Consider the following 40617-nt stretch of genomic DNA (forward strand, 5'->3'; position numbering starts at 1 on the left):
CCGATGGCCGACTGGCAGGCGAACATCGCGCTGGGCGGCGTGCGGGAAGGCAGCACGCCGTGGCAGGGCACCGCTGCGCTCGGCCTGACCGCGCGCCGCGGCGAATGGCGGCTGAGGAGCGGCCTCACCGCTGCCGACCGCGATGGCTGGCGGCTCGAAGGCGGAAACCTCAGCGCCGCGCGCAATCTCGGGCAGGGCGCGATTGCGCTCGATTTCGACTGGCACGCCGACAGCGGGCGGATCGGCGGCGGAGTGAGCTTCAGCCAGCAGATCGGCGCGCTCGGCCTCAGCGCCGGCATCGGACGCGAGGCCGAGGGCTGGCGCTTCGGCATCGGACTGACGATGGGCCTGTGGCGCGGCCCGACCCGCTGGCGCACCTCGCCCTCCGGCATCGCCCGATCAGGCGCGATCATGGCCGAGATGTTCGTCGACGAAGATGGTGACGGTGCGCGCGGGGCGGAGGAGGAAGCGGTCGCGGGCGGGCGTTTCCTCGTCGGTGCGGCGCTGCGGCGCGAGGCGACCGATGCAGACGGGACCGTGCTGATCCGCGGGATCGCGCCCGGCCCTGACGTCGATGTCGAGACCCAGCTGTCCTCGCTTGAGGACTTCACTCTGCGCCCGATGCGCGCAGGTGACCGGCTTACCTTGCGGCCGGGCGAGGTGCGCCACCTGCCGGTGCCGCTGCATGCGACTGGGAGCATCGAGCTGCAGGTGCTGCTCGCCGCGGGCGACCGGCTGACTCCGCGTTCGGGCGTGCCGGTGATCCTGCGCGACGGCGATGGCCGCGAGGTCGCGCGCGCGCTCAGTGATTTCGAGGGCTTTGTACTGTTCGACGCACTTGCTTTCGGAACCTGGCAAGCAGAAGCGGTTGGCCAGCGTTCTGCTGTTATTGTGCTATCGCGAACTGAGACAGACAAGAGAGTCCGCGTTCTTGTTCCGGCGGCGCAATGACGGCAGACCAGAGAAGCATGGCAAGAGCCGCGTTCAGCAATACTGAGCAAGCGGCAACAAATCTTTGCGCAAAAGCTCAGATATTTTCTGGCAAGATCATGCGTATTCGCCGAGAAATAGTACTTGAGATCATTCCAGAATCAGCGTCAGCCTTCCACCCAGCTTCGGCCATAAGCCGGGCCGATCAGCGATCCCACCAGCGGCATGGCTGCTTCTGGGGAAACCAGACGTTCAATGCATTGATCCTGAAAGGCCGATTCTGGATCGGATGCCGCCGCTGCAGTTTCATTTTTTAGGCCGATGGACATGCTTCGTGTGACCAATGTGGTCACTGGAGAATGCTCATGGAGACGACTGAAAAAGAAACGCCTGCCGCCAAGCGTCCGGTCTGGAACGCCGGACGAAGCGTGGGAGCTAAGCGCGCGTTAAAGCCGAAACAAATTTGGGAGATCCGCTTTTTTCTGAATGAACGACGCCGCGTGCGTGATCGCGCACTGTTTGACCTTGCGATCGACAGTAAGCTGCGTGGCTGCGACCTTGTTCGCATGAAGATCGGCGACATCGTCAATGGTGGTCAGGTCAGGACGCGCGCAATTGTGATGCAGCAAAAGACAAGCCGCCCTGTGCAGTTCGAACTGCTGCCAGATGCCCGGGCCAGTCTGTTGGCATGGCTTGAGCGCCGTGGTGGCACGGTGGACGATTATGTATTTCCAAGCCGGGTCGATCGCACTGGCCACCTTAGCACCCGCCAATATGCACGGCTCGTCGATGAATGGGTAACCGGGATTGGCTTGATCCAATCCGAATATGGCACCCACTCTCTTCGGCGAACCAAGGCATCGATCATCTATAGGGCTACCGGCAATCTGCGTGCGGTCCAGATACTTCTTGGCCATAGCAAGATCGAGAATACGGTGCGTTATCTAGGGATCGACGTAGAAGACGCGCTTGCTCTAGCCGAAAACACGGAAATTTGAGCAATCGGCTCCTCGTTACCCGCGAGGAGCCGACCAAGAACCGCTGGTACTTTTGTGCCGCTCGAAGGCGGCGTGTCAGATGGCAGCTGCCGATCCAGACCCAGTCGTTCCCGATCATCATCGGCAACGTCTGCTTCCGCCGAAAGCCGCCATGCAGCCTTCGTGATCACGTATTGACCACGCTTATGGCAGGAACGGGTGGAATACGGACCCTTCTATCCAGTTTGACCTATCCGCCTCCTTCTGAACTTCATTTACCATGAGGGCGAGCGCGCTATCACTTCAATTTGGCACTTCCAGCGGAAGGCATCCATGACACGCCCCTGGCGATCCTCGCAGGTGCAACCTCGGTATTCGGCAACCTTCCAACGTTTTTTGCCGCGCTGGTCGCCGTTGGGTGGCGCTTCCCACTTCATGCCCACTCTCAACTGCGCCTCTTGGCGGGCATTCAAACAGGCTTGTTCACGCGTTGTCGACGGGTTGCCTGAATAAAATTCCCGAACATCACCTGCAGCAGCTGGCATGGCTAAACTGCATATTCCAACCGCAGCACAAGCTAGAACAAGACTCGAAAGCCGCACTGATTTTCTCCGTTACGGTGTAAAGCTGGAAAACCATTCGCCATTCGGAAACAAGAATCTTTCCCGCTCCGCTGAAAAATTGTGAAATCGGCGGCGCCAAATTGTGAAAATTATGGAGAGCAGTAAGATCAGTCTATTCTGGACGCATCATTGCCATATCCTGCGCCACGCCCAGTCGCGGCTCATAGCTTCCCAGCGAGGCGTCTGGAACTCCCGCATGCTGGTCATTCTTGCTGCGATTCAATCTGACCTCGCCTGCCACGGATGCCCTTCTGGTTTCAGGGGCGCGGAGCAGCTAAGCTAAGTAAATGGTGGTGGGTGAAAAGCTGTTGTCGAAGTTGGATCTGTCCCCTTCAATTGTGGCGTTGTTTTTGCACCAGATGAGCCCTTCGAGCTCGGCCTCGTCCAAGAGCGAAGGCAAGCACCGTTTGTCCGAGTGCCATTTCTTTTCGTGGATCTGGTAATGGCTTGGCGAAAGATGCCGTTGCGCATAAAGTCAACCGCGTGAACGATAACAGGGCGCCCTTGGGATAATGCCGGATCGAAATACGATTCAACCAACGCCAGAGAGAACGCCTCCCGGCACCGGCGGCACCGGATCATCCAGCCATAGCGATGTGCGGGTACTTGCCTCCGGTCTCGATCAGAGCGCCGCTGCCATTCTTGCCCTTCTGCGGGCGCGTGCCGGATCATGTGTCGGCAAGGACGAATTGCTCCAAGCGGGCTGGCCAGACCGTATCGTCCACGAAAATTCGCTCGCCAAGGCAATTGGACGCATTCGCCAGGTGCTGGCCGACGATGGCACCTTCGCGCTCGAGGCCGTCTATGGTCATGGCTATCGCCTTGATCGCGTGAAGGAGGCGGTAGGGACTAGCGCCACTATCTCAGGCGCCATTGCCGCCCGCTCGCACTGGTGGCGGACATGGACCATGCCTATGGCGCTCGTCTCGATCGCGGCTATCGCGCTTGCCGCCGTGGTCCTGCTCACACCGGACAAACCTGTTGCCCGCGCCGGAAACGCAGAGGCCGACGCGCTTCTGGCATTCCTGTCCGAAGACCTGATCCTGCCGACCGATCCCTATGCACCCGTACCTACCAATCCCGCCTTGCGCGACGTCGTCGAACGCACAGCCGAAAGCATGGATGAGCGATTTGCCGGTCAGCCGGGCGCGCTCGTGGCGCTCAACATTCTGGTCGCGAAGGCTTTCAGCGGCTGGGGCGAATATGACAGGGCGGTCAACCACCTGACATCGGCCCGGTTGCACGCGCAGGGGCTGGCAGACGATGAAAATGCCGCGCGGCTGGTAGAGATCGACGCGTTGGCCTGTCAGCAGATGCGGCTTGCCGGCCAGACCCGCGGCGCCGAGCAGACCTGCAACGAAGCGGCGCGGCAAGGCACAAGATTGGCTTCGCCGCATCGGTTCATGGCGCTGGTCAATCTCGGCAAGCTGCAGTTCGAAGTCGGCCGGTATGCCGAAGCCGCAGCCAATCTTGACCGGATACTGGATAACCAGAGCGATGTGAGCCCTGAAATCCGGGCCGATGCGCTCTGGTTCCGCGCCTTGGCGCTGCGCAAGCTCGCCCGGTTTGACGAGGCCGAAGCGGATTTTGCTGCCCACCTCGCTCAGCGCGAGGCATTGCACGGAAAAGACCACCCGTTAACCGCGTGGGCGCATTCGGATTATGGCGACTTCCTTGCCTATGTGGGCGATTATGATCGGGCGCGCGCCGAACTTGCCTCGGCACAGACAATCTTCGACAGGCGACTGGGTGCGGACCATGTCGAATCCCGCTCCCCCGCCTATTCGCTTGCGCTGATCCATCTTAACGAAGGCGCAGCCGACAAGGCCGAGGCGATCCTTGCGCCGATGCTCACGCTCTATTCGGCGAAGCTGGGCCGCGATCATTTCTGGACCGCCTACGTGATGACCGAACTTGCCATGGCGCAGGCCATGCAGGGCGAGGCGGACGCGGCGCGGCAACTGCTTCGCGAGGTGCGCGCCAGTGCCGCCAACGAAATTTATGGCCGGCCGGCCAAGGCCGCATGGTTTCATCTGCGCTGGGCACGAGCGATGGCTGAAATCGGTGACGAGGCGACCGCACGCGATGAACTGCGCCGGGCGCGCCGCAGTATCGCCAAAGGCTTCACAGGTGACCATCCGTGGCAGGCGAGGGCGGATTGCATCGCAGCACGGATCGAACAGCGCGCGGGCGATCCGGATGCCGCCCGCACCGCCCGGGCAAGCTGTGAGGCGCGGCTGGCAGCCAGCAATGTACCCGGCACCTATCCCGTTCATGCCGATCTGGTGCGGCTGAAGGTGGTGCGGGACATGCAAATGATGCGTCCGTAACTGACGGATTTTGCTGCCTTTCATAATTTTCAGAATTTGGCGCAGCTCATTTCATAATTTTTCAGCGGTCCGGGAAAGATTCGCCTGACGGATCGCGGAAACATTCCGACTGCCTATCAGGAGGAATTTTATGCGGCTTTCCAATCTTGCCACCTCAGCGGTCATCATGGTCACCCTTTTTGGTCCAGCTTCGCCAGTGATGGCACAAGAATACTCCCGCTCCTTCACGGGGCTCGGTCCGGACCAATCATACGCTTGCGGTGCGGCGAAAGAGATGGCTCGTCGAACACTTACAGGCAACAGCAGGATCGTACGCTTCGACTCATGTGAATGCGCCGATAGCGGCGTGAGCAAAAGCCGGACCCGTTGGATTTGCAGCGTTGAAGCAACGATTCGGCGCAATAATTGAACCATCAAACGCCAATGACGCGCGAAGCATATCTCATTGCCGGGATTGTCGGGATCGCGGTCTTGGCGGGCGATGCTTGGGCCAGCAACCCCGCGTGGACCCGTTACAGCGCCAGCGCCTCGGGATCTACCGATGCGAGGGCCTGCGCCGCCGCGCGGGACAAGGCGGCGGCCCATGCCCGCGCACATCTTGGTCTCAATCTAGGGCAATGTCGCTGCCAGCCTGCTGCCGAGGGACAGAACAGAACCTGCCGCATCAACTACGAAATACTTACCAAGGAATAGCGCAATGACCGTCCGGACCTCGCCTCGCAATCGGCTGAGCGCGCATGCCGGTGGTTCGTTGCTCGCGCGGCAGGGGCGCGCGCGCAGGGCGGCAGCGCCATGCCTTGCCGCCCTGGCCTTGGTCGGCACGCTTGCCGCCTGCGGCGAAAGTCGAACCGGTAATCGGGGATCCGAGGCCGACCCGCTCGCCGAACCGGTTGGCGAGACGGCAATTCGTGCCGCGGACTGCAACGGGACCGGTATTGTCGCAAACCTTCCCGCCGAGGACGGTTTCCTCGCCGTGCGGGCAGGGCCAAGCACGAATTACAGCGAAATCGCGCGGCTGAGTGGTGGCGCGGAGATACACCTGTGCACACCCGCCAAGGACAATCGCTGGGTAGGCGTCGTCTATCGCCCTGACGGCGATTTGCCTGATGCCGCACGTTGCCGCCTGACCACCGATGACAGCCCGCGCTATGAAGGGCCTTGCCGATCCGGGTGGGTTTCAGCTCGTTATCTCCTGCTCGCAGAAAAGGGGGACGAGAGCGTTGAGCCGGAAGCCGACGGCAATTCGGCATTTGCCAATGATGCCGCGCCCGGCGGCACCAGCAATTCGCGAAACGCTGCGCAAATCGATCAATTGGGCAACGACATTCTGCTCTCCACCCCCGGAACGTTTACCGCCGGGCACCAAAATCCCGATCGCAATTGGACAATCACAATCAACAACCAAATCAACATAAACGGTTGTTCGATGTCGCTGCGCGTTAGGCAAAATACACGATCGAGAGAAAATCGTACGACAATAAAATCTGTCAATTTTGATATGAGGTCAGTATCTGAACTTCAGACAGGATCAAGCAGCAGCTACAACTATCATTACACTAATATCGTGTTTCCATATGATGAAGAAGGAAATATAGTCGATTTTTACTCACAAGGCGACCGTAGTGGCAGCAGTAATTCCAAGGATAATATCATAGCAATATTATTCGATAGCGATATCGCGGCCAAGGAAGTTATGTTGAAACTACGGGAAATGCAGCGCTTGTGCTCATGACACGGGCTCTGCTCGCCGCGCTGCGCTGGCATATGTTTTCCGCCACGATTTATGCGGCGGTCGCCTGCATTGCCCTCTCCGCCCAGTCCACCACGGCCCAGCAGTTGAGCGATGGCGATTACGAACAATGCGCTGTCTACGATCGCGAGGATCGCTTCATCGGATATGACAGCGTGTGTCTTGCCCGAAAGCGCGCGCTGCTGCGGCGGTTCGATGGCGGTCGGCCCGTGACCGATGAGCCTTATTACTGCCCGCGGACCGCCAACAACGGACAGGGTTTCAATATGACATGGCACTCGGACGGCAGGGTGCCGACCTATTTCGGCACGTTCGATCGCACGATGGACGGCATCCCCTGCATCGGGAGGCCTGCGCGCCGCAACCGTGGCTATCCCTGAAAAGCAAAAGGAGATTAAAAATGAAACAATCTGCGTCTCGAGTTTCTGTCCTTGCGGCCCTTGCTCTGCTTGCCCCTCAGCCTAGTCTAGCCGAAACGAGGGACGAAATTGACAGATCGTTCGACAAGGTTTGGAACGAGCTGGAGTGGCTCGGCGATTATTGTTCAATGGACGATGATTTCAGTCAGCGCTGCGGTCGTAGCGCCGAGCGAACAATCTGCAGTGTAAACGCCTTGTCGGCCATTATCGAAAGATCCGGAGAAGGCCGAGCATTCGCGCGGGCCTTGAGCGAGGTTTACGATGAACTGGGAGAATTGGGCCCTTATCTCAACGGTCTTCTCAGCCGTGGTCGGATGCAGAACCCAGCCAAAATGAGCCCCAGTCGGCAAATCAGCTTTTGCCGCGAAATTGATGCTCCAGTTCAACGCTGAGCGGCTTGTTTCGAGATCATTCCCGGCCTTAGGCCATAAATATTTCGCGAAAAAGATGAATTGACTGCAAAGCATTCATAATAATTTTTTTATTTCATAAGGAATATTTCAAAATGAAAAACCTCAAAATTTTAATGGTTCCAATGCTTGGCGCCTTGGCGACATTGACAATCGCTGGCTCTTTTCATGGAACCTCACTCAATGCACAACCGCGCACGTTGGCTGCAGGGGGTAACGCTGTTTCCTATTGCTGGAAAAATGAAGCCGGATATCATTTTTGTTACGGGCCGACACAAAGAACATCGGCTGGCGAAAAGGACTTGTCAAAAGCAATCGATTACTCGGGCTGTAAGCAACCCGATCAGCAACAATACACTGGTGCCAGCGGGGTCTGCCGTGGAGCATTCTACATTTGTCGTGGAACCAAGCTGCAGGGTTACCACAATGACGAAAAGAGGATCCGTGGCTGGCTCGCTGACAGAGGCTGCTGAAGCGACGGCGCGCCCAATGAAGGGACTTCACCTGAACCTGAAATATATTCTGGCTGCGATTGGAGTGCTGATCGGCGGATTGAGCCACGAGCCAGCGCAATCGCGTGACAATGATCAGGCTCCCGGCTGGTATTACCTGTGGGCGCAATGCCCTCAGGAACCTTCGACGTCGGAGGAACGCTTTCTGTGCGACGAAGGCCTCGAAGGCGAACAAGCTCAGGCGCTGGCCATCAGCAACGCCTTCCGTGTCGACGGAAACGACACGGCTCAACGCGAATTGTTCGCGGCAGAAGTCGCCCGGCGGTTCGGGTTCGAGGCTGAGGTGCGCGAAGTCGGCCCGTTCGCGGGGTTTCGGGCAGTCGACGCGGAAATCGTCCGCACCCTGAAGGCCAGCCGCCGCATCCACAAAGGGTTGCTGGCTGTCACTCCGGTGGCGCTCGAGCCCGAACGTCTGGCTGATGAACCCAATGACGAGGAACGCCGGACGCAGCCCGCGCTGCTTCCCCCGGTCATGGAAAGCTTCAAGGGCGGCAACGCGACGCTGTGGCGTGACGATGCAAGCAGGACTTGCGGCCTGCGCCTGCCGGACGGAACCGAAGTCACGCCCGCTTACGTCACCGACCTGTGGGGCGAGAACGGGGAAGGTTGCCCTGCAAGGCTGGTCGAAGGATGGGACATTTTCCGTTTCGATGTCCCCCGAAGCGGCATGATCTGCGGCGATACCGGCGTGTGCACCGAACTCTATGACGGCGAGGGCCACTGGATCGGCGTCGTCGAGGAAACGCCCCATCCGCTCTTCTCGATCGACCTCTTCCAGAACTGGGGGATCATCGCAACGGGCATGTGGAACTACCGGCTGTATTCGATCCCCGAACGCCGTTTTCTGTTCGAAAGCTGGCCGGGACCGGTGCTTGACGAGAAAAGCCGGGTCATCATCACCGGAACGGCGATCATCGAGGACCGGCTGGCTGTAACGATTGACCGCGAATATCGTGACGCCAAGCCAGACATGGGGGTTTTCTGGCTTGATACGATGACCTTCGAGGTGTTTGACGATCAGGCGCAGGAACGGCGCAGGCGTGTAAACGCTGACGGGAGTCATGATGATGGGGAATGACGGTGATCGCACGCATTCATCGGCATCATGGCGCGTTCCGCATCGGGGCGTATTCGCGGTGCTGCTTGCTACAGCCGCGTTTTCGCAACCGGTTGTGGCGCAAAACGCAGTGCAGGCCAACGCAGCGGCGCTTGCCGAACGGGTTTGCCTTTCGCCCGACATCTCCGACGGCTCCGATCGTGAAGGGCCGTGCAAGAAGGCGCTGATCGCACTGGAATCGGCTGGATTGCAGCAGACCCTTGTCCACGCGCGGGTCCAGCAGTCGCTCGGTCACATCTGGGCGGATCGCGGTAAGGCTGAAGTGGCCGCGAGCCATTACCAGAGCGCGATCGCCTTCGCACTTTCGTCATCAATCACCCGGGGCGAGCGGTATGAACAGCTGGCCGATCTGGAGATAGGCAGTGCCGGGTTTTGCGCCCGGTCGCCGGTAGCGCGACTGGCGATCGCCATGGCAGACCTGCGCCAGTCATGGCAGGCGAGCGATGATTTCGCCACGGCCGCCATACAATCCTTCGCGCTGGATCCCGGGGCCAAGACAGCCCCGGCGACCCTCAACAGCACCAATTTCGCTGCCCGGCAGATGATGGTTCTGTTGGGTGGATTGTTTCCGCAATTCAATCGTCCGATGGACGTGCCGTTGCTGGTTAGCCGGCTGGTTTCGAAATCGGTGCCCGCCGACGATGAATTCGTGCAGGAGCCCCAGATCGCGTTTATGGAAGCGTTATTCGCCGGGGATCGCGGGCATGATGCGGCAGCGGCGCAATTCATCGACGCTCTCGGCAGGTTGGAAGATGCGACCTATGTCGGCGAGGATGATGCAGACGAAGACGAACGGGCAGAAGCAATCACGAAGTTCGCCGCAGCTCATGCCGCTTTCCGCGCGGTCGTTCCGGAGGTGCTGACATCACGCCAGCTCGACCTTGCGCTGCAAAAGCGACTTCCTGCGGTGTGTTTTGCAGGCACGGAAGAAGCTTCCAAATAGGCTGCCCGCACCACCCGCCTGATTCCTGTCGCCCCCCATTTTCGTGCCCTCATCGTTCCGACCGCGACGCGAGGCTCGGTTATCGTTATCGATCAGATTGCCGCTGCGCGAGCCACAAGTCGTCCCAGCGATTTTTCGACCGCTGTCCGGTTCGCGGCGGATTTCATCCAGCCGGGCAGACGGCTGGCCATGGCGCCGGGCAATATTGCGCCGTCGCGTGACCGGGCCGGCGAAGCAATCCATTCCAGCAGAGCAAGGGCATGGGCACGGTTATAAGCCCACAAGGTGCCCCGTCCTGTTTCCTCCTGCAGATAAAGCGCGCATCCGAAGGCCGGATCACGCGGTTCTCCCTGTTGAAATCGGGGCACCCAGCGCGCCGCGACCGGCTTGACGGCAGCGCATGTCTCGCATTGCGCATCAAGGCTCACCGCATGGGTCGCCACAGGCGGAAAAGACGGCCGCGATCTTTTCGGGATAGTCAGCCCGTTGCCGCACTTGTCGCAGCGCTCGGATCCGCTCGTTACCAACGTGAATGCGCCATACCAGTCGCCATTGCTGCCCGCGCGTTCGTAACTCGCCCCATCGGCGCCGAAAAGCCTGCGCCGGACGCGGCTCTGCAACAGATTGCAGCGAGGGCACACAAGACGCACAAGGTCGCGGACGTGGGCCGCTGCTCCGCAGCGTGGGCAGCAGACCAGAATATCGCGGGCGAATTCCCCGACAGGCCCATTCCCGCTCTCCATGCGTGGTTCAGTCATCACACTAGCTTAGATTGAAAGACGGTTGATGTCGCCGGTAGCAGACGCATCATGAAGGTGGGGCAGTAGCCAGAGATCACTGCCTTATCTTTTGGGTGGTCCTTTCTGAAAGTACAGGATTGCAGTCAAACGAACGGCCGCGTCGGGGTTGCAACCTGCATGTCGGGTTTCAGGAAGCGAACCTTGGAAAGCCTCCATCGGCGCTCCCGAGCACGCTTGTGTCAGCTTCTGGCAATTTCAGTCCTTCAGCATGCCGTCAGGGAACGACGGCTAAGTCCCAAATCCGGTCATAAGGGCCGCTCGAAGACCTTGTCTGCCAGCAGGAGATTAGTGGGCAAAAAACCATGACCGCATAGGAGGCGCAAAGCCTTCATTTGCCGAAGTGGCCCCACCATTCCGGCCACCGGACCTTGTGCGGCGTGCGGGTGGCATTCCAGACCTCGTGCTGCTCTTGCAGCGTGAGCTGCCGGTCGCCGAGCCGAGCAAGTGCTGCCTCCACGATCCATGGATTAAGCTCCCAGCGCACACGGGCTTCGTCGGTGGGATATTTTAGTCGAGCGATGGCAAGGGTGTCGAGGATCGCGTCCATGCCCGAGTGCACTGCTTTCCAGACAAGCTTGGTTGGCCCGATGTAGTTATCGGAGCGGGCGGCCCGCGCAGCCTCGATCGCTTCAAGCGAGGCGCGCGCCGCGGCACTGTCACCGGCAAGGCCCTTTTGAGTGAGCTGGAGCAGGAACGCCTCGGCGGCGGTGACACGGCGTTCGCGGCCCTCCTCGCGGATCGTGACCATCTGCCCGAGCACGGCATCATAGGGGATCTCGCGGCGGCTGTTCTTTGGCCGCCCGCGCGGATTTCCGGACTGGCCCTTGCGGAACCGAGTCTTGCTCGGCGGTTGACCGTAACCGACGGGTTCGGGCTCGCTCATGCTATGCGTCCCCGCGGCCAGCGCAAGGTTTCGGGGTCGCTGGTAAAGAACTTGATATCCTTCACGTCCTTGTCCGTGAACTTGCGACGGCCCGGCTTGCTGAGCGCGGCTTGGGTCGCCCAGGCGTTGACCTTCCAGCGAGAAGGGAACTCAGGATCAGGCTCCGCGATCCCGAGGATGCGCATGGCCTCGTTGGCATTGTCGGCACAGTGATGCTGTTCGAACGTCATAGGCGTCCGCCTGACGCCGCCCTTTCTTGCAAGCGCGGCCTCGCGCTTCTCGATCATCTTCAGGACCTTGCGGATCGCCATGCGCTTGCCAGCGAGCGCATCCTTCAGGGTCTGCTGCTGCAGCACCTCCTCAACGGTGAGCTCGCGCTCCCTGCCGCCGACGTTGGCGGTGAGGCGCTTGTCGAGGACGATTTCGAACGCCGTGACATTGGGTCGCCGTGCCTTTGGCGGCCGCCCTTTCGGATTGCCGGACTGACCGGGCTTGAAGCGCGTGTCACTCATGCGGCCACCTCGTCGATGTTGTCGCGATGGACCAGCACGGGATCTTTTCCGGTGAGGTCGCTCCAGCGCTGCATCGCAAGGTCGACATAGGCCGGATCGATATCAAGCCCGCGGAACCGCCTGCCCACGCGCTCGGCCGCGATCAGGCTGGTGCCCGAACCGAGGAAGATGTCGAGAACGAGTTCACCCTGCCGGGTCACATCGCACCAGGCATCGGCCACCATCGCAACCGGCTTGACCGTCGGGTGGAGGTCAAGGTCCTCGCGGCGCGAGCCCTTCATCGAGTTGACGCTCGGGTAGTCCCAGACATTGGTACGATTGCGCCCGTGCTTGCCCAGCTCGACATTGTTGGTGTGAGGGACGGAACCCACGCGATAGACGAACACCATCTCGTGCTTGGAACGATAGAGCGAGCCCATCCCGGCATTGCTCTTGTTCCACACGCAGATGTTGAGGAGATCATCATAGACTCCCTTAACCGAGCCGGTCACATCGTCCATGTGGCGCCAGTCCATGCATACGAAGTGGACCGCGCCCTCGCGCGATACCCGGGCACAAGCGCCGAGCGTGTCGGCAAGGAAGGTGCGGAACTCGTTCTCGCTCATCTCGCCCGAGGCCATCGCGAACTCGCGGTGACGCCCCTTGGCATTGGCATGGCCGTTGATCTTCACATTGTAGGGCGGATCGAGGAAAGCACAGTCGATAGCCTTCCCTTCGCCAACCACGCGCTGCAGGAAGGCAACGTCGCGGCCATCGCCGCAGGCGACCCGGTGCTCGCCCAGCTGCCAGATGTCGCCGGGCTGGACCCGCGGGTTCAGAGGAACGGCCGGGATGACCTCGTCATCCGGATCTTCGCTTTCCGACAGCACCACGTCGATCTCTCCGGGGCTGAACCCGGTCAGGCCGAGGTCGATGTCGATCTCGGGCAGCGACAGCTCGGCGAGTTCGAGCTTGAGGATCTCGGTATCCCAGCCTGCGTTCAATGCGATCTTGTTGTCGGCGAGCCGGAGAGCTCTCTTCTGTGGCTCGCTGAGGCCATCGAGCATGATCACCGGCACCGTTTCCAGCCCCATTTCCTTCGCCGCGCGCAACCGGCCATGGCCTGCAATGAGGTTGCCTTGCGGATCGGAGAGGATCGGGTTGGTGAACCCGAAGGCGCGGATCGAGGCGACGATCTGCGCGACCTGCTTCTTCGAGTGGGTGCGCGCATTGCGCGGGTCGGGAGTAAGCTCGCCGGGGGCCATGTAGACCACTTCGAGCGTACGACTGGCGGGTTGTCCCGCCTTGGAGAGGAGGTTGGACATATGCAGAACATATCACGCAAGCCCCTCATTCAGAAGGGCGCGGCCCGGTTTTTATTCACAGGTAGCGCACCCTGCGCAGAACGGACTGGACTGTGCACCCAACGCAAGCATTGCTGTGCCTCGCGCCCGGCTCGGTCCGGGCTTGTCCCGGTAGCAGCGGCCATTTTGGCCCTGCGCGTCAACCGGAGACGATCGTGACCAAGACCAACAGCACAAGCACAGGCAAGCCCGCGAGCAAGCTCGATGCGCTCGAGAAGCTGCTTCGCCGCAAGAACGGCGCGACCATCGCCGAGATGGTCCAGGCGACCGGATGGCAAAAGCACTCGGTACGCGGGGCGCTGGCCGGCGCGATCACGAAGCGCGGGCACGCGGTGACCTCGGAGAAGATCGACGGGACGCGCCGCTACCGCATCACGGAGGCGGCCAATGCATGAGGCATCGGTTGAACAGCATGCTGTCGAGCAGCTCGTTGCCGAGATTGAGGCGATGGATCTCGATGCCCTGCGCAGCTTCTGGAGGGCGCACTATGGTGCCCCTCCTCCCTTGCGCTCCACCCCGCTCCTGCGCCGTCTGCTGGCGTGGCGGGTGCAGGCGCAAGCCTTCGGCGGGCTCGATGCCGATACGCGCAAAGCATTATCAAAGTCGGGCCCGGTCCAGCCCGAGGGCCGGCAACTGGGCATTGGCGCACGCCTGACCCGCATCTGGAAGGGCCGCGAGGTGACCGTGGTGGTCGAGGAACAGGGCTTTCGCTGGGAGGACCAGCTGTTCCCCAGCCTCTCGGCGGCCGCGACCGCCATCGCCGGCACCCGCTGGAATGGGCCACGCTTCTTCGGATTGCGGGACAGCTGATGGCGACCCCGACCAGGCGCTGCGCGATCTACACCCGCAAGTCCTCCGAGGACGGCCTCGACCAGTCGTTCAACAGCCTCCACGCCCAGCGCGAAGCTTGCGCCGCCTACATCCTTAGTCAGGCGAGCGAGGGATGGGAGTCGCTTCCCGACCACTATGACGATGGAGGGTTCTCGGGCGGCAATACCGAGCGTCCCGGTTTGAAGGCCCTGCTCGCCGACATTTCAGCGGGCCGGATCGACATCGTGGTGGTTTACAAGATCGACCGCCTCACCCGCAGCCTCGCCGACTTCGCGCGGATCGTCGAGGTGTTCGAGAAGCATGACTGCAGCTTCGTGTCGGTGACCCAGTCGTTCAACACCACCGGCTCGATGGGCAAGCTCATGCTCAACGTCCTGCTCTCGTTCGCGCAGTTCGAGCGCGAGGTCACCGGCGAGCGTATCCGCGACAAGATTGCCGCTTCCAAGGCCAAGGGCATGTGGATGGGCGGTGTCCCGCCGCTGGGTTACGATCCGCCGACCGATGGATCGCGCACGCTCAAGGTCAACGAGGACGAGGCCGAGCGGGTGCGTCACATCTTTGCCCGTTACCTCGAGCTGGGCTCGGTCCACGCGCTGCAGCGCGATCTCGAGCAGAGGGCCATTCATTCCAAGCGACACATTACCGCCAAGGGCAGGCCCATGGGCGGGCAGCCCTTCAGCCGGGGTGCGCTGTTCCACCTCCTGCGTAACCGGGTCTATCGCGGCCAGATTGTGCACAAGGGCACCGTGCACGAAGGCGCACACGAGGCGATCGTCGATGCCGATCTGTTCGACCAGGTGCAAGACAGGCTCGATGCGCAGGTCCGGCGGCATCGCACGCGAGCGAAGAACCGCAGCGTCAGAGCGCCGCTGACAGGTAAACTGTTCGATGCCTCCCGAGAGCCGATGAGCCCGACCACCTCGCGCGGCAAGTCCGGGCGCGCCTATCGCTATTATGTCTCGGCGCCGCTTCAGCGGGGCGCGAGGCTTGCCGCCGCCGATACCGTTCAGCGGCTATCGGCGCCCGAGATCGAGCGGGTCGTGAGCGAAGCAGTCCGGCGCTGGGTGCCCAAGGCAGACGATCCCTTTGCGATCGTCCAATCGGTTCACGTGATAGATCGGGGCCTTCAGATCTCGCTCGACGCCGAGCACTGCTCGAACCTCGCGGCAAGGTTGACCGATAGGGAGGTGATTCTTGATCGTAGTTACGACAGCATCACCGTCTCGCTGCCGATCCTGTTCGCGCCGCGCGGGTCCCGCACGCTGGTTCTAGCCGCCAATTCGCGGCCGCACCAAACCGACCCGGTGCTCATCGCTGCCCTCAGAAAAGCCCATGCCATGCTCCGCACCGTGCACGGCATGCCGCTGATCGACGGATCGCCGGGCTCGCCCTACGACCGCTTCATCCTCGGCCTCGCCTTCCTCGCGCCCGACATACAGCGTGCCATTCTCGACGGCCGCCAGCCGCCCCATCTCAATCTCGAATGGCTCAAGGCCTTCAACCTCCCGCTCGCCTGGTCGAAGCAGCGCGAAGTGCTCGGATTCGCCCGACAGCGCGCTTCCTGTTCTGGCGAACAAATCACCTGATTGCGGCGATTAAAGCCCTTGTTCCGGGCGATAAAATACCCTGTTCCGGCGAAGAACAGGAAAACAGTGTTTTCCGCACACAACCCACAGAGAAAGCGTCACTTTCTGCGGACACAACCCCGCAACCTGGCCAAAAATGCCCTGATTTGGCCATCAAATCTGCAATTTTCCCTGTTCTTGCCTGTTAAACAGGGAAACCGAACCGATGCGAGCGGCCCAAGAGACGCGGCCCACCAACGGCGCCTGACAGGGCTGAAGAGACCCCGCGAACGATTCGCCCGTTACGGGTTTAGCCGAGCAAACCCGCCTGTTCGCGGGGTTTTCGGGCGCTCCCGGAAATGAGAGACAAGTGCCGGGGGTGGCTGGCGGAGACGGAGTCCGCCAAACTACAGCCTGATATTGATCCATGAAGACCTGATGTTTCTCACCTTAGTCTTTGTTTATCTGAAGCCCCGTGAGAAAGATGTTCGATGGCGTTCAATCCGCTTTCATCGAAGCCAGAGATTCTTTATGGGAACGATTAAGGGAACAAGCGCTTTGGCGGAGGCTCTGCGTCGTTAGGCGGATGCGTTCCCCGATAGGAGGATCCATGCCGCGCAAACTGCACAACGCTCTGACCGCATTAGCGGTGAAGAACGCAGGCCCCGGTCGTCATGCGGATGGCGGCGGGCTGCATCTGCTGGTCAAGGAAAGCGGTTCGCGGTCGTGGGTCTATCGCTTCATGCTCAACGGCAAGTCGCGGGACATTGGATTGGGATCGGCTGGTCCCGGCGGCATATCGCTCGCCGCTGCCCGCGATTTGGCGACCGCGCTTCGCCTCAAGGTCAAGGCGGGCATTGACCCGCTGGAGGAACGGCACCGGGCCGAAGCCGATTCCAAGGCGGCGGAGCAGGCAGCGAAGGTCGCCGGAATAACCTTCAAGGCCATGGCCGAAACCCATATCGCGGCGAACAAGGAAAGCTGGCGCAATGCGAAGCACCGCCAGCAATGGGAGAACACGCTCAAGACCTATGCCTATCCCGTGATTGGCGATCTGCCGGTTTCCGAGGTCGATACTCCGCATGTGCTCAAGGTACTGGAGCCGATCTGGCGCGAGGTTCCCGAGACCGCCAGCCGTTTGCGGGGCCGAATTGAAACCGTTCTCGATAGCGCCAAGGCGCGCGGCTATCGGCAAGGCGAGAACCCCGCCCGCTGGCGCGGACATCTGGCGCAAATCCTCCCCGCCCGCACGAAGCTATCGCGGGGCCATCACAAGGCCATGCCTTATGACGCGATCCCCGCATTCATGGAGCAGTTGCAGAAGCGCGAGGCGGTTGCGGCGCTGGCGCTGGAGTTTGTGATTCTTACCGCCGCGCGAACCGGCGAAATTATCGGTGCGACATGGGGCGAGGTCGATCTGGCTAAAGCGGTTTGGACGGTGCCAGCCGAGCGCATGAAGGCGGGCAAGGAACACCGCGTTCCCTTGTCACCGCGCGCGGTTGAGATACTGGAGCAAACAAAGCAGCTGGGCGGCAAGCACCTGTTTCCCGGCGCTGCGCGCGCCAAGCTGTCTGGCATGGCCATGGCGATGCTGCTCCGACGCATGAAGCAGGACGTTACGGTTCACGGCTTCCGGTCCGCATTCCGCGACTGGGCGGCGGAATGCACCGGCTATTCGCATGAGGTCGCCGAGATGGCGCTGGCGCACACAATCGGCAATGCTGTGGAGCGGGCCTATCGGCGCGGCGATCTGTTCGAAAAGCGGCGGCGGCTGATGGCTGATTGGGCGACCTATTGTGCGAGCGGCGCTCCGGCTGACGCGGAAGTAACCCCAATACGAATTGCTCAGCAGCCGTGATTGCGGCACTCAGTTGCTTTTGACGTTACCTTCACTGCCCTTCGCCCGCATTTGAGCAAACCAAGTCCCATTGCGATAGGCTTCCTGAGGCAGCTTGCATCATCCGGAGAGTCATATTCGTTCGGTCAAACGAGAGAGATGATGACCAAATTCGGTTATCTTTTTCGTCGCCGCGTATGCCAGTGACGAGGCGCTCTCCAAAATTGACGCTGCATTCTCTCGCCAAATCACAATATGGTGATTCCAAATCTAAATACGTTTTGGTTATAATCCGGTTTTCAAAATCGAAGGTGTATTCAAGGTCAGTCACTAAACTGCTGTCTGTAAATTGACTGCTTGTACCAATTAGGCCGGTATAATGATAGGTGCCCTCGCAGCTTACGTTCATGACGCGTGGGTTCTTTTGATCGTTGGCACAACCACTCCCGAACAGCGTCAATGCGATCATCGCGCCCAACCTCATCATCTTACTCCATAAGAGGCCCATCCAGACAGCCACCTTTGGTCGCTCAAACCACAAGCTATCGGAACGACGACATGTTGCAAAGTGAGGGGTCAGCATTGCGCCCCCTAAGCGGCCATGCAGTGACGGCCCTGATAATGCCCAAATAAGCCGTTGGTTGGCAACGGCGCTGTATATAGCGCAGTTAATGGTGATAATACCCGTCCAGATCGGCGATACGCGATGAATGTGTGCTTTAGGCCCATCCCCCCAATTCAGCGGCGACACCAACAAAATAGCTTGGAGTATGCGCGAGCACCGCCCGCACAATCTCTTCTTGCTGGCAGGCCGCCCGGACCCCGCCTCGGTCGACGACGTTTCCCCATGCAAGGCCGAGAAGGCTCGCTATATGCCGATCTGCGAACCCAGCCTCGTAAAACGCAATCGCCGCACGATCGGTCAGTCCGTATTTGATCTGCTTTTGTAGTAGAGTGGCTTCCGTATGCAGCGCGTCGTCCAGTCCCTCGGCTAGATCCGCTATCGACGCAGCGATCATCGCAAGATCGTAGCCGAAACCACTCTCGCACAAGGCGACAACATCCTCGACGGTGACATGATCACGTCCGACCCGCACTTTCGCCTCAGATAGAATGTCGAAGATTACCGCATAAGATCTTCCTGCCACCCACTCCGCGAGGGCGCGAGGCACAATATTCTGAAGGCTGATCGCTCGTATCGCGCGAGATGTGGCCAAGCGGAGCACCAAAGGAGAAATTTCGTTAAACAGGCGGTTTTGCTGCACTGCCGCTAGCAAATTTTCGAGATTCTCAGTGAGCCAGGTCTGGAGATCAGCAACCGCCGCTGGTGGCAGGGGCGATCGTCGAATTAGGGCTCGTTGGTCTCCATCGGTGTTCGCCGCAATCGATCCTCCGATCGATCGGAACACTTCAACGAGCCGAACACGGGTTTCCTCGTCAGCTAAATGATAGGCCAATGTATTGGCTGCAAGTTCACCTGCTCGAGCTCCGGCGTCCTCGCCCTCGGTGAAGGTCATGTTGGCGACAAGAAAGGCTGCAATGCTCTGGACAGCCCGCGCGCGCCCTTCAATGAACCGGCGAAATTCACGTTCGCTAATATTCGGTTGCACTGCGAGCGCGGCGGCCACGACCTCATCAATCTTGACGGCATCGGCAAAAGCGAGATCGAGCCACTCCGGCTGGATTTCCTGGACGATTGGCGGCTGCCGCTGCTGATACGCGTCGAACAGCGCGAGGATCGAGCTGCGAGATGGTTCAGAATTTCGAGCATCGAGAAGCTCAATTGCGCGCCTCCAGGTCCACCGGCCACGAAATTGCTGACGTTGATCATATATGGACGGGGTCGAAAAGATGACGCTGCCTTCTGTGTGCATTCCCGCGCGACCGGCGCGTCCCATCAGATTGTGGAAGTCGCGCACCAAGATCTGTTCGCCGCCTTGGCGGGTCGATGTGACGATGAGGTACTTGAGCGGAAAATTGACGCCTTGAGCCAAAGTCGAAGTACAAATGACAAACTTAGCCAGCCCTTGTTTCATTGCGTGTTCGATCGCCAGACGGATACCGCGAGGCGTGTCAGCATGATGAGCGAAGACTCCGAGCGCCGCCGCGCGGGTTGCCGACGCGCTGGCTCCGAGCTCGATTTCGCAAAGCGCGCGGATTTTCTCCACCTCAGGAGCGTCCGAAGTTCCAATCGGCCATTCGAGCTCAACACCGCGGTCGAAGATATCTACGGCTCGCGAGCAGATTTTCGTTACGCTGTCTTTTCGGCCGCAAAAAATCGCAACGCTGCCGTTGCGCACTACATGCAGACCGAGGAACAGGCCAATGTCGCCACCAGTCTTTTCAGGAAATCTGCGCTGGACCCTCTCTTTGCCGCGCAGCGGCAATGCGATATCGCCGATGATACGCGGCACATAGTATTCGCGTTCCTCCGGATCCTCGGGCTTTACATATTCAAGCCGTCCGCGCTGATCCTGCCAGCTTGCGAACGCGATACTTTTTGTTGTCGGCAGTAGCCCCTCAGAGCCGATTACCGCATCAGCATCGCCTATCAACCACTCGGCGACCTCCGGCGCGTTCCCGATCACGGCAGAGATGAGAATGATCTGGGTCTCGGCAGGAAGAGACATTTTCAGCGAGGTGAGGAGGAGTTCGTAAGTCGGCCCCCGCGTCATCCCATCGAATTGATGCCCTTCGTCATAAATCACCAAGCCTATCCGCTCGGCGAGATTGGGAACGCGGCGCAACATGTAGAGCAGTTTCTCTGGTGTCACGATCAGCACAGAGTCTTCTGCCAACAATGCGTCGATTGTAAGATCTAACTGAAATGCATCTGATGCTTCGTCCAGACGCACATTTTCGTCGGCAAATGCGGTCGCCAGATCGCCGCGAATGTCGTGGCAAAGTGAACGGTAAGGGGCAACGATGACGGCAAGATGTGCTCTTCCCGACAAGAACGCCGATCGAATGATGATTTCGGTGGCGCGTGTCTTGCCGGCGCTTGTCGGCATCTGAATAACAACGGAACGTCCCGAAAACCCACCAGCATCGGCGATGCGCTGCTGGGCGGGCCAGAGCTCGATCGGAAAATGCGGCTTTGCGAGGGCTGGACGCCACCTTTCAGACGGCAAGCCGGAAGCTGTTGGCAGGATGGTCCGCGAGGCGTTTCTGAGCTTGAGAGCACACAAGGCAGTGACGATGTCGGCATAGAGCAATTCGCGCGGAGAGCCGGACCGGTAGAAATAGTTTCGCAGTTCGCCGCAAACCTCGCCAACGCCGCCGGCCTCGGCTTCAAAGCTGAAGTATCGATCCAGCTCGCGCAGGACGGCTGTCGTCGTCGCTTGATGAGCGTGAGGCGTCTCGATGGGGGCAAAGCTGTTCTTGAGGATACTGTACACTAGGTGACCGAGGCCACCCGCGAGTTCAAGATCGGGCGCTGGCATCTGTCGTACGATCACTGTCGCGCTACCGACATTCCCGGCGATGTAATAGGCGGCGGCGCACAGCAGGGAAAACTCGATTTCTAAGTCAGCATCGAGCTGCGCGCTCAGATAGGCATCGAAGAAGATCGAGGCGAAGGCTAGGACGTCGTTGGGGTCCTGGTCCAGTTCGTCCCAGCCAATCGGCCGAGGAAGCGCAGCCGGAGCAACCGCCGCACCATCGAGTGTCTCGGCGATAGCCGCCGCAACGTCACCTAGGATGCCAATTGCTAACGAGAAGAGCATCGAAGGATCACGCGGCAGCGCATTGAAGTCAGCCGGCGCGACGCGGAACTCATGCATCTTTGCTCGCGCTCGCGCAGTTGACAGGATGGTCCGTGCGGTTGCCTCAGGCCTCATCAGCTGCCCTTTCGTAAAGGGCATGTACGAGCTTCATCAGCGACGGCCCGCGGATTACTAGCAAGCGCAAATCGTCCTGGTTGTAATGAGCCGTGCCGTCCGTAGACGCGAGCTCAGTCTGGGCGAAGACGGCTTCATCTAGGATAGCAGCCGCACCGTTGACTCGGTGAAATGGTCGATCAGCCTCATTCTGAAAGCGCTCTACCTTGCGCGCGTCGTCCATCTCCCCTCGATCGAAGAAGCGACGCTTGATAGCGTTAAGGCTCATTCCTTCGCGCAGCCTGTCCCTGATGCTGTCGTTGATCGCATCCTGAAGTCGGTTCGTCTTCGTCGCCGACATTCCAGATTTAGATTCGAAGATGAAGAGCTCGTCAGCTGCGCCTGGATCGTTTTGCTTCGCGAACTTAAAGCCGATGACATCGCAACCCTTAGTGGAGTCGTTTCTATTCCAACGATCTTGGTAACGCAGTTCCCGAGGACACCAAAATCCTCGGAAGTACTCGATGAAATCGGCGACGAGAATCTCACCAAAGTCGCCTGATCGCAGACTTGGTCCGGGCGCCACCTTCGCATCAGGGAAGAGGATCGTTCGCAGATATTCGGGATGAGCAAGGCCGGTGCCTGCGGCCATGAACGGGAGATCGGCATCAGCGATATAGTGCTGGCGCAAATGTCTGGCCCAAAGTGAGATGATTTGAGCGTCCTCTTGTGGATTGATCTCCCAGATTTCGATCTCGCGGCCGCACGCTGTTGCATGACGTTCCCCGGTATCGACGAGCCAGTTCAGATGGTCCGGCGTCGTCATCTGCCATGACCCTCCGTGCCCAGTAACTTAAAATGCCTAATGCCTTGAAGAGCATTATCGAAGGAAGCTACGGGGGCGACGCAAGCTACAACCATTAGAAAAACAGGTGCTTCTGAATACCAAGGAACGCGCTACGGATCGCCGGGATTGATCCTAGCACCCGCTTCGCGTCATTGGTTCCACCATACCGGACCTGGAGGAAATCGCCGATGCGGTGCGGGGCCAGTTCGTCGATGCCCTGCAATTCGTAGGCCTGCAGGATGTAGCTCAGGAACTCACGCATCTCGGCCTCGTAGCCGTCAAGCCCGGTCGCCTTGGCGCCCTCTACCCGCTGAGACCGCGACAGCGGGTCTAACGTAAAGCGAACGTATGCCAGCACGTCGAAGATGTCGCTCTTGGGCGCATCTATCAGGCGGCGCATGTCGTCCATGCGGTCGCGGTCGTAGCCCATTTCCTCGAGCCGCTGGATGAAGGCGGTGCGGCGATCGGGGTCAGTCCAGATGGCCCGGAGCTCGTTGGCGCTGGCTACCATTGTGCCAAGATCGCCGAACAGCTGTTCCATAAACTCCTTGGCGGTGATTTGCCGACCGTTGAACCAGTAGGTTGTCTCGGCGACATACTGGATCTTGCGTTCCTTGCCGTCTGCGAGCTTCACGACCACGCGTTCGACGGGTTGCTTCGGGTCACCATCACCCTCGTCGCCGCCACCTCCACCATCGCCGGTGTCGCCGCCACCGCCGCCCGGGCGGCCAGGCCCTGCGACGGGCTCCTCCGGCTCGCCATCCCACTCAGGATCGTTGAAGTGCTCGTAGGCCTTCACGAAGTCGTAGATCGTGAAGAAGTCCTTCCCGTCGAACGTCCGCGTTCCCCGGCCGATGATCTGCTTGAACTCGATCATCGACTTCACCGGACGCAGCAGCACGATGTTGCGCACGTTGCGTGCGTCCACCCCGGTCGACAGCTTCTGCGACGTGGTAAGGATCGTCGGCAGGGTCTTTTCGTTGTCCTGGAACTCACGCAGGTGCTGCTCGCCCAGCTTGCCGTCGTCGGCGGTAACCCGCTCGCAGTAGTGGGGATCGGGGTTGGCCTTCACCTGGTTGATGAAGTTGCGCACCCGCGCGGCGTGATCCTGCGTCGCGCAGAACACCAGCGTCTTCTGGCGCTGGTCGATCTGGTCCATGAACTCATGAACGCGGCTCATCTCGCGCTCGTCGATGATCAGCTTCGTGTTGAAATCCGCCTCGGTGTATTCCTTGTCGGGGTCTATCTCCCCGCTCACCACCTCGTCCTCGTCGCTGAAGGTGTAGGTGTCCATCGTGCTCGCCATCTGGCGCACCTTGAACGGGGTGAGGAAGCCGTCGCCGATCCCTTCCTTCAGGGCATAGGTGTAAACCGGATCACCGAAATAGCGGTAGGTATCGGCGTTCACGTCCCGCTTGGGCGTGGCGGTCAGGCCCAGCTGCACGGCGGGCGCGAAATATTCCAGGATCCCGCGCCAGGTGCTTTCATCCTTCGCGCCGCCGCGGTGGCATTCGTCGATTACGATGAAGTCGAAGAAGTCCGGCTCATAGCCTTCGAACCGGAACTCGTCCTCCCCGGTCATGAAGGTCTGGAAGATCGTGAAGAACACGCTCGCATTGGTGGGCACCTTGCCCTGCTTGCGGATTTCCTCGGGGCTGATCCGGCACAGCGCATCGGGCGGGAAGGCGCTGAAGGCGTTGTAGGCCTGATCGGCGAGGATGTTGCGATCGGCGAGGAACAGGATGCGCGGGCGGCGGGTCGGCTTGCGGGTCAGGTTCCAGCGCGACTGGAACAGCTTCCACGCGATCTGGAACGCAATCGAGGTCTTGCCCGTGCCCGTGGCGAGCGTCAGCAGGATGCGCTGCTGATCCTCGGCAATCGCCTCGAGCACGGCGGTGATGGCGTTGTGCTGGTAGTAGCGCGGCTGCCACTTGCCGCCGCCGGTTTCGAAGGGAACCGCGCCGAAGCGTTCGCGCCAGGCATTGCCAGTAGGGAAGCAGCGCTGCCACAGCTCGTCCGGCGTCGGGAAAGGCGGGGCGATGGCCCCTTCCTTGCCCGTATGCATGTCGACCTCATACCACTCGTCCCCGTCGGATGCGTAGGCGAAGCGGGCCTTCAGCCGGCTCGAGTAGTCCTTCGCCTGACCAACGCCCGCGCCCGCGCCTTTGCCGTGGCGCTTGGCTTCCATCGTGGCGAGCTTGTGGCCGCGGTATTCGAACACGTAGTCGGCTGAGAGCGGAGCACCGCGCTGACCCCCGGGCATGATGCGACCGGGGCAGATTGCCTCCCGCCGGATATGCGCGCCTTCGACCACACCCCAGCCGGCCGCGCGCAGCACGGGATCGATGCGGTTGGCGCGAGTATCGGCTTCGGTTTCCTGCATCGGTTCAGGTCAGCTCCCCGGCAAAGGCCTGTCGCAAGAGCGCTTGGCGAAGCTCTTGTAACTCATCAATCTTCGCTTGGCACTGATCGTAAAGCCGCGCCGAGTGGCCTCGCATAGCCTTCATTTGATTGACGATCGTGCGCTGATCTTCGAGCCCGGGGTAGGCGAAATCGACCTCCTTGGCGGCACCGACATTGAAGTGCTTTTGCGCCGCTCCGACCGATTTCTCTGCCACCATTTTCTTACCGAAGCTGGAGTTCAGGAACATCGCCAAAAACTCAGGGTGCAACTCGTCCTTCGGTCTCGCGATCACGAGGTCTGCGCAATTGGCGAGCGGCAGGTCGTCAGGGATCACTGCCGCTGTGCCCGGATAGCCTGTTCGAACAATTGCCACATCGCCGGGACGCAACTCTGATTTCTTCAATTCCGACCGAAACGCGTCGTCGATGAATTTCACATCGCCAAGATCGATGCGAAACGGCCGGACATTCTGCGAGCGCAGGAAGGGTGTCCCGGCAGATGTATACCTGTCGGCCATGGGGCCGACGTGTCCGACGGTAATCTGGTGGCAGAGGTCGCGGAGCTTTCTTGTGGCCCACTCTGCGGGATGGTCGTGGAACACAGCCGTCAACCAGCCATCAAACAACTCCTCCGCATCCGCCAAATTGGCTTCGGCGAGGGCGAGGGCGCGGTCGAGGGCGGCGAAGGCCTGATCAAGCACCGCAACAATCCGCTTCTGCTCCTCGAAAGCCACGTCGGGGAACGGCAAGGACTTGATGAACGGCAATTTGATGCCCTGGACGGTCGCACCCGTCCCTGCAGCAATGATGTCGTCCTTCACGCTTTGCAGCCAGTATAAGCAGAAGCGGCGATCCACCGTGCTCGGCTTCAAGGGCAGCAAAGCGCGGATGTCCTGATTGATCGCGGTGTCGTGTTGCAGAATGCACGCTTTACCGAGACCAACGCGGCTCGCCATGATCACCTCGCCCGCAGGAATCAGCTTCGCTGACGAATTGCGCAGGCCCTCTTCTGAAATGGTGTGTTCTGTCTGGGCCAAAACGTCGGAATGCATGTCCCGAATGGTTGCCCACGGGATGTCGCCGCCAAAGTATGACGCGTTGTTCTTGGGAGGTGTGCCACCGCCCACAACGTCGAAGACCTCGCCGAGGGGTTTGGTGGCGAAGCTGCTGGTCGGCCTAGACTGAACCGCGACGCTCACAGCATCCCCCGGATCTCGTCAAAGATCTGCCGTGTCACCTCATCGCGGGCGAGCATATCCGCAATGATCTGCTCGGGCGCGCGCATCGGCGCTTCCTCCGGCGCGGTGGGGTTGCGGACCGACAGATCCCATATCGCCTTGTCGAGATCGTCGACATTCACCGTCCAACTCTTGGCGCTGTCCGCCTTGTCCGGCTGGAGCGTGACAAACTCGGCGAGATCGTCATCATTGAGCGGATTGGTCTTGCCGAGCGAGCGGCCGGGATCGAGCTGGTAATACCAGACCTGTCGGGTTGGAGCGCCTTTCTCGAAGAACAGCACCACCGTCTTCACGCCGGCTCCCTGAAACGCTTTTTGCGGACAATCGAGCACAGTGTGCAGGTTGCAGCTTGTCAGCAGTTCTTTGCGCAATTCGGCAGCATCGCTGTTGCTGAGAAAGGTGTTCTTGATCACCACCGCCCCGCGCCCGCCCGCCTTCAGCTTGCGGATGAAGTGCTGCATGAACAGATAAGCGGTCTCCCCCGACTTGATCGGGAAGTTCTGCTGCACCTCCTTGCGCTCGCCGCCGCCGAACGGCGGGTTGGCCAGCACGATGTCGTGACGGTCGGCCTGCTGGATGTCCATCACGTTCTCGGTGAGCGTGTTGGTGTGGCGGATCTGCGGCGCCTCGATCCCGTGCAGGATCATGTTCATCACGCCCAGGACATAGGCGAGCGACTTCTTCTCCTGCCCGTAGAAGGTCTTGCGCTGGAGGATGTCCCACTCGGCAGCGGACAGGTCCGGCCGGCGCAGGTATTCGAACGCCTCGCATAGGAAGCCGGCCGATCCTGCCGCACCGTCGTAGATGGTCTCGCCGATCTTGGGATCGATCACCTTGATCATGGCGCGGATGAGCGGGCGCGGGGTGTAGTATTCGCCGCCGTTGCGACCGGCGTTGCCCATGCGCTTGATGCGGGTCTCGTAGAGGTCGGACAGCTCGTGCTTGGCCTTGCTGCTGCCGAAATCGAGCGTGTCGACGATGTCGATCACCTCGCGCAGGGAATAGCCGGAGCGGAAGCGGTTGATGATCTCGGTAAAGATCTCGCCGATCTTGTATTCGATCGTATCGGGATCGTCCGCATCGGCGTTGAAGGTTTTGAGGTAGGGGAACAGGTCGCCGTTGACGAAGTCGATCAGGTCCTGCCCGGTCATGGCGATCTGGTGGTCGATCTCGCCATCGTCCCGCTTGGGCGCGGCCCACACGTCCCAGCGGTATTCGGGATCGAGGATGGGCTGGTATTCGCGGCCCTCCAGCTCGGCCTCGTCCTCCTGGGCGGCTTCGAAGTCGTCGAGGTATTTCAGGAACAGGAGCCAGCTGGTCTGCTCGGCGTAATCGAGCTCGGACGCGAGGCCCTCGTCGTTGCGCATGGCCCGGTCGATGTTGTTGAAAGCGTTTTCGAACATGGGAGAAGGCTAGCGCAGCTAATGCTGTGCCGACAAGCGGTTATCGGTGTTCGATGTTGGCCGGAACGGGGTTATGGTGTGCACCCCGACGTTCCAGCCGGAGCACAGAACGAATGCCGCCAAAGGGAAAACCGATACGCCCCATCAAGTCTGCCGGAGTGAGCGGGAAGAAGTTCCGGCGCCTTGTTGGCGCGCCACGTCTGACAACCGTGCCTGCGCACCCCTTGGTGGTGATCCAGGATCTTCGCGCCGGCTCGCTCGGATCGCTGGACGCTTACCTGAAGAAGAACCGCGGCATCCCTGACCGGGAGGTGGCCTTGGAGCTGCGCAAACTACTGTCCGGCACGTCGGCACGCAGCAAGTTCCGGCTGGTGGTCGTCGACCATCCCGACCTTCCGGCCGATCGCGGGGGACGGCCAGGGTCGGAAAGCACCGAGCCTAAACGTGCGGAGGTCGAACTCTATGAAAAATACCTCGTGCAGCTGGAACTCATCGGAAAAAAGAAGGAAGCTCGGCGACAGACCGCGGAGGATGAGGGAAGATCCGAAATCACCGTCCGCCGAGCGATCAAGAAGGTCGAAGAAGCGCTTCGAAGAGAGGCCGCTCGCGCCAGTTGGCTTCAATCCCTCGATAGGTTGCGAACCGGACGGTGACACGAAACCTCATGATGTTTTGCCTCACCCCCTAGCGCTCGCATTGTCGACACCTGCCGTGCCAGTTCGCCTTCATTCCATGACGATTGGAGACGAACGATGGCAACCAACGACGACAAGCTTGCCTACAGCATCAAGGAGGCATGCAAGGCAACGAGCCTCTCGAAGACCACCATTTACGCCTATATCGCTTCAAAAAAATTGCGCGTGGTGCGCATCGGAGGTCGCACGGTCATTCCGGCCGAGAGCCTGCGCGAGCTCGTCACCGGCAGATCGGCGGGCTAAGCAGCAATGCCGCGGAAGAAAAAATCGAGGGTAAACGCCAAGGGGCGCAACGATCTGACGGACCGTTTCGTCCGACTACCTCATAGGCTATTGCAGTCCGTAGCCTATCGGTCCCTCAGCGTCACTGCCCGATGCCTTCTGGTCGAACTCATCATGCTGGATCTTGGGCATAACAACGGCTCGCTCTACCTGTCCCTCCGGGACGCCACAGACCGGCTTGGTCTTTCCGATCATCATTCCGTCAGTGCCGCTTTCGAAGAGCTGCTCGACAGGGGGTTTGTGCGTTGCACGAAGGAAGCCCACTTCCACATCAAGGCAGCGGATCAGTCCCGGGCGCGCTGCTGGCGCCTCACCTGGCTCGCGGCGCCGTGCTTGAGGCGATCGGTTACCAACGAATGGCAAGACTACGATCCGCCAGCCGGATCGAAGCAGCGCAAGCGCGCATTGAGAGGTCAAAGAGCGATCAAGCGATACTACCAAGCGTTGACGTCGCATCGTTTGCCGGTGGTGGAATCCACCGCACTCATGCCGAACGAGGGGTTCTCGCGTCCAACACCGGTGGTGAAAACCACCACCGCGCTGCGCGAAAACAACGCGATTCCGCCAATTCTCGTTGAGGGGGTTTCCACCGCACATACAGCTGTCACCACCACTGTGCGTCCGCGCGCCAAATGGCGGCGGGGCCGAACCTACTTCCCCTTGCCAGACGATGGACCTCGCTTATTGGCAAACGACAACTAACCTGAGCCGTCAGGCTCAGGCCTTCGGTGCTCTCGGCAATTTCGACGGGGGAGGTCTGCGGGGAATGAATTGCTCAATCCTTGCGATCGCTCTGATTACGCGATCGAGATCGACTTGGCGGACATCTGCTTCAGCGCGCTCCATGTATGGGCGTAGATAGAGCGCGGATCCGGTCGTCAGACCCCATCGTTCGCAAATATGCCATGAGACGAGTTCAGCCTCAACTTCCTTGGCACGATAAGGCAGCCGGGAGCGATCAGGCCAGCCATATTCATCGTCTTTCTGCTTCCCAGGATCAAAAGCCCCAACGTGGCCGCAAAAAAGGTGACCCAGCTCGTGCAGCAGGGTGGCGAACTTTTCTGCATCAGTTAGGCGTCGATTCAGTTTTACCCGCCAATGGCCGGCCTGCGCACCGGGCGTGAGAGCTTTCAATTCCGGCTCACCTTGTAGTGGTTCATCAGGCGATAGCGGTAATGACGGCTGCGCCGTAATCTGTCCCGCCCGATTTGACCCCAAATCCTCTAGAACGACCTCCACCTTCAGGTTGCGCTTCTTTGAAGATGCGAGCGACTTTATCGCGGCTCCGAGGGTCGTCGGCTTGAACTCGCCCACTGCGGCAAACACGTCGTGCCGAGGATCTTTGTCACGTTGAGGCAGGGTATCCTCGAGCTCAAAAACTTGCGTGATGGGGCCCTTCGGCCGCAAGATGAGGATGGGCATTGCGTCTGGTCTGACTGTCTGGCCAACTCGCGCCCAATCCTTCCGTGATGCGACTGCTTTAGCGCCCGGACGCTGAGCGAAGATCATGTAGATGTTGTAGGGTCCGAGATGCCGGAGGCGGGAAGCAAATGCGCTAAACTCCATTATTGCATCGGGCGTGGGCGCCGTGAGTGCGATTCCCATCAATTCCCGCAAACGGTTCTTCTCGGATCCCTGATGTTCCAGTCCATCCACCGCGAGCGGGTCGTCGCCGGTTGTCTCGTCAGAGCTTGGTGCGGCCGGAACACTCGTCGAACGATCAATGACTGACTGCGACACGGAAATGGGAGAAACGGCACTTTCAGCTTCTGATGCAGGACGCTCCCTTCGTGCCTCGAGATAAGCGATTCCGACTACGACGAACGCCAGGCACGCCAATCCGAAGAGCAATTCCACCATTATGCCATGAACCAGAGGTTTGCGAGAATGGGGCCTGGCAACGCAACTAGTTGCATATGCCGGCCAACGATGACGTTCAGGGCAAACCCGATAAGGAAAGCTAAGGGTATTGCGCCCAGAAATCCAATCCAGCCGAAAACGTTAGCCATGCCTGCAAGATAGGCGAGCGCTCCCATGCCAAACCATAAAGACCAGACGTTGCCGCCTGCCCATGCACCGATCTTCCAGCCCGGTTTGGATTGAGCGTAGGTGGGGTAGGCAATTCCCGCCAGCGTTACGCCTCCGGAGATCAAAAGCGCCCAATTAGAAAAGTCCATGATCACCCCCTCGCGCCGACAAAACGATTTCACCACAACGGGTTCTCGAAGAGTATACTCCGTGGTGAAATACACAACATCTGTCAGCCATCTTGGGGATGGCACTACGTCAGATCTTCGCCGACAATCTCCGCCGCGCTCGGCTCGCGGCTGGAATGTCGCAGGAAGAGCTGGCCGACGTTGCCGGGATTGACCGGACATACGTCAGCGCTCTGGAGCGATGCCGGTATGCAGCCTCAATAGACGTCATGGAACGGCTTGCGACAGCTTTGCAGGTCACCCCTGCCTCGTTGCTGGAGGACGTGGGGGACGTCGTCTGACGTGGTTAGAGCATGTAGGGAAGCGCCCACAAACGTGGAAACCGAACCTTCGTGAGGCCTCTGAATCGGCGCGCCACAAGGATGATTGTGCTATCGTTGCTGAAGCGATCACCACGTCCCGACTTACCCAGGACTTACCCCGATGAAACGGCTGCCTGAGGCCATCAAGAAGCGGATCGTTGAGCATCTGGCCTGCTTCCAGACGCCGGCTGACGTGGTGGATCTGATTGCCGGGGAGTTCGGCGTCACTCTTACCCCGCGGCACGTGCGCGCCTACGATCCTGCCTCGTTCCAGTTCGCCGCCTCGCCGCGATGGCTCGAGTATCATGCCGCGGTCCGCGAGCGGTATCGGGAGGAGATGGGGAAGGTGGCCATCGCGCATCGGACATATCGACTGGACCAGTTGCAGCGAACGATAGACGCCGCGAGGGACGTGTTGGCCGAAGGCGGCGACGGCTGGCTTGATGCATGCGAGCAGATCCGCAAGGCTGTCGAGACCGCAGCCAAAGAGGTCGGCGACGTCTACGTGAAGTTTCCCAATAGGACATATTGATCGGCAGTCTGTCCTGACCTGACACTTTGGCCTGATTTGACAAATCGGCAATCTGTGATAACTTTCTCAACGTCGAGGTATCCCCTCGGCGCTTTCCGAAAATAGAAACCGCAAACGTGAACCCGAGCCTCGAGCTCTGCCGGTTTACCACCTGCGGCGCAAAGGCCCGGCGTCTGATGGAGACTGCCGATGTACCCCCCTGCGCCTCACCACGCGCAAAGCCAATTCTCGCCCTGGCAGGCACCGCTCGACACGCCACCGACCGGCCAGCGCCATGTCTCGGACGCCACGATGAGCGAGGCGGACATGGCCTTCCACCAGAAGCGCGGGGCCGAGACGGATATCCGGGAGCTGATCTGGCAGTGCCGTGACCGCTACTGCTTCGCGCACGAGCTGATCAAACCCCACGCCGTGCTGCCCGATCGCCTGTTCGACCGCGACATGCTCGACCTCGGCCTGCTCTACCTCCCGTGGTCCGAGCTCTGCTCGGCCTGGCGCAGGGCCTTCTTCGACCCGCAGATGTGCCTGCTCGAAGACCAGCGCACCCGCGAGATCCGGCGCTGGCGGACCTTCGTGGAGGACGAGGTCTTCGCACGCTTCCTCAGGCATCCCGACTGGGTCCGCTGCGTGCTCGAGACCGCCAACCTCATCCCGTTGCGCAGGCCCGACTACGAACTCTTCGTCGGCGATCTGTTCGACGACATCATCCAGGACGTGAAAGAAAGGAGTGACCATGACGATGACGATCATGACTGACACCGCCCGGCTGCTCGAGGCCGCCAGCTTCGCCGCCGACAGGCACCGCGACCAGCGCCGCAAGGACGTGGACGCGACGCCCTACATCAACCACCCGCTCGACGTGGCCCGCATCCTTGCCGATGCGGGAGTAAGTGACGTCGAAGTGCTAATGGCGGCAATCCTGCATGACACCATCGAGGACACCAAGACCACTGCCGAGGAGCTGACTGAGCGCTTTGGGGAGCGGGTCTGCAGCCTCGTTCTAGAGGTGACCGACGACAAGAACTTACCTAAGCTCGAGCGCAAGCGGCTGCAGGTGCTCAAGGCTTCGACCAAGTCGGCCGATGCCAAGCAGATCAAAATGGCAGACAAAATCTCGAACCTGCGAGATCTCAAGACCCCTCCGGTCGGCTGGAGCGAGGCGCGCGTGGGTGCCTACATTCAGTTCGCCGAAATGGTCGCGGGCGGATGCGTGGGGGTGAACCCGGCGCTCGATCGAATGTTCGACGACGCGCGGATGGCCCTTAGCTAAGGAGGCGCATCTTGGGTGCATCGGTAACCATGGGCCATGTCCCGGAGCTGCGACGACCGCAGAACCACGTTACCGTGGCCTAAACCGAGAGTGCATTGCCGTTAGGATAAGTCGACTCAGCAACTCGCTTATTGGGGAGCGGATTAGGGAACTATCCCCGTCTGGGGAAATTCTCTTTTGTTTTCATGGAGTGGTGGCGGAGACGGAGGGATTCGAACCCTCGGTACCCTGATAGAGTACGGTTCCTTAGCAGGGAACTGGTTTCAGCCACTCACCCACGTCTCCGGGCAACTGCAGGGCTGCGAGTTGCGCGCTATAGTGGCCCGAACGGCCAGCGGCAAGGTAGGTTTAGCGAAAAAGCCTGATCGTTGGCCAGTGTGGCAGGCAGGTGGCGTCATTCGGTGCCTGTTCAGGCTGGGCAGCGTAGTAGCCAACGCCTCGTCGCAATTCCGATTCGCCCCGACGATGCGGGATTGCGGACATAATCAAATCGGACTCTTTGTCGTCTGCGCAAAGGCGCAGGTCGAAGCGAAAGGCAGCAACATGGCCGGGATCATCGGACAGCTCTCCGGATGGCGTTCGTCGATCCGGTCAAAGGCGTTGGGCATGCTGGTGGCACTCGCCTTGGCCGCTCCTGCCGCCGCGCAGCAACTGGAAAGCTTCGATCCCGATCAAGCCTATGATGCCCCGCAAGCGTCCGACGCGTCCGGCAGCATCGATGGCGATCTCATGGTGTCAGAAGCCCAGCCACCTGCCGTCGATTCGCAGGCATCGTCATCTTTCGAGCAGGATTTCGGCGGCGTGACAGCCGATCCGGCGCAGCAAACTCCCGAAGCCGTTGACTCCGAGGTTGCCCCAGCCACCGCAGACATGGGCGCCACCTATGGCGAGGACGATCTGATCGGTGCAGCCGAGGGCGTGTTCGGCAAGGGCGCCGAAGGCCTTGCCCGGATGATCGAGGATCTGCTCGAAAAGCAGGGCAAGCCCAATGCCTACATTGTCGGGCGCGAGGCGGGCGGCGCGTTCATCGTCGGCGCGCGCTACGGTTCGGGCACGCTGCATCACAAGATCGAGGGAGAGAAGAAAGTCTACTGGACAGGCCCCTCGATCGGGTTCGACGCTGGTGCCAACGCTGCCAACACCTTCGTCTTGGTCTACAACCTCTATGATACCGAGGATCTCTACAAGCGCTTCCCGGCAGGCGAGGGGCAGGCCTATTTTATCGGAGGGCTCCATGCGAGCTACCTGCGCTGGGGCGATGTGGTGCTGATTCCGATCCGCATGGGCGCGGGGATCAGGCTGGGGGTCAATGCCGGCTACATGAAGTTTTCCAAGAAGCAGCGCTGGCTGCCTTTCTGACAATTGCACGAAAACCCGGTTGCGATGCACGCGCCTGCGCGCCATTGCCCAGACCATGATGCTAGACCGACTCAGTCCGCAGGCGCCTGACGCGCTCCTCGCCCTTATTCGTCTCCATGATGCCGATCCGCGCGACGACAAGATCGACCTCGGCGTTGGCGTCTACCGGACAGAGGACGGCAACACGCCCGTATTTGCTGCGGTCAAGGCCGCCGAACAGCGGCTGGTCCAGGAGCAGGACAGCAAGTCCTATCTCGGTCCGGAAGGCGACATGGGCTTCGTCAATGCGCTGATGCCCCATATCTTCGGCGCAGATCCGACAATGGGTGGGCGCATTTCCGGCATGCAGACGCCGGGCGGAACCGGGGCAGTGCGGCTGGCGCTGGCGCTGGCGCAGAAGGCGGGCGTGAAGCGCGTCCACATGGGCGTACCGAGCTGGCCCAACCATGCCCAGATCCTTGCTGATCTGGGGCTGGAACTGGTGCCTTTCGATCATGCCAGCCCCGATGGAACCGCAAATCTCGAAGCCGTGCTCGACGCAATCGTCAACGCGGGCGTTGAAGATGCGGTGCTGCTCCACGGCTGCTGTCACAATCCGACGGGGATCGATTATACCGCCGATCAATGGGAGCAGATCGCTGAGGCCTTGGCCCAAAGCGGCACCTTTCCGATCATCGATTCCGCCTATCAGGGTCTGGGGCAGGGGCTGGAAGCGGACGCGGCGGGTCTGCGCTCGGTGCTGGCCAAGGTGCCCGAAGCCTTCATCGCCTATAGCTGCGACAAGAACTTCGGCCAGTATCGTGACCGGGTCGGTGCCTTCTACATTCTCGGCCAGGATTCTAAGGCGCTCGAAACAGCTTTCAGCAATGCCAATGCGCTGGCGCGTGCATGCTGGTCTATGCCGCCTGATCACGGCGGCGCTGTGGTCCGGCTCATCCTGCGCGATCCCGAATTGACGGCCATGTGGATGGCGGAGCTTGATGACATGCGCGGACGTATGCGCGGGGTGCGTGATGCATTGGCGGCGGCGGGCAGCGCGGGCCGGATCGACCTCACGCCGCTCGGTACTCAGAACGGGCTGTTTGCGATGCTTCCCGTAACCAAAGAGGAAGTCGCGCAGCTGCGCGAGGGACACGGCATCTACATGGCTGCGTCGGGCCGCATCAACATCGCCGGACTGACGATGGGTAACCTGCCGAAGTTCATCGCTGCCCTGGCGGCGGTGGCACATTAGGGAGGACGCCATGCTTGACCGCCAGCCGGTGCTGGAGGGCGAGCATGTTCTGTTGCGTCCCTTGCGCCCCGAGGACCGGGAGGCGCTTTACGCGGTTGCTTCAGACCCGCTGATCTGGGAGCAGCACCCGGCACATGACCGCTGGCGCGAACCGGTGTTCCGCGTCTTCTTCGATGACGCGCTGGCGGGCAAGGGGGCCTTGATCGCGATCGAAAAGGCGGACGGCGCCGTGATCGGTTCTTCGCGCTTTCAGGGCCTCGATGCGGCCGACGGTGGATCGGTCGAGATCGGCTGGACGTTTCTGGCGCGCTCGCACTGGGGCGGCACCTTCAACCACGACATGAAGCGCCTGATGCTTGCCCACGCCCTCGCGAGCGTGGCCGAATGCCGCTTTCTGGTGGGCGAGAGCAACGCCCGCTCGCGCCGGGCGCTGGAGAACATTGGCGCGCGTCTGACCGACCGGCGCGAGGAGCGGATCATGGCCGGTGGCGCGGTGATTGCGCACGTCACCTATGTCGTGACGCGGGAAGATTTCGCCGCCGGCCCGCTGATGCGCTGAACGCGGCATCGCTTGACAAACTTGACACCCTGTCAAGCGAGAGGTCTTCCGGAAAATCGATGAATTGCAATTGGTTGTGATACGATTGCGATCGCTTGTCACCGGGGGTGAGGGGCCTTTCCAGGCGTCACAGGCCCGCCCGAAGCAATTCCGGGTCAGGCGGCACCATCCCGGTTGCGCCGATGGGGGAGATCACGATGCGAAGGAGCATCCCCCGGTTACCACCCCGCCCCCGTGTAGGAAATGCGCCGACGGCAGGTTTCGGGATGATGTGCGATGCTTCGCCATGACCGGAACTGGGTGTTTGGCGGATGGTCTGGTTTTGCGCTTCAATGGATTGAAATCTAGAGCAGTTTTGTCGCGGTTTTTGATCGTTGCTGCGGCCCCAATTACGGGGCTTGTGAAACGGCAAGGTCCAGCACCCTTCATGCAACAATAACCGAAATCGATACCGGCTTGTTCCGGGTGCCGCATTGACAAACAAAACTGCACAATGCCTAATCGATCCGGGTCGCGCCGCAAATCCAAGGGGGGAAATTCGATGAGCGGCGCAAGTAGTGCGCAGGTTCGGCCTGAACGAATTGAATTTGTCGACGCTCTCCGAGGCTTCGCTTTGTTCGGCCTTCTAATGGTGCATGCGGCGGAGGCATTTAGCGTTGGCCTTTCGCGAGGGACTGACGATCCGTGGGGGCAGGCAATTTTCTTCCTCTTCGGCAGCAAGGCCTTCGCGATATTCGCGCTGCTTTTCGGGTTCAGCTTCGCAACAATCATGGGCAACCAGCGCGGACGCGGTGTCGATTTCACGGGCCGTTTCGCCTGGCGACTGTTGCTCCTCATGGCAATCGGGTTCATTCACTCGCTGCTGTATGCGTCTGAGATACTCCGGTTACTCGCGTTTCTGGGTCTTCTGCTCATTCCGCTGGACAGAGTTCGCAGCAATTACGCACTGCTGGCAATTTCAGGCCTGTTTTTCCTGCAGATTCCGCTGCTTGTCCAATGGATGCTGGCCAATTGGGGCAATGCCTTTGCCGCCTCGGAGCCCTATTTTGCCAGCTCTTACCTATGGGATACCCTCAGGAACGGCAGCTTGGGAGAAATCATCAAGGCGAATGCGACAGAGGGCAATCTGGTCAAGTGGTCGATAAACTGGTCGTTCGGCAGGGTAAGCGAGATTGCCGGACTGTTTGCCATAGGTGTGATCTTTCAGCGAACCGGTTTCTTCGCCCGCATTGCGAAAGATCGGGGGATTGCATTGGCACTGCTTGTTATTGGCGGCGCCATCTTCGCGATCCTTGAATTCATCGTAAAGCCGATGGTGCCCGGATCACCAACAGGGCCGGAGTTTGCGATCGGACCCTTTACCGAGCGCGCAATCTTGTTCCAGTGGATAGGAATCAGCGCAATAGCAGCGCAAATCGGACTGCTGGCGCTCCTGTGGAATTCGCCAGCGCAACGGCTCGTTGGCCTATTCAGGGGCCCCGGACGCATGACTCTCACGCTTTATGTCGCGCATTCATTTGTCGCCGTTCCCGTCTTGTATCAATTCGGTCTGGGAATGGCCCAGGTGTGGGATACGCAAACGCGAATCTTGCTCGCAATCGCCTTTTTCGGACTGCAAATCCTGTTCGCGCATTGGTGGTATGCCCGATACCGCTATGGCCCGCTGGAATGGACCTGGCGCGCGGCGACACTGAACGACTGGAAAGTGCCGCTGCGCAAGAATGTCCAGCCAGCTTGAAAAGGCAATCTGCGGGGACTGGAAGTTTCAGCTGTCACCCTAAGCCAGGACGCATCAGAATTTAGCGAACTGGATCCGCTTTGGGGTGCGCTACAAATCGGTCAAATGCTCGATATGGGGTCGTTTTCAGAACGGCAGCTTTCGGAGCGATCGGTCAGGTTCCGGCCGTTTATGTCACCGCATTGCGGCGAGGCCCTGCATGCGCTTGAGATAGCGCGCCAGCACGTCGATCTCGAGGTTGACCTTGTCCCCCTCTGCCAGGCTTCCCAGGGTAGTAACCTCTGCGGTGTGGGGGATGATGTTCAGCAGGAAATCGCAGCTTCCGTCGGCACGGTCACGCACATTGTTGACGGTCAGCGACACGCCGTTGACGGTGATCGAGCCCTTTTCGGCGATGAACGGGGCCATTTCCGCCCTTGCGCGGATCGCGACCTGCCAGCTTCCGCCTTCCTGGCGGACCATTACCGCTTCGCCCACGGAATCGACATGTCCGGTGACAATATGGCCGCCCAGTTCGTCCCCGAGCCTGAGCGAGGGTTCGAGATTGAGCTTGGCGCCCGGCTCCCACATCTCCGGCACGGTGCGGCTGACCGTCTCGCCCGATACATCGACATCGAACCACGCATCGCCCGCCTCGCCGCCGCGCTCGACCACGGTAAGGCATACGCCCGAACAGGCTATCGAGGCACCGATATCGATCCGCGCCGGGTCCAGGGGTGCGGCGATCCGCAGCCGTAGATCGCCGCGCTGTTCGGCGCGGGCGATGGTCCCGATGGCGGTGACGATCCCGGTGAACATGTTCCTGCGTCCTTTTCAGTTCCGGCAGCGCAGATAGGCTTCGAAGCTGTCGCTGCCAAGCTGCCGTCGTTCGGCAAGCTGCCAGCGGTCATGCGCTTCCGCCAGGTTGGCGAGGCCAAGCGCGCCGAGGCTACGGCGGCCGTCACCGATGAGGATCGGGGCGCGGTAGAGGTGGAGTTCGTCGACGAGATCGGCCACGAGAAAGGCTGCCGCCGCTTCCGCTCCGCCTTCAACGTAAAGATATTGGACGCCTTCCAGCTCCGCGATGGCTTGCGGCGAACTGATCGCGGTGAAGTCTTTCGCCGGTGCAGGGCCGCGGGTCAGCACAAGTTTTTGCGGCGAGCGGTGCTCCAGTCCAGGGAGGCGCACGTCGAGCGATGGCTTGTCCGCGCGCCATGTTCCGCCCCCCACCAGTATCGCATCCGCCTGCGCGCGGCGCGAGTGGACATGCGCGCGCCCTGTCTCGCCGGTGATCCAGCGACTGCTCCCGTCAGCCATGGCGATGCAACCATCAAGCGACATGGCGAGTTTCAGCGTCACCCACGGCCTGTGCATGCGCTGGCGGGTAAGGAAACCGGCAAGACTGGCCGCCGAGGCGGGGTCGTCCAGCAAGGTTGTCGCTATGCCCGCCGCTTCAAGCCGTGCGATACCCGCGCCGCTGGTGCGCGGGTCGGGATCATGCTGGCCCACCACCACCCGGGCGGGCCGGGCAGCCACTATCAGGTCGGCGCAGGCGGGTCCGCGTTCCGAGCGATGCGCGCACGGCTCCAGCGTGACATAGAGTGTCGCCTCGGCCAGCACTTGCGGGGCAAGCCCTGCCAGCGCCTCTGCCTCGGCATGAGGGCGACCCCCTGGACGGGTCCAGCCGCGGGCGATGATCCGGCCCTGATATACCACCAGCGCGGCAACGCCGGGGTTGGGGCGGCTCAGCGGCCGCGCCCGCATGGCCAGCCGCGCTGCGGCCGCCATCCAGTCGCTGTCTGCCAGGAGCGCGAGCGTGCCTATGGCAGCGGGCTTTCGCTTGCGGGCGTTATTGGCTTTCGTACCTGCCCCGGCAATTCCTCTCGCCGCTTTGCCTCGGCAGCTTCCTCTGCCGCGCGTTCGGCCTCAGCCTTGCGCTCGATTTCCTCGACATCCATCCCAGTTGCCGCACCGAGCGCCTTGTAGAGTTCGCGCTTGCGCTCGGCGATACGTGCCTCCTCGGCCTCGCGCAGCTCCTTCACTTCCTGGTTGGCGCGGTTGGAATCGATGATCTCCGCCTCGGTGCGAGCCGGATCGAAAGTGGTGATATAGGTTACCTTGGGTCTTTCCGGCTCGCCGTAGACCGTCGTGCCCATGGCCCAGTAAAGGATCCCCGCAACAGGCATCACCGAAAGCGCGAGGATCGGCCAGCGATAGGGATTGGGGCGCCGGATCTCGTTCCAGAAATCGGCAAAGCCGGGGACAGGATTGAAGCGCGAATTGGAAAGCATGGCGGCAATATAGGGTGCACGGGAGGTTAAGGCAAAGGGGGCGGGGCCTCAGCCGAATGCGGCGTAGAGCCCGCGACCATGATCCTTCAGCCAGCGGTCGGCGGCAGTGATGTCGTGTTCGTAAATGCGTTCCAGAAGGCCGTGGAACGCCGGGCTGTGATCGAAATGGACGAGATGGGCGACCTCGTGCGCCACAACAGAGCGGCGGACGAAATCCGGCGCCTGGATCAGCCGCCAGTTGATGCGGATGCGGCGTTTGTCGGAGCACGAACCCCAGCGCCGCTGCGCACGTGTCAGCCCGACCGGCACCGGATCCAGTCCGGCTGCATGGCAATAATCGTGCATGTCGCCTTCGCAATGGCGCAAAGCCTCGGCTTCCAGCCAGCGACGCAGGCGGCCTTCCAGTCCTGCTTGCGGGCCGCCGACCTGCAATGTCGCGCCCTCGATAACCGGCGATCGGGGCGCACGCGCCTGCCATTCCAGTCGCAGCATTTCGCCGCGGTAGCGGATCTCGCCGCCCGGTTCCGGAACAGCACGTTGGGGCAGGCGGGCAAGCTGGCCTTCGAGCCAGCTGCTGCGCGCATGGGCAAAGGCGATCGCCTCGTTGCTTTCCGCCCACGCGGGCAGGGTGATGCGCACCTCGCTGCCGTCGGGCGCGAGCCGCAATGT

General features: G+C 60.7%; 42 protein-coding genes and 1 tRNA gene. 25 read left to right on the forward strand and 18 right to left on the reverse strand.

Annotation, left to right across the window (positions count from 1 at the left end; all coding sequences use genetic code 11):
• On the forward strand, positions 1-951 hold a 951-nt coding region (locus tag I603_RS14720), incomplete at its 5' end, for a hypothetical protein (protein ID WP_198157246.1).
• 146 nt (positions 952-1097) lie between these two features.
• On the opposite strand, the gene I603_RS14540 is transcribed toward I603_RS14720, so the two are convergent.
• On the reverse strand, positions 1098-1259 hold the full coding sequence (locus I603_RS14540; RefSeq protein ID WP_157090868.1) for a hypothetical protein: 162 nt from the start codon (positions 1257-1259) through the stop codon (positions 1098-1100).
• Positions 1260-1295: 36 nt separating this feature from the next.
• Here I603_RS14540 and I603_RS10485 point away from each other — a divergent pair, with 36 nt between their 5' ends.
• The 9 genes from I603_RS10485 (at position 1296) to I603_RS10510 (ending at position 10011) form a co-directional block, all read left to right on the forward strand.
• Positions 1296-1928: a tyrosine-type recombinase/integrase gene (locus I603_RS10485; RefSeq protein ID WP_068864839.1), complete on the forward strand. Its 633-nt coding sequence runs from the start codon at positions 1296-1298 to the stop codon at positions 1926-1928.
• Between the two features lie 1198 nt (positions 1929-3126).
• Positions 3127-4860, forward strand: coding sequence for a tetratricopeptide repeat protein (locus I603_RS10490; protein WP_068864840.1), 1734 nt, complete (start codon positions 3127-3129; stop codon positions 4858-4860).
• Between the two features lie 423 nt (positions 4861-5283).
• A complete protein-coding gene (locus I603_RS10495; protein ID WP_068864842.1) occupies positions 5284-5553 on the forward strand; it encodes a hypothetical protein in 270 nt (89 codons plus the stop codon).
• Between the two features lie 4 nt (positions 5554-5557).
• A complete protein-coding gene (locus tag I603_RS14545) occupies positions 5558-6592 on the forward strand; it encodes an SH3 domain-containing protein (RefSeq protein ID WP_143736701.1) in 1035 nt (344 codons plus the stop codon).
• Positions 6589-6990 (forward strand): hypothetical protein, encoded by a 402-nt coding sequence (locus I603_RS10500; protein WP_068864843.1) that lies wholly within the window; start codon positions 6589-6591, stop codon positions 6988-6990. Before I603_RS14545 ends, I603_RS10500 begins: the two co-directional genes overlap by 4 nt.
• Before the next feature lie 20 nt (positions 6991-7010).
• Complete coding sequence (locus I603_RS14550; RefSeq protein WP_143736702.1) at positions 7011-7421, forward strand: hypothetical protein; 411 nt, start codon at positions 7011-7013, stop codon at positions 7419-7421.
• Between the two features lie 113 nt (positions 7422-7534).
• The gene (locus I603_RS14555) at positions 7535-7912 is read left to right on the forward strand and encodes a hypothetical protein (protein WP_143736703.1); all 378 of its coding nucleotides are present in this window, start codon (positions 7535-7537) and stop codon (positions 7910-7912) included.
• 16 nt (positions 7913-7928) lie between these two features.
• On the forward strand, positions 7929-9029 hold the full coding sequence (locus tag I603_RS10505; RefSeq protein ID WP_068864844.1) for a hypothetical protein: 1101 nt from the start codon (positions 7929-7931) through the stop codon (positions 9027-9029).
• A gap of 94 nt (positions 9030-9123) precedes the next feature.
• Positions 9124-10011 carry a hypothetical protein gene (locus I603_RS10510; protein ID WP_068864846.1) on the forward strand — a complete coding sequence of 296 codons (888 nt, stop codon included), beginning with the start codon at positions 9124-9126 and terminating at the stop codon, positions 10009-10011.
• A 92-nt stretch (positions 10012-10103) separates the two neighbouring features.
• Here the strand turns inward: I603_RS10510 and I603_RS10515 are convergent, their stop codons facing one another.
• The 4 genes from I603_RS10515 to I603_RS10530 all read right to left on the reverse strand — a co-directional run bounded on the left by I603_RS10515 (position 10104) and on the right by I603_RS10530 (position 13510).
• Complete coding sequence (locus tag I603_RS10515; RefSeq protein ID WP_143736704.1) at positions 10104-10439, reverse strand: hypothetical protein; 336 nt, start codon at positions 10437-10439, stop codon at positions 10104-10106.
• A gap of 700 nt (positions 10440-11139) precedes the next feature.
• The gene (locus tag I603_RS10520; RefSeq protein WP_068864848.1) at positions 11140-11694 is read right to left on the reverse strand and encodes a DUF5681 domain-containing protein; all 555 of its coding nucleotides are present in this window, start codon (positions 11692-11694) and stop codon (positions 11140-11142) included.
• Positions 11691-12206 (reverse strand): DUF5681 domain-containing protein, encoded by a 516-nt coding sequence (locus tag I603_RS10525; RefSeq protein ID WP_068864850.1) that lies wholly within the window; start codon positions 12204-12206, stop codon positions 11691-11693. Before I603_RS10525 ends, I603_RS10520 begins: the two co-directional genes overlap by 4 nt.
• Positions 12203-13510: a site-specific DNA-methyltransferase gene (locus I603_RS10530; protein ID WP_068864852.1), complete on the reverse strand. Its 1308-nt coding sequence runs from the start codon at positions 13508-13510 to the stop codon at positions 12203-12205. Before I603_RS10530 ends, I603_RS10525 begins: the two co-directional genes overlap by 4 nt.
• A 194-nt stretch (positions 13511-13704) precedes the next feature.
• Between I603_RS10530 and I603_RS10535 the strand changes: the two genes are divergently transcribed.
• From I603_RS10535 to I603_RS10550, 4 genes are all read left to right on the forward strand, one after another.
• Positions 13705-13944, forward strand: a complete 240-nt coding sequence (locus I603_RS10535) for a DUF3489 domain-containing protein (RefSeq protein ID WP_198157247.1) — start codon at positions 13705-13707, stop codon at positions 13942-13944.
• The gene (locus I603_RS10540; RefSeq protein WP_068864854.1) at positions 13937-14359 is read left to right on the forward strand and encodes a DUF2924 domain-containing protein; all 423 of its coding nucleotides are present in this window, start codon (positions 13937-13939) and stop codon (positions 14357-14359) included. The genes I603_RS10535 and I603_RS10540 overlap by 8 nt, the downstream gene beginning before the upstream one ends.
• Complete coding sequence (locus tag I603_RS10545; protein WP_068864856.1) at positions 14359-15966, forward strand: recombinase family protein; 1608 nt, start codon at positions 14359-14361, stop codon at positions 15964-15966. The genes I603_RS10540 and I603_RS10545 overlap by 1 nt, the downstream gene beginning before the upstream one ends.
• A 589-nt stretch (positions 15967-16555) precedes the next feature.
• Positions 16556-17803 carry a tyrosine-type recombinase/integrase gene (locus tag I603_RS10550; protein WP_068864858.1) on the forward strand — a complete coding sequence of 416 codons (1248 nt, stop codon included), beginning with the start codon at positions 16556-16558 and terminating at the stop codon, positions 17801-17803.
• Positions 17804-17834: 31 nt separating this feature from the next.
• Here I603_RS10550 and I603_RS14560 read toward each other — a convergent pair whose 3' ends face one another.
• The 6 genes from I603_RS14560 to I603_RS10575 form a co-directional block, all read right to left on the reverse strand.
• Positions 17835-18251, reverse strand: coding sequence for a hypothetical protein (locus tag I603_RS14560; protein ID WP_143736705.1), 417 nt, complete (start codon positions 18249-18251; stop codon positions 17835-17837).
• Between the two features lie 250 nt (positions 18252-18501).
• Positions 18502-21564, reverse strand: a complete 3063-nt coding sequence (locus I603_RS10555) for a DEAD/DEAH box helicase (protein WP_169711370.1) — start codon at positions 21562-21564, stop codon at positions 18502-18504.
• A gap of 46 nt (positions 21565-21610) precedes the next feature.
• Positions 21611-22426 carry a Hachiman antiphage defense system protein HamA gene (locus tag I603_RS10560; protein WP_068864861.1) on the reverse strand — a complete coding sequence of 272 codons (816 nt, stop codon included), beginning with the start codon at positions 22424-22426 and terminating at the stop codon, positions 21611-21613.
• Positions 22427-22520: 94 nt separating this feature from the next.
• Positions 22521-24830 (reverse strand): EcoAI/FtnUII family type I restriction enzme subunit R, encoded by a 2310-nt coding sequence (hsdR, locus tag I603_RS10565; protein ID WP_068864863.1) that lies wholly within the window; start codon positions 24828-24830, stop codon positions 22521-22523.
• Positions 24831-24834: 4 nt separating this feature from the next.
• Positions 24835-26049: a restriction endonuclease subunit S gene (locus I603_RS10570; protein ID WP_068864865.1), complete on the reverse strand. Its 1215-nt coding sequence runs from the start codon at positions 26047-26049 to the stop codon at positions 24835-24837.
• Positions 26046-27491: a type I restriction-modification system subunit M gene (locus I603_RS10575; RefSeq protein WP_068864867.1), complete on the reverse strand. Its 1446-nt coding sequence runs from the start codon at positions 27489-27491 to the stop codon at positions 26046-26048. The genes I603_RS10570 and I603_RS10575 overlap by 4 nt, the downstream gene beginning before the upstream one ends.
• 224 nt (positions 27492-27715) lie before the next feature.
• On the opposite strand from I603_RS10575, the gene I603_RS10580 reads away from it, so the two are divergent.
• From I603_RS10580 to I603_RS14565, 3 genes are all read left to right on the forward strand, one after another.
• Positions 27716-28144 (forward strand): hypothetical protein, encoded by a 429-nt coding sequence (locus tag I603_RS10580; RefSeq protein WP_143736706.1) that lies wholly within the window; start codon positions 27716-27718, stop codon positions 28142-28144.
• A 99-nt stretch (positions 28145-28243) separates the two neighbouring features.
• Entirely contained in the window at positions 28244-28429 is a 186-nt protein-coding gene (locus I603_RS10585; RefSeq protein ID WP_068864872.1) for a helix-turn-helix domain-containing protein, read from the forward strand.
• 153 nt (positions 28430-28582) lie between these two features.
• Complete coding sequence (locus tag I603_RS14565; RefSeq protein ID WP_143736707.1) at positions 28583-29170, forward strand: hypothetical protein; 588 nt, start codon at positions 28583-28585, stop codon at positions 29168-29170.
• Between the two features lie 15 nt (positions 29171-29185).
• Here I603_RS14565 and I603_RS10590 read toward each other — a convergent pair whose 3' ends face one another.
• Together I603_RS10590 and I603_RS10595 are read right to left on the reverse strand one after the other, a co-directional pair.
• Complete coding sequence (locus tag I603_RS10590) at positions 29186-30328, reverse strand: ImmA/IrrE family metallo-endopeptidase (RefSeq protein ID WP_068864874.1); 1143 nt, start codon at positions 30326-30328, stop codon at positions 29186-29188.
• The gene (locus I603_RS10595) at positions 30328-30645 is read right to left on the reverse strand and encodes a hypothetical protein (RefSeq protein ID WP_068864875.1); all 318 of its coding nucleotides are present in this window, start codon (positions 30643-30645) and stop codon (positions 30328-30330) included. Before I603_RS10595 ends, I603_RS10590 begins: the two co-directional genes overlap by 1 nt.
• A 98-nt stretch (positions 30646-30743) precedes the next feature.
• On the opposite strand from I603_RS10595, the gene I603_RS10600 reads away from it, so the two are divergent.
• From I603_RS10600 to I603_RS10615, 4 genes are all read left to right on the forward strand, one after another.
• Entirely contained in the window at positions 30744-30965 is a 222-nt protein-coding gene (locus I603_RS10600) for a helix-turn-helix domain-containing protein (protein ID WP_068864878.1), read from the forward strand.
• A gap of 142 nt (positions 30966-31107) precedes the next feature.
• Positions 31108-31518 (forward strand): DUF2280 domain-containing protein, encoded by a 411-nt coding sequence (locus I603_RS10605; protein ID WP_068864879.1) that lies wholly within the window; start codon positions 31108-31110, stop codon positions 31516-31518.
• A gap of 189 nt (positions 31519-31707) precedes the next feature.
• A complete protein-coding gene (locus I603_RS10610; protein WP_068864882.1) occupies positions 31708-32274 on the forward strand; it encodes a hypothetical protein in 567 nt (188 codons plus the stop codon).
• Positions 32252-32788, forward strand: coding sequence for an HD domain-containing protein (locus I603_RS10615; RefSeq protein WP_084440056.1), 537 nt, complete (start codon positions 32252-32254; stop codon positions 32786-32788). The genes I603_RS10610 and I603_RS10615 overlap by 23 nt, the downstream gene beginning before the upstream one ends.
• 194 nt (positions 32789-32982) lie before the next feature.
• On the opposite strand, the gene I603_RS10620 is transcribed toward I603_RS10615, so the two are convergent.
• Positions 32983-33073, reverse strand: a tRNA-Ser gene (locus I603_RS10620).
• Positions 33074-33331: 258 nt separating this feature from the next.
• Here I603_RS10620 and I603_RS10625 point away from each other — a divergent pair.
• The 4 genes from I603_RS10625 to I603_RS10640 all read left to right on the forward strand — a co-directional run bounded on the left by I603_RS10625 (position 33332) and on the right by I603_RS10640 (position 37678).
• Positions 33332-34147: a DUF1134 domain-containing protein gene (locus I603_RS10625; protein WP_068864901.1), complete on the forward strand. Its 816-nt coding sequence runs from the start codon at positions 33332-33334 to the stop codon at positions 34145-34147.
• Positions 34148-34205: 58 nt separating this feature from the next.
• Entirely contained in the window at positions 34206-35381 is a 1176-nt protein-coding gene (locus I603_RS10630) for an amino acid aminotransferase (RefSeq protein ID WP_068864903.1), read from the forward strand.
• Between the two features lie 10 nt (positions 35382-35391).
• Positions 35392-35940, forward strand: coding sequence for a GNAT family N-acetyltransferase (locus tag I603_RS10635; RefSeq protein ID WP_068864885.1), 549 nt, complete (start codon positions 35392-35394; stop codon positions 35938-35940).
• 541 nt (positions 35941-36481) lie between these two features.
• Positions 36482-37678, forward strand: coding sequence for a DUF418 domain-containing protein (locus I603_RS10640; protein WP_158093645.1), 1197 nt, complete (start codon positions 36482-36484; stop codon positions 37676-37678).
• Positions 37679-37852: 174 nt separating this feature from the next.
• Here I603_RS10640 and I603_RS10645 read toward each other — a convergent pair whose 3' ends face one another.
• The 4 genes from I603_RS10645 to I603_RS10660 all read right to left on the reverse strand — a co-directional run.
• Positions 37853-38476, reverse strand: coding sequence for a riboflavin synthase (locus I603_RS10645; RefSeq protein WP_068864889.1), 624 nt, complete (start codon positions 38474-38476; stop codon positions 37853-37855).
• A gap of 15 nt (positions 38477-38491) precedes the next feature.
• Complete coding sequence (ribD, locus tag I603_RS10650; protein WP_068864891.1) at positions 38492-39445, reverse strand: bifunctional diaminohydroxyphosphoribosylaminopyrimidine deaminase/5-amino-6-(5-phosphoribosylamino)uracil reductase RibD; 954 nt, start codon at positions 39443-39445, stop codon at positions 38492-38494.
• Positions 39446-39477: 32 nt separating this feature from the next.
• Positions 39478-39948, reverse strand: a complete 471-nt coding sequence (locus I603_RS10655) for a hypothetical protein (protein WP_068864893.1) — start codon at positions 39946-39948, stop codon at positions 39478-39480.
• Positions 39949-39996: 48 nt separating this feature from the next.
• Positions 39997-40617: M48 family metallopeptidase (locus I603_RS10660; RefSeq protein ID WP_068864905.1), on the reverse strand; the 621-nt coding region annotated here is incomplete at its 5' end.

Origin of the sequence: Erythrobacter dokdonensis DSW-74, from assembly GCF_001677335.1 — a bacterium.
Lineage (GTDB): Bacteria > Pseudomonadota > Alphaproteobacteria > Sphingomonadales > Sphingomonadaceae > Erythrobacter > Erythrobacter dokdonensis.

Coding starts and splice junctions, on each gene's coding strand:
- I603_RS14540 (WP_157090868.1), bottom strand. CDS start 1,259: ATGTCCATCGGCCTAAAAAATGAAACTGCAGCGGCGGCATCCGATCCA.
- I603_RS10485 (WP_068864839.1), top strand. CDS start 1,296: ATGGAGACGACTGAAAAAGAAACGCCTGCCGCCAAGCGTCCGGTCTGG.
- I603_RS10495 (WP_068864842.1), top strand. CDS start 5,284: ATGACGCGCGAAGCATATCTCATTGCCGGGATTGTCGGGATCGCGGTC.
- I603_RS14545 (WP_143736701.1), top strand. CDS start 5,558: ATGACCGTCCGGACCTCGCCTCGCAATCGGCTGAGCGCGCATGCCGGT.
- I603_RS10500 (WP_068864843.1), top strand. CDS start 6,589: ATGACACGGGCTCTGCTCGCCGCGCTGCGCTGGCATATGTTTTCCGCC.
- I603_RS14550 (WP_143736702.1), top strand. CDS start 7,011: ATGAAACAATCTGCGTCTCGAGTTTCTGTCCTTGCGGCCCTTGCTCTG.
- I603_RS14555 (WP_143736703.1), top strand. CDS start 7,535: ATGAAAAACCTCAAAATTTTAATGGTTCCAATGCTTGGCGCCTTGGCG.
- I603_RS10505 (WP_068864844.1), top strand. CDS start 7,929: ATGAAGGGACTTCACCTGAACCTGAAATATATTCTGGCTGCGATTGGA.
- I603_RS10520 (WP_068864848.1), bottom strand. CDS start 11,694: ATGAGCGAGCCCGAACCCGTCGGTTACGGTCAACCGCCGAGCAAGACT.
- I603_RS10525 (WP_068864850.1), bottom strand. CDS start 12,206: ATGAGTGACACGCGCTTCAAGCCCGGTCAGTCCGGCAATCCGAAAGGG.
- I603_RS10530 (WP_068864852.1), bottom strand. CDS start 13,510: ATGTCCAACCTCCTCTCCAAGGCGGGACAACCCGCCAGTCGTACGCTC.
- I603_RS10540 (WP_068864854.1), top strand. CDS start 13,937: ATGCATGAGGCATCGGTTGAACAGCATGCTGTCGAGCAGCTCGTTGCC.
- I603_RS10545 (WP_068864856.1), top strand. CDS start 14,359: ATGGCGACCCCGACCAGGCGCTGCGCGATCTACACCCGCAAGTCCTCC.
- I603_RS10550 (WP_068864858.1), top strand. CDS start 16,556: ATGCCGCGCAAACTGCACAACGCTCTGACCGCATTAGCGGTGAAGAAC.
- I603_RS14560 (WP_143736705.1), bottom strand. CDS start 18,251: ATGATCGCATTGACGCTGTTCGGGAGTGGTTGTGCCAACGATCAAAAG.
- I603_RS10555 (WP_169711370.1), bottom strand. CDS start 21,564: ATGCATGAGTTCCGCGTCGCGCCGGCTGACTTCAATGCGCTGCCGCGT.
- I603_RS10560 (WP_068864861.1), bottom strand. CDS start 22,426: ATGACGACGCCGGACCATCTGAACTGGCTCGTCGATACCGGGGAACGT.
- hsdR (WP_068864863.1), bottom strand. CDS start 24,830: ATGCAGGAAACCGAAGCCGATACTCGCGCCAACCGCATCGATCCCGTG.
- I603_RS10575 (WP_068864867.1), bottom strand. CDS start 27,491: ATGTTCGAAAACGCTTTCAACAACATCGACCGGGCCATGCGCAACGAC.
- I603_RS10585 (WP_068864872.1), top strand. CDS start 28,244: ATGGCAACCAACGACGACAAGCTTGCCTACAGCATCAAGGAGGCATGC.
- I603_RS14565 (WP_143736707.1), top strand. CDS start 28,583: ATGCTGGATCTTGGGCATAACAACGGCTCGCTCTACCTGTCCCTCCGG.
- I603_RS10590 (WP_068864874.1), bottom strand. CDS start 30,328: ATGGTGGAATTGCTCTTCGGATTGGCGTGCCTGGCGTTCGTCGTAGTC.
- I603_RS10595 (WP_068864875.1), bottom strand. CDS start 30,645: ATGGACTTTTCTAATTGGGCGCTTTTGATCTCCGGAGGCGTAACGCTG.
- I603_RS10600 (WP_068864878.1), top strand. CDS start 30,744: ATGGCACTACGTCAGATCTTCGCCGACAATCTCCGCCGCGCTCGGCTC.
- I603_RS10605 (WP_068864879.1), top strand. CDS start 31,108: ATGAAACGGCTGCCTGAGGCCATCAAGAAGCGGATCGTTGAGCATCTG.
- I603_RS10610 (WP_068864882.1), top strand. CDS start 31,708: ATGTACCCCCCTGCGCCTCACCACGCGCAAAGCCAATTCTCGCCCTGG.
- I603_RS10615 (WP_084440056.1), top strand. CDS start 32,252: ATGACGATGACGATCATGACTGACACCGCCCGGCTGCTCGAGGCCGCC.
- I603_RS10625 (WP_068864901.1), top strand. CDS start 33,332: ATGGCCGGGATCATCGGACAGCTCTCCGGATGGCGTTCGTCGATCCGG.
- I603_RS10630 (WP_068864903.1), top strand. CDS start 34,206: ATGCTAGACCGACTCAGTCCGCAGGCGCCTGACGCGCTCCTCGCCCTT.
- I603_RS10635 (WP_068864885.1), top strand. CDS start 35,392: ATGCTTGACCGCCAGCCGGTGCTGGAGGGCGAGCATGTTCTGTTGCGT.
- I603_RS10640 (WP_158093645.1), top strand. CDS start 36,482: ATGAGCGGCGCAAGTAGTGCGCAGGTTCGGCCTGAACGAATTGAATTT.
- I603_RS10645 (WP_068864889.1), bottom strand. CDS start 38,476: ATGTTCACCGGGATCGTCACCGCCATCGGGACCATCGCCCGCGCCGAA.
- ribD (WP_068864891.1), bottom strand. CDS start 39,445: ATGGCGGCCGCAGCGCGGCTGGCCATGCGGGCGCGGCCGCTGAGCCGC.
- I603_RS10655 (WP_068864893.1), bottom strand. CDS start 39,948: ATGCTTTCCAATTCGCGCTTCAATCCTGTCCCCGGCTTTGCCGATTTC.